Raw genomic sequence first — 56,223 nt, 5'->3', positions numbered from 1 at the left:
CCCATCGATCGTCGCGAACCGATACAAGCCTACACGGCGCTTTCATTCGAGCCGGCGCTCGACCACCGGCGGCGATTGGCCGATATACTATGCGCCTCCCAATTCCCCGCACTCCACCATGCGACGGTTTTTCTGTCTGATCGTGCTTTCGCTCGGCATTGCGCAACAGGCGTCGGCGCAGCAAGCGCCCGCGCTTCCTGCGTCCTCGCCCGAAGCGGCCGCGTCGGCACCGTCCGTCGCATCCGCGCCGCTCGCCAGCGCCAACGATCAGCCGAACGAAGCAAACCGCCGCATCACGTCCTACCTGACGAAAAAATTCGGCGTCGCGAAGGAACGAGCCGCAAAGCTCGCCGATATCGTGAGCGTTACTGCGACGAAATATTCGCTGCCGCCGGCACTCGTTTACGCCATCATTTCGATCGAATCGCGCTTCCAGGAAAAGGCGCGCGGCCAGCATGGCGCGACGGGGCTGATGCAGGTCGTGCCGGCCGCGCACCGCGGCCTGCTGCGCAACGTGAAGGATCTGACCGAGCCGAACGCGAACGTCGAGGTCGGGTCCGCGATCCTGTCGGGCTACGTGAGAGCGGCCGGCGGCAACGTGCAGGCCGGGCTGAAGAACTATGGCGGTTCGAACGCGTACGCGGCGAAGGTGATGCAGCGGGTCGATTCGTTCCGCTTCGTGCTCGAACCGCGCGACGACGCGGAAGCCGGGATGATGCCCGTCAACGCGCCAGCTGCTCCCGCTTCGGCCGTCCGCACCTCATCATCGCTCGCGCCGCGATGAGCGTCGCCCGGGCCCGGGTGACGGGCCGCGCACGCGCTGCCGCGCCGGCCCGTTCGGCGCGACATCACGCGCCCGTTTCCACCGTCTCCTCCAGATAGCGCAGCATTACGCCCTCGAGCGCCCGAAGCGCAGCAGCCGGGTCCGCGATCGTCGCGTCGCGACTCAGCGCCACGGCCGCCTTCATCAGGTGTTGCACGATCGCCGCTCGCACCGCAAGCTCGCCGGCCGGCATGCCTGGCGCGAGCGCCTCCAGCACCGTCCCGATCGCGCCGCGCAAGCGCGTGCGCACATCAAGCGCGCCCGGCAACGCGAAATCGTACGCATCGACCAGCACGACGAACGCCGGATGCGCGACCCGGAACGTCACGAACGCCGTCGTCAGACGCGCCGCGAGCAGCACTAGATCGCCGGACGACGCCAGTGTGCGCAACTGATCGAGCTCGTCGCCAAGCGACGCCAGATAGTGCTCGAGCAGCCCCGCGGCCACCTGTTCCTTGGTCGGAAAGAACTGGTACAGCGAACCGATCGACGAATCGGCGCGCGCCGCAATCGCCGTCATCGTCGTCGCTTCGTACCCCTTTTCCGCGAATTCCACGCCCGCGGCGTCCAGCAGCGCGGCGACGCGCGCTCGGCCGCGCGCCCGGCTGGGTGCCTTCGCGGACGGCACGGCGTCGCCCGCCGAACGGCTTGACTTTTGTGAGTCCATCCTCATATATTTGAATGTGAGACGACCCTCACAATACAGGTTCGTCCTGTCCCAATCAATCGAGAGCCATCATGCTGGACACACTGGATCCCCGTACCACCGCCCTTGTTCTCGTCGACCTGCAGCAAGGCATCCTCGGCTTCGCGAAAGCGCCGCGTACCGGCGACGCCGTGCTGGCCGCCGCCGCACCGCTTGCGAAGCGCTTTCGTGAAGCCGGCGCGCCGGTCGTGCTGGTGCGCGTCGGCTGGAGCGCGGATTTCGGCGACGCGCTGAAGCAGCCCGTCGACCAGCCAGCAACGCCGCCCGCGGCAGGCCTGCCGCCGGACTGGTGGACCTTTCCGGACGTGCTCGACGCCGCGCCATCCGACCTCCTGATCACCAAGCGGCAATGGGGCGCATTCCACGGCACCGAACTGGATCTCCAGTTGCGCCGGCGCGGTATCCGGACGATCGTGCTCGGCGGCATCTCGACGAATATCGGCGTCGAATCGACTGCCCGCGCGGCCTACGAGCACGGCTATTCGATCGTGTTCGTCGAGGATGCGATGAGTTGCGCGGCCGCCGACCAGCACGACGCGTCGCTGCGTTTCATCTTCCCGAGACTCGGCCTCGTGCGCTCCTCCGCCGACGTGCTCGCCGCTCTCGCGGGCTGAAGGCGGACGATGGCACGCCGCGGCATGGCCGGCCTGCACGCAGCACGACGCGCGGCGAGATCGGCCGCCGCGTCCGTCGCCGGCGCGCTCGATCTCCGGGCGCTAACCCGCGCGTCGCTCGTACTGCTTCCGCTCGTCTCGCTCGCATTGGCGACCGGCCGCGCGGAATGGTTGATTGCGTCGATCGTCACGATCGCGCTGCTGGTCGGCGTCGAGCGCGTCGCGCTCGCGCCGTTGGGCGCCGCCGCGCATGGCCTGCTTGTCTGCGCGGGATTCGTCGTGCTGATGGCGGCACTGGCGTGGCCACCCGCCTTCGTCGCGGCAACCGCCGCGCTCGGCGCCGCGTCGATTGCCATCACCGCGTGGGGCCGCCTGCTGCGCTCGCTCGGCAGCTATACGTTCATTCCCGTGCTGTATCTCGCCTGCGAAAGCGCGGAAGGCGTCGCGCACGGCGCGCTCGTACCGCGCGCGCTCGCGGTCCTGCCGTTCCTGCTGGCGGGCACGCTGCCGGTCATCGCACTAGCGCTCGCCGATCTCGCACGCGGCTCCGGCGACAGCCACCGCTCGCGCTGCCTGGCCTGGGCCCGGCGCACCGATTACGGCGATCGCGCGTGGTCGGTCGAAGTGATGCTGACCGTCGCGATCGCGGTGGGCGGCGCGGCCGCGCTGGTCGAATGGCGGCACATCGAGCACGGGCAATGGATGATCTGGTCCGCGGCAAGCGTCGTAACGGGTAGCACGGCAAGCGCGCGCGCCAAGTTTGCCGACCGCGTGCTGGGTGTACTGGCCGGCGTGCCGGTCGGCATCTTCATCGGGCTGCAGGTACCGGACGATCCCGCCACGCGCGCCTGGGTCGTGTTTGCAACCCTGCTCACGCTCGTCGGCATCCGCCCCTACCGGCTCGCGTTCGCGACGCGCTGCGCATGCGCGGCGACGGCACTGGTCGTCGCCGGGCACGCGTGGACCTATGCCGGCGAACGCCTCGTCAACGTCGCGCTGGGCAGCGCCATCGGGCTCGCGTGCGCGCTCGCCGCACCGGTGATTGCGCGCCGCCTGCCGGATCGTCGGCCCGCCGCTGCCCCCGCTGTCACGCCTGCGCAAAATGCGCGCGCAGAAACTCGATGAAAATCTGCGTCTTCGCGGGCAGCAAGCGCGTTTCCGTCATCGCATAGACCGGCACCGGCGCGCCCTCCCATCCGGGCAGCACGCGACGCAACCTTCCGGCGGCCACGTCGTCGGCCACGACCTCCTCCGGCATCTGGATGATCCCCGCATCATGCACGGCCAGCTGCCGGTTCATGCCGACGCTGTTCACGACGAACCGCCCACCCACCGGCACCTCGATCTCCCGCGCGCCGTCATGCAACGTCCACGCATCGACGCGCTGCACGCTCAGGCACTGATGCCGCATCAGGTCGTCCGGCTCGCGCGGCTCGCCCGAGCGCTCCAGATAGCGCGGCGACGCATACAGGTGATTGCGGAACGTGGCGAGCCGCCGCGCGACGAGCTGCGAATCCGCCGATTCGCCGATACGGATCGCGACGTCGAACGGCTCGCTCACCAGATCGACGCGCCGTGACGTCAGCTCGAAATCGAACGTCAGCTTCGGATGACGGTTCGCGAATTCGACGATCAGCGGCGTCAGGTAGATCACCGCGAAATCGACCGGAAACGACGCGCGCAGCACGCCCGATGGTTCGGCCAGCAGTTCGCCGAGCTGTTCGTGCGCGAGCCGCGCCTCGTCGACGATGCGCTTGCAGCGCTCGAAATACAGTTGCCCGGCCTCCGTCAGCTCGATTCGGCGCGTCGTGCGATGCAGCAGCCGCAAGCCGATCGCCTTTTCCAGCGCGCCGATCCGCCGCGACAGCGTCGAGTTCGGCATCCCCAGCGCGTCGGCCGCGCTGCGAAAGCCCTTCGCCTTCACGACCTCCACGAACAGCGCCATGTCGTTCAGCAGTTCCACGCCCACTGCTCCATCAATGGATCAATGTTATCCAAACTACCATATTTATCTGGAAAAAGAAGCAATGGATGATGCACACGTGGAGGCGAGGCCGGCGCAACGTGCGCGGCCGCCGCCCGATGCGGGATCACCCCGATCCCACATCCCGAACTTCGAGGAGTCACGCATCATGGACGCACTGTTCACCCCGGCCCGTGTCGGCCGCTACACGCTGCAGAACCGCCTGGTCATGGCACCGATGACGCGCAGCCGCGCCGCGTTCGACGGCACGCCCGGCGAGTGGGCCGCCGAGTACTACGCACAACGCGCGGGCCTCGGCCTGATCGTCAGCGAAGGTACGCAGCCGTCGGACGACGGCCAGGGCTACCTGACGACGCCCGGCATCTACACCGATGCGCATGTCGCCGGCTGGAAGGCGATCAGCGACCGCGTGCACGCGCGCGGCGGCCGCCTGTTCATCCAGTTGATGCACGTGGGGCGCATGTCGCACCCCGACAATACGCCGCATCATCGCCAGGGCGTCGCGCCGTCGGCAATCGCGCCGGGCGTGCCGATGTTCACGATGAAGGGGATGCAGGAGATTCCCGCGCCGCGCGCGCTGACGACGGACGAGGTGCGCGACACCGTGAACGACTTCCGCTTCGCCGCGCGCCGCGCGATCGAAGCCGGCGCCGATGGCGTCGAGATTCATGGCGCGAACGGGTATCTGGTCCAGCAGTTCTTCGCGCCGAACGCCAACACGCGCAGCGACGCCTACGGCGGTTCGATCGCGAATCGCGCGCGCTTCGCGATCGAGGTCGCCGAGGCGATCGCCGACGAGATCGGCGCGGACCGCACGGCAATCCGCCTGTCGCCCGGCACCACGTTGTGGGGGATCGACGAAGGCGCGGAAGGGCCGAACCTGTACCGCCACCTGGCGACGCAGCTCGACCCGCTCGGCCTTGCGTACCTGCACGTGATGCACCAGGGCGACGAGCCGCTGCTCACGGACCTGCGCGAGCGCTGGAGCGGCACGCTGATCGTGAACCGGCCGGGCCGCGCGCGCGACGCGATCGGCACGGATGTCGCGGCGGGCCTCGCCGATCTCGAAGCGTACGGCCAGATGGTGCTCGCGAATCCGGATTTCGTGACGCGGCTGAAGACGGGCGCGCCGATGAACGATGCGCAGCGCGACACGTTCTTCGGCGGCGATGCGCGCGGGTATGTCGACTATCCGGCATTGAGCGGCGCGGCGGCGGCGTAAAGGTCGCGCGCGAATGTCGGAGCAGATCGGCGCGAACCTTCCATGCCGGGTCGTCCGAAAAACCGTAATCATCGTGACGGGCATCGTCGGTCAAATTTGTCCGACCGGCGAGCCATTGGCCGAAATGCAGGCAATGTGCCATCAGACCCCCTCCGGCGAAGCCGGCGGCACAGCCTGGACTGCCATGTGTTCATGCAATGCCTTGCGGGCCACGGGCACTTCGCGTTTCGGCACGACGAGCAGATTGAGACCGAAACCGTCCAGTACCTTGAACAATTTTTCGAGGCTCACTGCCCGGCCATTTTCCAGCCGCGACAGCACGTCCTTGGAGACCCCGAGCAAATCGGCCGCGTCGTCGATCCGCATCCGCTGCTGCGCTCGCCGGTTGCGAATGAGCGCCCCCATCGCTGCCAGATCCTGAGCCAGTGGGTCGGGAGTCGCGATTGGCTTCGGTAAGGTTCGGGCCATAATTCCGGGTTTTCAGGAACAAAGAAAGTTGCCTGCTCAGCGGAGCTATTGTTCGCATATTTCAGGAATTATTCAAGACGACAAACTATGCCGTCCGTCTCCCTGGATCCTTCACTCAAATCTGCCCCGCCGCCCCCGTCCACCGCAAATAATCCCCGCGCGTCCAGTCGAGCGACACGCCGACGCGTTTCGTACCCGGCCGGATCTTCGGCTTGTACACCGACAGCGTCAGCGACTCCAGCGCCGGCCATTCGCGGAACGACAGCACCGCGATATCGGCGACGAGCGTCTCCAGCAGCCGCGTATGCGGCTTGTGCGACAGAAACGACGCGACGCGCGCGCAATAGCCGTCGTAATCGATCCACTCGCCCTGCTCGCTCGGCTCGCAGCGATACCCGAGCCGCGCATCGATCACGATCGGCTGCGGCGCTTCATGCTCGTGAGCATGAATGCCGATCCGCGCGGGCACCTTCAGTTCGTCGACGAACACGCTCCAGCCGCGCCCGCGCAGGCGCGGCGCGTCGATCGCCACGAACGGTTCGTCGAACGGCTTCATGACGCGAGCGGCGCGGCCGCGTCGAGCATGATGCGCACGAAGTAGTCGGCGAAGCTGCGGCGCAGCACGATCTCGAACGTATCGTCGCCGGTCGGGATCAGCACGATCGACGCTTTGAAGTAATGCGACTGCGCGCACTGGCCCGGCTTGAACGCACGCGGATGGAGATCGAGCGGGCAGCCGCGCGCGAGCACGTCGCGCACGCGTTCGCCGCTGATCTCGACCACCGTGTAGCCGCTGCCGACATCGACGGCCGCCGAATACGTGCCCTGCACGGCCTCCGCGAGCTTGGCCTCCAGCACGCCGGCCGGCACGGGCCCGTTCGAGCGCACGAGCCACTCGTCGGGGCCGAGCCACAGCACGTCGTACTCGGCGCCGCGCACGATCGTGTTCGGCTGCGCGGGCGGCCGGCAGCCGACCACGCGCTCGAACGCGCTCACGAACGCCGGATCGCTCAACTCGCCGCGCACGTTGACGAGGTCGAGGAAGGGCCGCTCGCGCAGCGTGAACTTCTTCGATGCGCGCGCCTGGTGCGTCTTCAGCACGTCGGCCGCGCCGACGAACGGCGATTCAAGCGTCACGCCGCCCGCGCCCGCCACCTGCGTCTGGTTTCTCGTTTCATTCCACATGCTGGCGCACCCCTTCGGTATCGTAGAAAACCGGGCTCGAGATCTTCGCGGTGATGCGCTTGCCGTTGGCCAGCGGAATCACGACGCTCTCGCCCATCTTGTTCAGGCCGCCCTTCACCACCGCAAGCGCGATCGAGCGCTTCAGGATCGGGCTGTAGTAGCTCGACGTCACGTGTCCGATCATCGGCGTCGGATCGACCGCCGACACCTGCGTGTCCTTCTCGATGATCTGCGCGCCTTCCGGCAGCACGAACTGCTCGTCCTCGGTCAGCAGGCCGACGAACTGCTTGCGGCCTTCCTTGCTGGTGTCCGAGCGCGCGAGCGAACGCTTGCCGAGGAAGTCCTTCGACTTCGCGACGACCCCGCCCATCCCGAGGTCGTACGGCGTGATCGAGCCGTCGGTATCCTGGCCGACGATGATGTAGCCCTTCTCCGCGCGCAGCACGTGCATCGTCTCGGTGCCGTACGGCGTGATGTCGAACTCGGCACCGGCCGCCATCAGCGCTTCCCATACCGCACGGCCCGCGTTCGCCGGCACGTTCACTTCATAGGCCAGTTCGCCCGAGAAGCTGATCCGCATCACGCGCGCCTTCGCGCCCGCGACGGTGCCGTTGCGGTAGCTCATGAACGGGAACGCTTCGTTGCCGAAGTCGATGTCCTGGCACACCTTCTGCACGACCTTGCGGCTCTTCGGGCCGACCACCGCGAACGTCGCCCAGTGATCGGTGACGGACGAGAGCCGCACCTTCATGTCGGGCCATTCGGTCTGCAGCCAGCGTTCGAGCCACGTGAGCACGCGCGCCGCGCCGCCCGTCGTGGTCGTCATCATGAAATGCTGGTCGGCGAGGCGCACCGTCACGCCGTCGTCGAACACCATCCCGTTCTCGTCGAGCATCAGCCCGTAGCGGCACTTGCCGACTTCGAGCTTGTTCCATGGGTTCGTATACATCCAGTTCAGCAGCTTCACCGCATCGGGGCCCTGGATGTCGATCTTGCCGAGCGTCGACGCGTCGAGAATGCCGACGCTGTTGCGCACCGCGAGGCATTCGCGCTTCACCGCCGCATGCAGATCTTCGCCGTTCTTCGGGAAATACCACGGCCGCTTCCAGTTGCCGACGTCCTCGAACAGCGCGCCGTGCTCGACGTGCCATTCATGAACGCAGGTCTTGCGGATCGGGTCGAGGAAATCGCCGGTCTCGCGGCCCGCGAACGTGCCGAACGACACGGGCGTGTAGTTCGGGCGGAACGTCGTCGTGCCCGTTTCCGGAATCGTCTTGCCGAGCGCCTGCGCGAGGATCGCCATCCCGTTGATGTTGCCGAGCTTGCCCTGGTCGGTGCCGAAGCCCATCGCCGTGTAGCGCTTCACGTGCTCGACCGATTCGAAGCCTTCGCGCGCGGCGAGCAGGATGTCGGCGGCCGACACGTCGTTCTGGAAGTCGACGAACTGCTTCGGCCCGCGCGCCGCGGCCTCGCGGCTGCCGACGAGCCACAGCGGCTGCAGTGCGCCTTCGACGGTTTCGGCAACCTGCGGTGCGGCAGGGCGCTGCGCGGCCGTGAAGCCCGCTGCCTTCGCCGCTTCCGCGCCCACATCGACCGCGAGCCGCAGCGCGCGCGCCAGGCCGAATTCGCCCGCCGCCGCACCGATGCTGGCCTCTGCCTGCACCGGCTTGCCCGGCAGGAAGCACGCCTTCTCGTCGTTCCAGCAGGCCTTGCCGCCCGATTGCGCGAACAGGTGCAGCACGGGGCTGAAGCCGCCCGACATCGCGACGAGGTCGCACGGCAGCGTCTGCAGCTTGCCGCCCACCTGGCCGTTCGTGCTGGACGCGACGTCGACCGACGATACGCGCCACTTGCCCGATGCCGCGGTCACGACCGCGCCGCTCATCACCGTCACGCCCTGCCGCTTCGCAGCGGCCGGCAGCGCGCCGTTCGACGACGCACGCGAATCGACGACCGTCACCTTCGCGCCGCACGCCTTCAGGTCGAGCGCGGTCTGGTACGCGCGGTCGTTGTTCGTGAACACGACCACGTTGCGGCCCGGCAGCACGCCGAAGCGATGCACGTAGGTGGACACGGCCGACGCGAGCATCACGCCCGGCAGGTCGTTGTTGCCGAACACGATCGGACGCTCGTGCGCACCGGTCGCGAGGATCACGCGCTTCGCGCGGACCTTCCACAGCAGCTCGCGCGTGCCCTTGCGCATCGACACCGGCAGGTGATCGGTCAGGCGCTGCGTGACCGTCACGAGGTTATGGTCCTGATAGCCGAACGCGGTGCTGCGCGACAGGATCGTCACGTCGGGCAGCTTGCGCAGTTCGGCCTCGATCTTCTCGACCCACTGCAGCGCGGGCTTCGCGTCGATCTCGGCGCGGCACGACAGCAGGCTGCCGCCGAGCTCGCGCTGGTCGTCGACGAGGATCACGCGCGCGCCGGCCACGGCCGCCGCATGCGCGGCCGCGAGGCCCGACGGGCCGCCGCCGACGACGAGCACGTCGCAGTGCGCGTAGCACTTGTCGTAGCGATCGGCGTCGAGCGCCTCGGGCGCCTTGCCGAGGCCGGCTGCCTCGCGGATCTTCTCTTCGTACTTCGGCCACATCTTGCGCGGCCACATGAAGGTCTTGTAGTAGAAGCCGGCCGGCAGGAAGCGCGAGAACTTCTGGTTGATCGCGTACTTGTCGTTCTCGAGCGTCGGCTCGGCGTTCACGCTCGTCGCGACGAGCCCCTGGTACAGCTCGATTTCGGTCGCGCGCGCGTTCGGCACCGTGTACGGGCCCGATTCGAGCTGCACGACGGCATTCGGTTCCGCGACGTCTGCCGTCACGATCCCGCGCGGACGGTGGTACTTGAAGCTGCGGGCGACGAAGTGCACGCCGTTCGCGAGCAGCGCGGACGCGAGCGTGTCGCCCTGGAAGCCCTGGTACGTACGGCCGTTGAACGTGAACGTCAACGGAATCGCGCGATTGATGCGGCCACCGGTGCCGAGACGGTCTTTCTGGCTCATTTGCTCGTGCCCTCTTCGTGTGCGTTGCCGGCGGCTGCGCCACCGAACGTTTCGTAACCCTTGATATCGTAGGTCACCGTGTCGCGCGTGGCCTTGAACCAGCGGCGGCAGCCCTGCGTGTGCAGCCATTGCTCCTTGTGCAGCCCGCGCTTGTTCTCGCGCATGAACACGTACTCGCCCCATTCGCGGTCGGTCATATTCTCGTTATTGACGGGGCGCACGATGTCGGCTTCGCCGCCGCACGAGAATTCGGATTCGGCGCGCGGCCCGCACCACGGACATTCGATCAGCAACATGTTTCTTTCTCCAATGGTGGGTTTAGTGCGCAACGGCTGCAGCGCCGTGCTCGTCGATCAGGTGGCCCGTGTAGAAGCGGTCGAGTGCGAACGGCGCGTTCAGCGGATGCGGTTCGTCGCGCGCGATCGTGTGCGCGAACACCCAGCCCGAGCCGGGCGTCGCCTTGAAGCCGCCGGTGCCCCAGCCGCAGTTGAAATAAAGGCCCTTCACGTCGGTCTTGGTGATGATCGGGCATGCGTCCGGCGACACGTCGACGATGCCGCCCCACTGGCGGTTCATCCGCACGCGCGAGAACACCGGGAACATCTCGACGATCGCCTGCAGCGTGCTTTCGATGATGTGGAAGCTGCCGCGCTGGCCGAAGCCCGTGTACTGGTCGATGCCCGCGCCGATCACGAGGTCGCCCTTGTCGGACTGGCTGATGTACGCGTGCACCGCGTTCGACATGATCACCGAGTTGACGACCGGCTTGATCGGCTCGGACACCAGCGCCTGCAGCGGGTGGCTTTCGATCGGCAGGCGCACGCCGGCCATGTCGGCGAGCGTCGTCGTGTTGCCGGCTGCCACCACCGCAACCTTCTTCGCCTTGATGAAGCCCTTCACCGTATCGACGCCGACCACCGCGCCGCCTTCGCGGCGAATGCCCGTCACCTGGCAGTTCTGGATGATGTCGACGCCGGCGCGGTCCGCGCCGCGCGCGAAGCCCCAGGCCACCGCGTCGTGGCGTGCAACGCCCGCACGGCGCTGGATCGATGCGCCGAGCACCGGGTAACGGCTGTTCAGGTTGATCGTCGGCTCGATTTCCTTGATCTGCGCGGGCGTCAGGAACTCGGCATCGACGCCGTTCAGCCGGTTCGCGTTGACGCGGCGCTCGGTGTCGCGCACGTCCTGCAGCGTGTGCGCGAGGTTCATCACGCCGCGCTGGCTGAACATCACGTTGTAGTTCAGGTCCTGCGACAACCCTTCCCACAGCTTCATCGCCTTCTCGTACAGAGCGGCCGATTCGTCCCACAGATAGTTCGAGCGCACGATCGTCGTGTTGCGCGCGGTGTTGCCGCCGCCGATCCAGCCCTTCTCGAGGATCGCGACGTTCGTGATCCCGTGTTCCTTCGCGAGGTAGTACGCGGTCGCGAGGCCGTGGCCGCCGCCGCCGACGATCACGACGTCGTATTCCTTCTTCGGTTCCGGGCTCTTCCACTGCTTTTCCCAGTTCTCGTGATACGAGAGGCCGTTGCGGAACAGGCTGAATATCGAGTAGCGGCTCATGATGATTAACCCTTCGTTAGCATTCGATGACGTTCACGGCGAGACCGCCGCGCGACGTTTCCTTGTATTTCGTCTTCATGTCGGCACCCGTCTCGCGCATCGTCTTGATCACGGAGTCGAGCGACACGTAGTGCTGGCCGTTGCCCTTGAGCGCCATGCGCGACGCGTTCAGCGCCTTGATCGCGCCCATCGCGTTGCGCTCGATGCACGGGATCTGCACGAGCCCGCCGACCGGATCGCAGGTCATGCCGAGGTTGTGCTCCATGCCGATCTCGGCGGCGTTCTCGACCTGGTCGGGCGTGCCGCCCATCACGGCGGCGAGCGCGGCCGCGGCCATCGAGCACGCGACGCCCACTTCGCCCTGGCAACCGACTTCCGCGCCGGAGATCGACGCGGTTTCCTTGTAGATGATCCCGATCGCCGCGGCCGTCAGCAGGAATTCGACGATGCCGGCTTCGTTCGAGCCCGGCACGAACTTCACGTAGTAGTGCAGCACCGCGGGAATCACGCCGGCCGCACCGTTGGTCGGCGCGGTGACGACGCGCCCGCCCGCCGCGTTTTCCTCGTTGACGGCCATCGCGTACAGGTTGACCCAGTCGAGCATCGACAGCGGGTCGCGCAGCGACTCTTCCGAACGCGCGCGCAGGTTGCCGTTCATCTCGGCCGCGCGGCGCTTCACGCGCATCGGGCCCGGCAGCTCGCCTTCGACCTTGCAGCCGCGCTCGACGCATGCGGCCATCGTGCGCCAGATCGCGAGCAGCCCGGCGCGCACTTCGTCGGCGGGGCGCAGCGCGCTTTCGTTGCGCAGCATCAGCTCGGCGATCGACAGCCCGTGTTCGCGGCACTGGCGCATCAGGTCGTCGCCGGTGCGGAACGGATAGGGCACCTCGACCGCCGCGCGCACGCCGTTCACGCGATCGCCGTCGCGGTTCACGACGAAACCGCCGCCGACCGAGTAATACTCTTTCTCGACCAGCAACTGGCCGTGTTCGTCGAATGCCTGGAAGCGCATCCCGTTCGGGTGCACGATGCTCGTGCCGCTCATCAGCTTGCGAAAGAAGCCGATGTGCTCCTTTTCCTCGAAGCGGACCGTCTGCTTGCCGAGCAGCGACAGCGACTTCTCCGCGCGGATCGCGGCGAGCCGCGGCTCGATCAGGTCGGGATCGATCGTGTCGGGCAGGTGGCCCTCGAGGCCGAGCAGCACGGCCTTGTCGGTGCCGTGGCCCTTGCCGGTCGCGCCCAGCGAGCCGTACAGCTCGACCCGCACGCGGCGCACGAAGCCGAGCAGGTTCGCGTCCTCGACGTGCGACGCGAAGCGGCACGCGGCGATCATCGGGCCGACCGTATGCGAACTGGACGGGCCGATGCCGATCTTGAACAGGTCGAACGCGCTGACGTTCATCTGGCTTCCTCTGGATGACATGCGTGGAATGACGTTGGGCACCAGTACATCAAAGCGTAAAATTGGCCGATAGAACAAAAACGGCATCGGCGTGGGATACCGCCGCCAAGCGCCGCGCCGGCCGGTGCAAAAGTACGGTTTGGCGATGGTTCGCGACGGAAAACCACAAGTCCGGCCGAAGCCGATCGGCGACGCTGGCTACATCCGCGCCGCCCCGGCAGCCGTACCCGCACAACCTGAGTGAAATGAGTGAGACCGCCTGCCCGGCGTGACGAGATTGGCCGCGATGACACCCGACGTACCCGCTTCCCCCCTTGCAGAACCCGCACCGCGGCGCATCCGCTTCGGCATCGTGCTGCTGCCGAACTTCACGCTGACGGCCTTCTCGGGTTTCGTCGACATGCTGCGGCTGTCGGCCGACGACGGCGACTACAGCAAGCCCGTGCGCTGCGCGTGGAGCGTGATCGGCGAGACCCTCGCGCCGGTGCGCGCGAGCTGCGGGATCCAGATCACGCCGTGGGAGACGTTCGACGCGTCCGAACCGTTCGACTATGTGGTCGTGGTTGGCGGGCTGCTGCATTCGGGGCCGCAGGCGGGCCCCGAAACGCTCGACTTCGTCCGCCGCGCGGCGGCCGGCGGTGCGACGGTCGTCGGGATCTGCACCGGCGTGTTCACGCTGATGCGCGCCGGCGTGCTCGACGGCTACCGCACCTGCGTGAGCTGGTTCCACTACTGGGATTTCATCGAACGCTTCCCGTCCGCCGATCCCGACCTGCTGATCGCCGACCGGCTGTTCGTGATCGACCGGCGCCGGATCACCTGTTCGGGCGGCCGCGCGTCGATCGACGTCGCCGCCGCGATCCTGCTGCGCCATTTCGACCACGCGACCGTGCAGAAGGCGCTGCGTATCCTGCTCGTCGGCGAGATGCAGAAGGGCAACGCGCCGCAACCGCATCCGCCGGGGCTCGAACCCGCGACGCATCCGAAGGTCAAGCGCGCGATTCTCCTGATGGAACAGCATGTCGGGCGCACGCTGCCGCTCGATGAACTGGCGTGCAAGCTCGACCTGTCGACACGGCAGCTCGAACGGCTGTTCAAGGCCGAGACGGGCAAGAGCCCGCAGGTGTTCGCGAAGCAGGTGCGGCTGCGCACCGCCGCGTGGCTGCTGACGAGTTCGGACCGGACGGTCGCCGATATCGCATCGAGCTGCGGGTTCGCCGATGCGTCGCACCTCGGGCGCGAATTCCGCAAGCAGTTCGGCGTGCCGCCGGCCACCTATCGCGAGCGCGGCGGCGAAGCGGCGGAAGCCGGCGCGGCAATGGCGGCCGACCCCGTCGAGGACATCGCCGACTGACGGCCATGGGCACCCGCCCCTTCCCGATCGACCGTAGGACGGCACGTAATCGCACCGGCTTCGACTCTTTTGGAACCGGTTTCAATCGATTTGACCGACGTTGCACGCCGTAGATCGAGGGTTATTCCGGATGCTTCACCTTGCTCAAATTTGTATGATGACCACATCACCTTACAAACCTGAGCGCCATGTTCGAGAAAATTCCCGCCCGCGCGATGAGCGATCACGTCGCGCAGCAACTGCTCAAGCAGATCGAAGTCGGCAGTTTCTCGGCCACCGGCAAGCTGCCGACCGAAGCCGTGCTCGCGCAGGAATTCGGCGTGAGCCGCACCGTGATCCGCGAGGCGATCTCGCGGCTGAAGAACGAGGGCGTGGTCGAGCCGCGCCAGGGCAGCGGCGTGTACGTGAACCAGCACGGCGCGATCCGGCCGCTGCGGATCGACTACGCGGAAGCGGTCGAAGCGAGCTCGCTGCCGCACCTGCTCGCGGTGCGCCGCGCGATCGAGGCTGAAGTCGCGGCCGAAGCCGCGCTGCACCACTCCGCCGACGACATGGCCGACATCGACGACGCGCTGCGCAAGATCGACGCCGCAGTCGCAGAAGGGCGCGACGGCGTCGCGGAAGACGTCGCGTTCCACCGCACGATCGCCGCTGTCACCGGCAACCCGTATTTCCTGAAGACGCTGCAGTTCCTGAACCAGTACCTCGAAGCCGGCGTGAAGGTCACGCGGGGCAACGAAGCGACGCGCGACGATTTCTCGCGCCAGGTGCGCGAGGAACACGCGGCGATCGCCGACGCGATCCGCGCGCGCGACCCGATGGCCGCGCGCAACGCGGCGCGCACGCACATGTACAACGCCGCCCGCCGTCTCGCGGAAGCCGGCATCTGCTGAAGCCGGCGGCGCCTGCCGCCGCCGTTGTCCCGAACCTCTCCCGAATCGATCAAGGTTGACCATGTCACGAAATATTGGAGTCATCGGCCTCGGCGCGATGGGCCTCGGCGTCGCCCGCTCGCTGCTGCGCGCAGGCTTGCGCGTGCACGCGTGCGACGTGCGCGACACCGCGCTGCAGGCGTTCGCTGCCGAAGGCGGCATTGCCTGCGCGACGCCGGCCGAACTCGGCGCGCAGTGCGACGTCGTCGTCACGCTCGTCGTCAATGCCGCGCAGACGGAAACGGTGCTGTTCGGCGAGCATGGCGCGGTCGCGGCGATGAAGCCGGGCGGCGTCGTGATCGCGAGCGCGACCGTCGCGCCCGAATTCGCGGTCGCGCTCGGCGCGCGCATCGAGGCCGCCGGCCTGCAGATGCTCGATGCGCCCGTGTCGGGCGGCGCCGCGCGCGCGGCATCGGGCGAGATGACGATGATGACGTCGGGCCCGGCCGCCGCGTACGCGGGCTGCGAGGACGTGCTCGCCGCGATCGCCGGCAAGGTCTATCGCCTCGGCGACGCGCACGGCATCGGCTCGAAGGTGAAGATCATCAACCAGTTGCTGGCCGGCGTGCACATCGCGGCAGCGGCCGAGGCGATGGCGCTGGGCCTGCGCGAAGGCGTCGATGCCGACGCGCTGTACGACGTGATCACGCACAGCGCCGGCAATTCGTGGATGTTCGAGAACCGCGTGCCGCACATCCTGAACGGCGACTACACGCCGCTGTCGGCCGTCGACATCTTCGTGAAGGATCTCGGCCTCGTGCTCGATACCGCGCGCCGCAGCAAGTTCCCGCTGCCGCTGTCGGCCACCGCGCACCAGATGTTCATGAGCGCGTCGAGCGCCGGCCACGGCGGCGAAGACGATTCCGCCGTGATCAAGACCTTCCCCGGCATCACGCTGCCGCCCGCCCGCTGATTCGAACGACGTTCCCGCCATGACCGCATCCGCTTCCCGTCCCCTGCTCGGCTGCATCGCCGACGATTTCACCGGCGCGACCGATCTCGCGAACATGCTTGTCAAGAGCGGCATGCGCACCGTGCAGACGATCGGCGTGCCCGCCGGCGATGCAACGCTCGACGCCGACGCGATCGTCGTCGCGCTGAAGTCGCGCACGATCCCCGCGGCCGATGCCGTCGCGCAATCGCTCGCCGCGTACGAATGGCTGCGCGCGCAAGGCTGCCGGCAGTTTTTCTTCAAGTACTGCTCGACCTTCGATTCGACCGACGCGGGCAACATCGGGCCCGTCGCCGACGCGCTGCTCGATGCGGCCGGCGGCGGCTTCACGATCGCGTGCCCGGCGTTCCCGGAGAACGGCCGCACGATCTATCGCGGCCACCTGTTCGTCGGCGACGTGCTGCTGAACGAATCGGGCATGGAGAACCATCCGCTCACGCCGATGAAGGACGCGAACCTCGTGCGCGTGCTGCAGCGGCAGACGAAATCGCCGGTCGGCCTGATCCGCTACGATACGATCGCGCTGGGCGCGGCTGCCGTGCGCGCGCGGATCGACCAGCTGCGCGCGGAAGGCGCGCGCTTCGCGATCGCCGACGCGCTGTCCGACCGCGATCTCTACGTGCTCGGCGAGGCATGTGCGGGCCTGCCGCTCGTCACCGGCGGCTCGGGCATCGCGCTCGGCCTGCCCGCGAATTTCCGCCGCGCGGAGCAACTGCCCGAGCGCGACAACGCGGCATCGCTGCCGCGCATCGACGGGCTGTCGGCCGTACTCGCCGGCAGCGCGTCGAAAGCAACCAACGCGCAGGTCGCCGCATGGCGCGCCACGCGGCCGAGCTTCCGCATCGATCCGCTCGCGGCGTCGCGCGGCGAGCCCGTCGTCGATGAAGCGCTCGCCTTCGCGCGCTCGCATCTGCCGCAGCCGGTGCTGATCTACGCGACCGCCACGCCCGACGAAGTGAAGGCCGTGCAGCAGGCGCTCGGCGTCGAGGCGGCCGGCCATCTCGTCGAAAGCACGCTCGCGGCGATCGCGAAGGGCCTGCGCGGACTCGGCGTGCGCAAGTTCGTCGTCGCCGGCGGCGAGACGTCCGGCGCGGTCGTGCAGGCGCTCGACGTGAAGTCGCTGCAGATCGGCGCGCAGATCGATCCGGGCGTGCCGGCCACGGCCACCATCGATGCGCAGCCGCTCGGCCTCGCGCTGAAATCCGGCAACTTCGGCGCGACGGACTTTTTCGACAAGGCGCTGCGCGCGCTGGACGGAGCCGCATGATGAGCGACGAAGCGAAACTGCGCGAAGAGATCTGCGTCGTCGGCGCGAGCCTGTACGCACGCGGCCACGCGGTCGGCAGCGCCGGCAACATCAGCGCACGCCTGCCCGACGGCTGGCTGATCACGCCGACCGACGCGTGCCTCGGCCGGCTCGACCCGAACGACATCGCGAAAGTCGGCTTGGACGGCCAGCCCGTATCGGGCGGCAAGCCGTCGAAAACGCTCGCGCTGCATCGCGGCATCTACGCGCGCAACGCCGAAGCGAACGGCGTCGTCCACACGCATTCGACGCACCTCGTCGCGTTGACGCTCGCGGGCGTGTGGCGCGACACCGACGTGCTGCCGCCGATCACGCCGTACTACGTGATGAAGGTCGGCCACATTCCGCTGATTCGTTACCGCCGCCCGGGCGACCCGGCCGTCGCGGCCGAAGTCGCGGCGCTCGCCGACCAGGTGCGCGGCGTGCTGCTCGACCGTCTCGGCCCCGTGATGTGGGGGCCGTCGGTGTCGCACGCGTCGTATGCGCTCGAGGAGCTCGCGGAAACCGCACGGCTGTGGCTGATGACGAACCCGAAGCCCGAGCCGCTTTCCGACGCGGCGCTCGACGAACTGCGCCAGACCTTCGGCGCGCGCTGGTAACGCGGCGCGCACCCCGTACCGATTCCCATGCCCGCCGTGTGCGCGGGCCCTTCCGTCAGCACACACATACGATCCGGCGGCCTACGCGCCGCCGGCACACGACATCCCTGGAGACACGACGATGACTGCTCTCGACGCGGCCGCAGGCCGCTCGCCCGCCGCGCCCGCCCATGCGGCCGAACTCGACCGCACCTACAAGAAAGTGTTCTGGCGCATCGTGCCGTTCCTGATGCTCTGCTACGTGGTCGCGTATCTCGACCGCGTGAACGTCGGCTTCGCGAAGCTGCAGATGTCGCAGGATCTCGCGTTCAGCGAAACCGTGTTCGGCCTCGGCGCGGGGATTTTCTTCCTCGGCTACTTTCTGTTCGAACTGCCAAGCAACCTGCTGATGCACCGCCTCGGCGCGCGCATCTGGATCGCGCGGATCATGATCACGTGGGGCCTGCTGTCCGCGCTGTTCGCGTTCGTGAAGACGCCGACGCAGTTCTACGTGCTGCGCTTCCTGCTCGGCCTCGCGGAAGCCGGCTTCTACCCCGGCGTGATCCTGTACCTCACGTACTGGTTCCCGTCGCACCGCCGCGCGAAGATCATCGCGGTGTTCATGTCCGCGATCCCCGTGTCGGGCATCTTCGGCAACCCGCTGTCGGGCTGGATCATGGAGCGCTTCCACGGCGGCTCGGGCTTCCACGGCTGGCAATGGATGTTCATGATCGAAGCCGTGCCGGCCGTGCTCGTCGGCATCGCGACGATCCTGTATCTCGACAACAGCATCCGCGGCGCGAAGTGGCTCGACGAGCGCGAGAAGCAGCTCCTCGAAGACGAAATCGCCGCGCAGCCGCAGGAACAGCAGCAGCACGGCCATTCGCTGAAGGCCGTGTTCTCGGACCCGCGCATGTGGTGGATGTCGCTGATCTACTTCGCCTTCGTCACGGGCCAGTATGGCCTCACGTTCTGGATGCCGACGCTCGTGAAATCGACCGGCATCACCGATACGCTCCAGATCGGCCTGCTGTCCGCGATCCCGTTCGTCGTCGCGATCGTCGTGATGAACCTGTTCGGCCACAGCGCGGACAAGCGCCGCGAACGCCGCTGGCACCTGATCGTGCCGGCGCTGATGGGCGCGGCCGGGTTTGCGGTCGCGGCGTCGTACTCGCACAATACGGCGGTGTCGATCGTGTTCCTGTCGCTCGCGGCAGGCGGCGTGCTGACCTGCGCACCGCTGTTCTGGTCGCTGCCGACCGCGTTCCTCGCGGGCTCCGCGGCCGCTGCCGGGATCGCGATCATCAACTCGGTCGGCAACCTCGCCGGTTTCGCGAGCCCCTACGTGATCGGCTACCTGAAGGACGTCACGCACAGCACGTCGTCCGGCATGTACGTGCTGGCCGCCATGCTCGTGATCGGCGCGATCGCCGTGTGGCTCACGCCCGCGAAACTCGTGAACCGCTGAACCGGCCACCATTCGACGCGGGGCGCGGTACGCCCCGCCCCATTCATTCACAGGACCCGCTGCCATGCCACGCTTCGCCGCCAACCTCTCGATGATGTACAACGAGCACGCGTTCCTCGAACGCTTCGCCGCTGCCGCCTACGACGGCTTCAAAGCCGTCGAGTACCTGTTCCCGTACGACTTCGCGGCCGAGGACATCCGCGCGCGCCTCGACTCGCACAACCTCGAACAGGCGCTGTTCAACGCGCCGCCGGGCGACTGGGCCGCGGGCGAACGCGGCATCGCGTCGCTGCCGGGCCGCGAGGACGAATTCCGGCGCGGCATCGACCAGGCGCTCGACTATGCGCGCGTGCTCGGCAACAAAAAGCTGCACGTGATGGCCGGCATGGTCGCGCCGGGCGCCGACCGCGCACGCCATCGCGACACCTACCTGTCGAACCTGCGGCATGCGGCGCAGGCCGCCAACGCACGCGGCGTCACGATCCTGATCGAGCCGATCAACCAGCGCGACATGCCCGGCTATTTCCTGAGCCGCCAGGACGACGCGCAGGCGATCTGCGCGGAAGTCGGCGCGCCGAACCTGAAGGTGCAGTTCGACTGCTACCACTGCCAGATCGTCGAAGGCGATCTCGCGATGAAGCTCAAGCGCGATTTCGCGGGCATCGGCCACATCCAGATCGCGGGCGTGCCCGAGCGCCACGAGCCGGATCTCGGCGAACTCAACTACCCGTACCTGTTCGAGCTGATCGACGCGCTCGGCTACGACGGCTGGATCGGCTGCGAATACCGCCCGAAGGCCGGCACGTCGGCCGGCCTCGGCTGGATCAAGCCGTACCTGTGATTCACGTAATCCGAAGAGGATAAAGAACATGAAAGTACTGATCACCGGCGGCGCCGGCTTTCTCGGCCAGCGCCTCGCGCGCAAGCTGCTCGAGCGCGGCGAACTGACCGGCCCCGACGGGCGGATCGGCAAGATCGACGAACTGGTGCTGCTCGACGTCGTCAAGGGCAGCGATTTCGGCGACGCGCGCGTGACGTCGATCGTCGGCGACATCGCCGATCGTGCGGTGCTCGAAAGCGCGATCGACACCCAGACGGGCGCGATCTTCCACCTCGCGGCGATCGTCAGCGGCCAGGCCGAAGCCGATTTCGATCTCGGCATGCGGATCAACCTCGACGCATCGCGCATGCTGCTCGACGTGTGCCGCGCACGCGGCCACCAGCCGCGCGTCGTGTTCACGAGCTCCGTCGCGGTGTATGGCGGCGCGCTGCCCGACGTCGTGCAGGACGACACCGCGCTGAACCCGCAATCGTCGTACGGCGCCGAGAAGGCGATCGCCGAACTGCTGCTGTGCGACTACGCGCGGCGCGGCTTCGTCGACGGCCGCGTGCTGCGGCTGCCGACCATCAGCGTGCGGCCCGGCCGCCCGAACGCGGCCGCGTCGTCGTTCGCGAGCGGCATCATCCGCGAGCCGCTGAACGGCGAGGAAAGCGTGTGCCCGGTGCCGGGTTCGACGCGGCTGTGGCTGCTGTCGCCGCGCGGCGCGATCGACGCGCTCGTCGCAGGCTGCGAGATCGACAGCGCGAAGCTCGGCAACAAGCGCGTAATCAACCTGCCCGGCCTGTCGGTGTCGGTCGACGAGATGATCGAAGCGCTGCGCGAAGTCGCGGGCGACGACGTCGTGAAGCTGATTCGCCATGCGCCCGACGAGGGGGTCGAGAAGATCGTCGGCAGCTGGCCGGGCCGCTGGGACACGACGCGCGCGGAAGCGCTCGGGCTGAAGGGCGACACGTCGTTCGCGGACGTGATCCGCAGCCATATCGCCGACGAACGGCGCTGATTCACGCGCCGCGGCGCGTGGGCGGATGCGTGCTCGCCCGGGCACGCACACATCGTCGTCGGGCCGCGTCAGCGCGGCCTGGCGGATTCCTCGATGCCCGGCGATGCGCGCTTCGTGCCGCCCGGCCGGTTCGCCGAACCGGCCGCCCACTGCCACGCCAGCAAGCCCGGCAGATAGAACAGCAGATCGCGCACGCGGCGGGCGCCGGCCAGCGCGAGACAGGTCGGCGCGTCGAACCCGAGCAGCCCGCCGATCAGCACGAACCCGCCCTCCTGCACGCCCAAACCGCCCGGCATCACGAACGCGATGCTGCTCACGAGCTGGATCAATGCCTCGATCGCGAGCGCCTGCGCAAAGGTCGGATCGGCGCCGAGGAAATAAAGCGCGAGCCAGATTTCCAGCGCATAACCCGCAAACTGCAGCGTCTGCCAGATCCCCAGATAGCGCACGACGATGCCGGTCTTTCTCCAGATCATCCGGATCGACTGATCGGTGCGTGCCGATTCGCCGACCAGCGCGACCACCTTGCCGCTCGTGATCCGGTTGACCGCGCGCATCGCACGCTCGAACGGCCGCGCATGCTGCACCAGCGCGAACAGCAGCAGCACCGGCACCAGCGCGGCCATGCCGATGGCGAGGTGCGCGGCCACCTGCGCGGCGTCGGACGACACGTGTTCGAGCACATAGCCGATCGCGATCAGCGCGAACACCAGCTGGCTGATCAGCGTGAGCTGCATGTCGGCGACGAGGCTGGCCACGATGGTCGCCGGCCGCACGCCCGCCTGCCGCAGCAGCCCGAACGACACGATCTCGCCGCCGATCCGCGCGACCGGCAACAGGCCGTTGATCGATTCGCGGATCCACACGAGCTTCAGCATCGTCGCGAACGACGGCCGGCGCGGGCCGCGGATCAGCATCCGCCAGTCCCACGCATTCGCGAGCATCGGCAGGATGTGGGCCAGCGCGGCGACGAGCAGCCCGGCGCCGGCGATCCGCAGCCGGTGCAGGATCTCCAGCGGATGCTCGCGCCAGATCAGCCACACCGCGAGCGCCAGCCCGGCCAGCGCCGCCGCGCGTCCCGCATGTCGCAGCCGTGCGTCGTGACGCGCGGACACGCGTTCCGCGTCGGCTTTGGCGGTGTTCGTGTCCGTCGTCATGATTCACCCGCCGGCGACAGCAAGCCTTCCCGGTCGACGCGAAAGCGCGTGCCGCGCCAGACGACGTGCGACGAGAAGAAGCTCGCCACGAAGACCATGAACTGCAGCAGATCGACGAACGGCAGCCAGAGGGCGCCGTGCAGGCCGGCGCCGGTCGCACGGCTCGTTTTCAGCATCAGCAGCGCCCGCGCGGCGAGCGCCGCGACCGTCAGCCAGCAGGCGGCCGGCGTACCGCCGGAAAACAGCACGGCCAGCAGCGCGAGCGGCACCGGGTGCATCAGCACCGACCCGGCATGACCGAGCCGGTCCGCCGCGCGGATCGTGCAACTCCAGCGCAATTCGTGCGCATACAACTTGGCGAACGTCTCTTCGACACAGGCATGCCCGACGACGAACGGCGGGATGACGACTTGCGCGCCCACCTGCCGCACCGCTTCGCCGAGCGCGTGATCCTCGGCCAGGTGATGCGCGAAACGCGCAAGCCCGCCGATGCGTTCGAGCGTCGCGCGCGTGATCGCAATCGTCTGTCCAAAGCATGGCCGTGCACGCCCGATGAAGAGCCCGGTAATCACGCCGGGCAGGAAATGGTAATTCGTCATCGCGACGGCGACGCCAGGCCAGAAGCCCGGCGACGCGACACCGCGATACACGCTCGTCACGATACCGACTTCCGGCTGCTGTAGCGCGCCGACGACCGCACGCAGATAATCGCGCCCGACCAGCACGTCGCTGTCGGCAAGACAAAGCACCGAATGCTCCGCATGTTCGAGCATGTTGACGAGATTCGCGACCTTGCGGTTCGGCCCGTACAGCCGCGCGTCGGCGACGACCTTGATGTTCGCGTCCGGATAGCGCGCGCGCAGCGTCTCGACGGCCGCGAGCGCCGCGTCGCCCGCATCGTGCACGCCGAACAGGTGCTGGACCGGCCCCGGATAATCCTGCACGAAGTAGCTTTCGAGATGCTGTACGAGATCCCATTCGTCGCCGTGCAGCGGCTTCGCGACGGTGACGCCCGGATAATCGCGCGGCACCGCCGCCGCCCGGGAAAAGAACCTGCCGACCAGCACGCTGGCCGTAACCGTATAGGCAATGCCCAGCAACACGCCCAGCCCGCAGACGATCGACAGTGCCCCGGCCAGCGCGTGCAGCGCATGCAGCAAAACCATGCTTCTCCCCAGTGGTGACCCGTACGACCGCAACCGGCCGCGCACGCGGGATCACCCGTGCACGCTGCCGTATCGATTCCCGTTGAGCCGGATATGAAGGACGACCAGCCGACGGTACGCGCAATCAGATGACACAACTACCGTGCGGCGATCGATTCCGGTCACGCGCACGTATCCGCACGCGACTGCGGCCCTGAACGCCGCATCGGCAAGCTTGCGGGCCGAAAGGATCGCGGTCGCAACCGCGACGACGGTCCACACGCGAAATGTCATCGTCGTGAAAAACGCCTCGGGTACGCGCAATGCAAGCAGCGAAACCAGCACGAAACACTGAACGAACATGCCGGCCAGCGCGGCGATCAGCAGGTGGGCGCGCCATCGCTCGATCGTCGAGGGTGCCATGAAGAATGAACCTCCCGTGCGGGCGACCCGGATCGATTTGAAATCAAACTGAAGGGTCGCGGATTCGTGGGCCGCTGCGTTCGGTCCGTGCCGAACGGCGCAAACCCGGGTCGGGGTCAGGGGGGAGAAATGTCGAGGCCGATAGTAGCGGGAATGCCGGCCGCAAACCTTAAGCGTTCTTCAGAATCGGACGATGTTTGAGATCGCTCAATTACAATCGGTTGCCTTGCACGCACAGTCGGGCTCGTACAATCGCATACACCTGCACGCGAATCGACCATGCGACTCCTCCTTGTTGAAGACGACGACCTGATCGGCAGCGGCCTCGAGGTCAGCCTGAGCCAGGCCGGCTATCACGTCGACTGGCTGCGCGACGGCCACGCGGCCGCCGCGGCGCTCGCGACGACGCGCTTCGCGCTCGTCGTGCTCGATCTCGGCCTGCCCGGCAAATCGGGAACGGAACTGCTGCGTGCGTTGCGCGATGCGGGCGATACGGTGCCGGTACTGGTGCTGACCGCGCGCGGCACCGTCGCCGACCGCGTGCGCGGCCTCGACGACGGCGCGGACGACTATCTCGCGAAGCCGTTCGAGCTGTCCGAGGTGCTCGCCCGCTGTCGCGCGCTCGTGCGCCGCTCGCAGGGCCGCGCCGGCGACGAGATCGTATGGCGCGACATCACGATCGACCTGACCACTCACACGGTGACACGCGATGCATCGCGCATCGCGCTCACCGCACGCGAATGGGCGATCCTGGTTCAGCTCGTCAGCCACCCGGGCAGCCCCCAGTCGCGCGCGCGTCTCGAGGACGGCCTGTACGGCTGGCAGGAAGGCATCGAAAGCAATGCGATCGAGGTCCATATCTCGAATCTGCGCAAAAAGCTCGGCGCGGAATTGATCCGCACCGTCCGGGGTATCGGCTACGTCGTCGACGCGCCATGATCTCGCGGTCGATACGACGCCGCGTGTCGGCGATGGCGCTCGGCTGCGTCATCGTCGTGTGGATCGTCGCCGTGTTCGGCAGCTTCCGGCACGCCACGCGCGAGATCGGCGAATGGGAAGACGCGCGCCTCGTCGAGTATGCGTCGCTGCTCGTCGGTCTCTCGCCGGCCGACCTCGCCCGCCTCGCCCGCTTTCCGCCCGACGCGCGCGTCGAACTGGCGCTCGGCGAATCAAGATCGGGCCCCGACAACGACGGCGATCGCCTGCCGCGCGACATGCTGTTCGAGGTGCGCGACGCGCAGAACCACGTCGTCGCATCGAACCTGCCGGCCGACGCCGACGGCCTGCCCGATGCACGCGAACCGCGCGGCGCCCCCCGGACGATCGTCATCGGCGACACGCAATGGCGCACGCACACGCTGCGCGACAACCCGTCGGGGCGATGGATACGCGTGATGGAAACGCTCAACACGCGCAGCGATCTGGCGACCGGCATCGCACGCGGCATCGTCTTGCCGCTGATCGTCGCGCTCCCGGTACTGGCGCTCCTCCTCTGGTACCTGATCGGACGCAGTCTCGCGCCGTTGAAGACGCTGTCGACGCTGATCGGCGCGCGCGATGCGCGATCGCTCGAACCGCTCGGCATCGCCACCGTGCCGGAGGAAGTGCGCACGCTGGTCGACGCGATCGACCGCCTGCTGGCGAGGCTGCGGCAATCGATCGTGCGCGAGCGCGCGTTCACGTCCGACGCGGCGCACGAACTCAAGACGCCGCTGGCCGCGATCAAGGTTCAGGCACAGGTCGCGATCGCGACCGACGATCCGGCGCGCAAGCAGCTGGCGATGCAGCGCGTCGTGCAAGGCGTCGACCGCAGCGCGCGCCTCGCCGAACAGTTGCTGCTGCTCGCGCGGCTCGACGAATACGAACGCATTCCGACGCGCGCCGTCGTCGTCCGCGAACTCGTCGACGCCGCCGTCGATCGCCATCTCGCGAAGGCGTCGGACAAGGCCATCGACATCGTGACCGGCGACGTATCCGAACGTGCGATCGATGCCGATCCGATCCTGATCGGCATCCTGCTCGACAATCTCGTCGACAACGCGATCAAGTACGGCCGCCGCGGTGGCCGCATCGAGCTCGGCGTGCACGACGATGGCGCGCTGCAACGCATCGTCGTGCGCGACGACGGGCCGGGCGTCGCTCCCGGCGAGCACGAACGGCTCGGCGATCGCTTCTATCGCGGCAGCGGCACGCAATCGCCCGGCAGCGGGCTCGGGCTGTCGATCGTCACGCGCATCGCGCAGTACTTCGGCGGCACGGTGCAGTTCGAGCCCGGCATCGGCGGCCAAGGCCTTGGCGTCGTGGTCGCGCTGCCGTCGGCGAACGCGGCCGGATCGTTGCCGCGCAGTGCGCCGGCCAGCGAACACGACGACCGATCGCGCGCGATGCCGGGTGCTTAACGTTTCGTTAAGGATTCGCCCGTAGAATCCGCCGATATATTCGATTCCCGCCATTCGTCAGGAGTTTTCATGCGCACGCCCGCCCGATATGACGCAGTTGCACGCTTTCTTCACTGGCTGATCGTGGCGCTGGTCGTCGCGCAGTACGCGATCGGCTGGACGATGCCCGACGTGCATCGCGATACGCAACCGATCGGCCTGATCGCCGCGCACCTGATCGTGGGTACCGCGTTGCTCGCGGCGATGGCTTGCCGCGTGCTGTGGCGCGCGACGCATCGCCCGCCGGAAAGCGACCTGCCGCCCGCGATGCGCGCGCTGTCCGGCGTGACGCATTTCGCGATCTACGCGCTGCTGATCGCGGTGCCGCTGCTCGGCTGGATCAACGCATCGTCGCGCGCCTGGGCCGTGACGCTGGCCGGTGTCGTCCCGTTGCCGGCGCTGTCGGCGGCCGGCTCCGGATTCGGTCACGCGATGGGCGACGTGCACGGCATCCTCGCATGGGTACTGTTTGCCGGCATTTGCCTGCACGTGGCAGCCGCGCTGGCGCACCGCTTCGTGCTGCGCGATCAGGTCGTGCAGCGCATGATGCCGTGGTGATAGCCTCCCCTTGTTTCAGGCCATCATCGCCGGCATGAACCGGATTGTTCCGGTTCTCGATATCGTCTGCATTCCCGTTCATCGTCCGATAAACCTGCCCGCTCATCGGGATCGGTTGACGAGATGATCGCGACGCCGCGCGAAGCGGCGTGCGATGAGCGGCATGGCAGCCGGCGCCCTTCGGCCACGTCGAGCGGCGCGAAGGGCGCGCGGATTGCCGTACCGCGAACACGACGGCCAGAAGCCACACACGTACATATCGACACCTAGTTGCTGGTTTGAGCAGGCATACCGGGGGCCGGCGCATGCAGGGCGGCGGCCGCCTGCCGGGCCCGATCCTGCTCGGCGAGCTTCGCTTCCGCGGCCTGGATGTCCGCCGGATACTCGCCGTCGTCTCCCTTCGCCGGGTCATACCCGGCCGCTTCCAGACGCATCAGCTCGTCGCGAACCTGCGCGCGCGTCAACGGTGCAGCCGATTGCGCGAATGCCGACTGACCGGCGATCATTCCGATCATTGTCAGTACTCCGATATATGTCTTCATCATCAACTCCTTCAATGTTCCGTATCGATCAACCGTTGTGAATGCCGAACCTGCGGATGCAGGCCGGTTTGTCAGCTTCCGAAATAGATCGCGCAGAAGCTCGCGGGGCCGACGCATGCGGCCGGACGTTGGCGCGGCGACATCGCCGCCGGTTTGCCGGCTTCCGATGAAACGGCCGGATCGCTGCCGACCGCCGTGCTGGACTGACGCTGCGGCATCTGTTCGACCTGCCGCTGGAAGAGCGGGCTCACGTCCGGATACGACGTATCGGTCACGAAGCGCAGCCCGTTGTTTTCGGCGTCGATCAGTTCCTGCCTGACCTGCGCTCGAGTGAGTTCCTGTGCCGACGCTTGCGTCGCGATACCCGCGACAGACATCGCCACCACCGTGGCGGCCACCAGCCAATGCTTGTTCATGTTCCGCTCCTTCTGAAGTCAACGAGACGATGTGCTACACCCGTATGACGACGGAGGGGGTTCGTTTATTCCCGCGCGCCGTGGCTCGCGCCGCTTGCGTCGGCCCGTCATCGAACTGTCATTCTTTCGTCAGACGGCGTAACCTGACGTAACGCAGCGCCCGTCGCGCTTCGGGCAGACTGACGCCACTTCATACGGATCGCCCATCGATCGACCATGTCCGTCGCTTACGACTATGCAGCCGGCCTGCTCCGCACGCTGTACGACCGCCATATCGACGGCGGCGCGGTGCTCGATACGGCCGCGTTCCCGGACGCCGAGCGTTTCGTGCGCGCGTGGCCTGCGATCCGCGCGGAAGCGCTCGCCGTGGCCCGCGACATGCCGCGTATCCCGCGCTTCCACGAAATCATGCGCGAGCAGTACGACATCTCGGCCAACGATGCGCGCGACTGGCGGATGTTCATCATGCAGGCGTACGGCCAACCGTTCCCGCGCAACCTGTCGCGCTGCCCGACCGTCGCGTCGATCGTCGCGGCGTCGCCGGACGTACTGTCCGCATCGCTGTCGTTCCTCGCGCCGGGCAAGCACATTCCGCCGCATCGCGGGCCGTTTCGCGGCATCCTGCGCGGCTATCTCGTGCTGTCGATGCCGAAGCGCGCGGACGGCACGCCGGCCGCCGTGCTGAAAGTGGATGGATGCGAATACCGGCTCGACGAAGGCCGCTTCCTGCTGTGGGACGACACGTTCATGCACGAGGCGTGGAACGACAGCGATGAAGTGCGGATCGTGCTGCTGCTCGATATCCGCCGGCGCGGGATGCCGCGCTTGCTCACGTGGCTGTCGAATGCGGTGATCGGCGTCGTACGGCTCGGGATTCGCGTGCGGGGGCGGTCGATTCCGGTTTAGCGAACCGTTCGATCGCAATCAACCGTCGCGCGCGAGACGCGTCAGAACCTCTGCGAGCGCTTGAATCGCGGGTTGCGCGGCGCGCTGCACCGGATAGACGAGGTAATAGCCGAGACCGTTGCGCACCACATGGGGAAACGGTGCGACCAGCGTTCCTGCTTCCAGCCGATCGGCCGCCATGCGCGGATCGCCGATCGCGACGCCGTGCCCCTGGGCAGCCGCCGTCAATGTCAGTTCGAGCGTATCGAATACGAGGCCCGTGCCCGGGTCGATCCGCGTCGCGCCGACGGCATCCAGCCAGCATCGCCATTCGTCGCGATTGCGCGCGGGATGCAGCAGCGTCACATGCGCGAGATCGGCGATCGACTTCAGCGATGCTCCGGTCTCGCGCGTGCACATCGGCGTGAGGCACTCGTCGAACAGCGGAATCGCCGCCATTCCCGCCCAGCTTCCGGTGCCGCGCACGACGATTGCATCGAAATCGGCGTCGGCGAAATCGGGCATGTCGTCCGCCGACGTGTGAATACGCAGCTCGGTCCGCGGCAACGCATGATTGAGCGCCGAAAGCCGCGGCAACAGCCAGCGGATCGCGAACGTGGAAGGCAACCGCACCGTGAGGGTCGACATGCCGTGCACATGGGCATGCGCGTGCCGCGCGAGCTGCGTGAGTACGTCGACGGCTACCGTGAGCAACGCGCCGCCCTCCGTGGTCAGCGTCAACCCCGACGGACGTCGCACGAACAACGCACATCGGTAGTGCGCTTCCAGTTGCTGCACCTGCCGGCTCACGGCGCCCTGGGTCCGGCACAAATGCTCGGCTGCCCGGTTGAAGCTGCCGAGTTCGGCAGCGGCGACAAAGGCCTGGAACGCGGTCAGCGGCGGCAGCGCACGCGTGAGGTCCGCCAGCGGATATGCGCGGGCTGCATACCCGGGTTGCGGATTTTTCGTTTGTTCGGTCATCGCTGCATCGCTATCGTGGTTGAGCCGATCGCACTCGCGGTCGCGGATAGCTCTCGACAATCAGCGGAGAAATACCATGGTCTCGTCGTCCGACGCACTATACACGCGGCAGGTCGATACCTACCTGAAAACGCTCGAACGCGGCGACGTCGCCGCGATCTGTGCGCTGTTCACGCCCGATGCGCGGATATTCTCGCCGTTTCTCGGCTGGATGGCACCGCGGCCCTTCTTCGACAAGGTCGCGGCGGCATCCGGACAGAGCCGCATCACGCCGATCGACATCTGCGTCAGCGCGACCGGCGCACGTCGGGCCACCGGCTATTTCGTCTACGACTGGGCGCTGAAGGACGGCTCCACGGTGCAATTCGAGTGCGTCGACGTGTTCGAATTCGACGACGACGCGCGCATCGAGCGCATGATCATCGTCTACGATACGCATCCGATCCGCAGCACGGTCGGCGACAAGTACGCGTAAGCGCAGACGTACCGACACGTACCGATACGCACCGCCGTCTGCTGCACCGCAATGCCGCAAACCACGAAACGGATCGCCTACACTACAGAATCGACGATGCCGCCCACGCCCCGCACGGCTCGCTTCCGGTTACCCGCCATGGCTCATCTCTTCTTCGCCGCGTCGATTCAGCGGCATATCGAAACGCCCGAGCGCGACGTCGATGCGCGTTCGGTCGGCGAAGCGTTCGAAGCCGTCTTCAGCGAGCAGCCGCGACTGCGCGGCTACATCGTCGACGACCAGGGCGCGCTGCGAAAGCATCTCGCCGTGTTTATCGACGGCCGGCCGATACGCGACCGCGAACATCTGTCGGATGCGCTCGGCGACGCGAGCCACGTATATGTCGTGCAGGCGTTGTCGGGCGGCTGAGGGTCGTACCCGCCAGCGAACATGTATGGAACCCGGGACAAGCGCTGAAGCGCCGACACGGGTCGACAGGAGACACTCGACATGAATGACCGATTGCTCGTCGCCACCCGCAAGGGCCTGTTCGTTCTTCATTCCGACAAGAACGGCGGCTGGACGCTCGGCGAACCGCATTTCGTCGGCGAACCGGTCAGCATGGCACTCGCCGACCCGCGCGACGGAACGCTGTACGCCGCGCTCAACCTCGGCCATTTCGGCGTGAAGCTGCATCGCAGGCGAGCGGGCGCCACCGACTGGGAAGAATGCGCAGTCCCCGTTTATCCGCCGCAGCCTGCCGACGAACCGCCCGCCGGCGCCGTCGCACGTGCAGGCACGGTCGACGCTGACGACGAGCCCCCCAGCCCGCCACAGCCGCCCTGGACGCTTCAGCAGATCTGGTCGCTCGAAGCCGGCGGCGCCGACGAGCCGGGCGCACTGTGGGCCGGCACGATACCCGGCGGGCTGTTCCGCTCCGACGATTACGGCGACTCGTGGGTGCTCAACCGCCCACTGTGGGATCGCCCTGAACGCGCCGAGTGGGGCGGCGGCGGGTACGACGCGCCGGGCATCCATTCGGTGATGGTCGATCCGCGCGACAGCCGGCACGTGACGGTCGGCATCTCGTGCGGCGGCGTCTGGCAGACCGCCGACGGCGGCGCGACCTGGCGCGTGACCGCCGACGGCATGGAAGCCGACTACATGCCGCCCGAACGGCGCGGCGAGCCCAACGTGCAGGATCCGCACCGCGTCGTGCAGTGCGCGGCCAACCCGGACGTGCTGTGGACGCAGCATCACTGCGCGATCTTCCGCTCGACCGACGGCGGCGAGCACTGGCGGCGGATCGAGGCGCAGCCTTCGAGCTTCGGCTTCGCGGTCGCCGCGCATCCGGACGAACCGGACACGGCGTGGTTCGTGCCGGCCGTGAAGGATGCCTGCCGGATTCCGGTGAACGGCCGGTTCGTCGTCACGCGTACGCGCGACGGCGGCCGCAGTTTCGAGAGTCTGTCGAACGGATTGCCGGCCGCGCCCGCGTACGACCTCGTGTACCGGCACGGGCTCGCGGTGGACGATTCCGGCACGCGCCTCGCGATGGCGTCGACGACCGGCGGGTTATGGACGTCCGGCGACGGCGGTGAAAACTGGCAGATGGTGTCGGCACATTTGCCGCCGGTGTATTGCGTCAGGTTCGGGTGACGGCGTAAGGCGGGCAACCGGAGCCCGACACTCGCGGGTTCGCGGTCACTCGCCGGATCGCGCGTCGACAGGCTCATCGGCGCGGCGGTCGCCCGGCGCCATCCGCGCCACCGCCGCACGCGTGTGCGCGATTTCCGCTTCGAGCCAGTCGAGGAACCGCCTGACCTGCGGTTCGCGTTCCCGCCCGGGGCGACACAGCGCGACGAAGCGTGCACCGTCGAGCCGCACCGACGGCTCGATCGGCATCAAAGCACCGCGCTCGACGTGCTCGGCGACCAGCACCGAACTCAACAACGCGACGCCCTGACCATGCAACACGGCCTGCAACGCGTACTGCTCGTCGTCGTAATGCCGGAACACCGCGCGTTCGAGCCACGCCTCGCGATTGGCAGCGCGACACCACGACACCCAGTCGATCGACACCGGCAGCGGCGTATCCCACACGGTCTCGATCAAATCGAGACGCTCGTCCGAACGATGCGCATCGAACCCGGCAGCCGCATACGCGCCGAAATACTCGTCGATCAGCGCGATCTCGTGCAGCGCCGGGAACGTGCGCGACGTCGCGCGAATCGCGAGATCGATCCGCGCGTCGCGTTCGAGATCGGCGAGCGCGTTGCCGGTTTCGACCTTGATGTTCAATTGCGGATCGACGCGACGGAACCGGCCGAGGCGCGGAATCAGCCACATCGCGGCAAATGCGGGCGTGGTGGTCAGCACGAGCGTGCGCTCGTCGGCCGCTTCGGGCCGTACCGCATCGAGCCCGCGGCTCAGCGCTAGCAATGCATCGTGACTCGCACGAAACAGCCGCTCGCCCTCCGCCGTGAGCCGCACGCCGCTCGCGCCGCGCTCGAACAGCAGCACGCCGAGCCGGCTTTCGAGCGACTTGATCTGGTGCGACACGGCGGCCGGCGTCACGGACAGTTCGTCCGCCGCGGCCTTGAACGTGCCGAGCCGCGCCGACGACTCGAATACACGCAATGCGGTCAGGGGAATTTTCGAGAACACGGGGCCTCGCGGGCCGGATGCGGCCGGGTTGAATTCGATTCAATCGGGGTGAGATTAGGTGAATTGAAGCAGGTGCGCAACGCGAATAGCCTTGCGGGACGTCGCGGCACGGTGCCGCGGCGGTTGCCGTCGAACCGGAGAAACAACGTGCAAGGCCTACCGCGCAGGATCACGCAGGCGGTGCTCTACGAAACGATCGCCATCTCCTGCATCTCGCCCGCGATCGCGGCGATCTTCAAGCAGGATCTCGTCTATTCGGGCGCGCTGTCGGCGACGATGTCGGCGATCGCGCTGCTGTGGAACATGATCTTCAACGCGCTGTTCGAGCGCTGGGAAGCGTCGCGCCGGCAGCCGGCACGCACGCTCGGGCGGCGGATCCTGCACGCCACGGGATTCGAAGGCGGGCTGATCTTCATGCTCGTACCCGTCGTGTCGTGGTGGCTCGACATCTCGTGGTTCGACGCGTTCGTCGTCGATATCGGGCTGTTCGCGTTCTTCTTCTGCTACGCGTTCGTGTTCCAGTGGGCGTTCGATCGCGTGTTCGACGTGCCGGCGGCGACGAAGGGATCGTGAATCGGACGTCTATCATTGCAAGACGGCGGCGGGAGTATGCCCTGACGCCGCCTCACTTCACGAGGCGCCTTACATATCGGCACAACAATTTCCGGGGCAGCCAGGAAGCAACGTTATCTCAGCCCGCTTCGCATTTTCACTGTCTTGAATACTCATACGCTTATAGACATAACTATGAATAGCATAGCGCTCCTGTTCTAACCCGAAATGCCGTAACAGACGATGAGTGGCCTCGGCACGCCTGGCAGACAATTCTTCAGGATCGGTTTCCGTGGACTCCGCTACGCCGCTCACGGCTACGCCTTCACGAAGCGGAAATCTTGACAACATATCCGATACCCAGCCTCTCAGCTTCTCCGCCTGCTCCGCGCTCACCGATACAGAATTATTCTCAAACATAAGGTCATAATTCTGCCCCGGCAAATTCTCGGATCCATCACAAGCATACGAATTTGTGGACACCCACAGAAAAATCACACCTTTAATCAAGCCATACAACATATGCCGCAATACTGTCCGCATTTTTAATTGCCATCTTCGGATTATCTTGCCCCCACTTCGGGAGAAATCGCGTGATGCCATATTTTGGATCGCCCGCTCCAAACGTATCCTTGAAATGAGTGCACTCGTGGATGATCGTCGACAACTTCGAGGTGGCCGCCCGACTTCGATCACGAATCGTACAGAATTCCTCGTGGATGCTTATCGTATGCGTTGCCGTGTCGGGACCACAGACGTGCGCGACAGTCCCGACACTCTTGTTGGTAGGCAAGCATCCAAGAGATCGATCCAGATCAGGATGAGCCCTCATAAAATTCGCAGGGCCTAGTGATCGCATGACTGCCAGAGTAGCAGTCAGTCCGGTGATAAGGCTGAGACGAATCCCGTCGTCATTCGCGCCGAACCACGTCCAGACTCGCGTACGTTCGTTCTGCGACCACTCTGCCAGTCTTTTGAGTCGCTCCTCCACAAGGTCCGCTCCTTCATCGCGAAGTTGCATCACCAGGCTTCTAAACTCTGCGTCGCTCATGGTCGGGCAGATGGGTGGTCCGTTGAGCGTCAGTAGAACTTTCAGCTTCGAACCCTGCGTAGTGTTCGTCACTGCCGAATCGTGGACGCAAACATATTCGTTACAAGGCATCGTTATTGTTCTCCACCACCTCAAGCCTAAGTTTTTCGGCACGACGTGTCATTACACGCTGAGTGTTCCCTTCGAAATCCGTGACACCGCTGAAGATTCGACCTGATGTTGTTTGTATGCGGTATCGGACATGCGCAAGCGGCTGGCCACTTTTCTCATCGCACAAAACATACTGTTCGTCATGTTCGTCGTTGGTTGCCGAGGTCGAATGAGCATGATTTCGGCCCAGCCTCACCGGGGCTCCGGCCGGCTGATCGCTGACGATCATGCGCATCCCCCGCTCGGCATAAAAGACCGGCGATGGATTGCACCCGCAAACATTGATATCGCCGCTCAGCGCCCACGGCTGACCATTGGGCGCTGTGCCAGGCAAACGTGGACCTTCCGGCGCGACATACCCTTCCTGCTCGCAAGCGGCACAATAGGTCTTCATATAGAGCATCGCGATATGCACTCGCGGCGGCGGATTGGAACAGGTGACATTCGGCAGCCCTTCGATGATCGTCGCGCTGCCACCGCTATCCCCTTGTGCGAGAAAGTAGCGGATCATGCGACCTCGCCTCGACGCACAGCGCCCGGTTGCTTCACCACCCTGAGCCAGCTACCCGACGCCAGCCTTTCTCGCTCCGGGATGCCGGTGATGACATCACCGTTATCGAGTTCGCTGCCGACAGACACGAGCCGTTTGAAATCGCCGTAATCGGCCAGGTTAAAGTCACCGACGATCCAGGCTGCGTCCGCAATAGCAGCCTCACCGCCATCCTCGTAAGCAACGACGTTGCTCGCGCAAGCGACCGCTGGCCCGACAATCGTCGGCCCGCTGCTGGTCCGGGCGTTCCACCCGCCCCGCGCGGTAAACCAGCCGCTGGTGGCAAACAAATGGGTGGGTGATTTTTTCTGGTGCGGCATCCTGACTCCCCTTCGTGAGATTGGTGCGAATGACACACACCAAAATGCGCGATCCGAAAGGGACTTTCAATCATACGAATTCGAAATTCGTATAACTAATTTTTATTATATTTCTTTATCTCAATTTTTTATCGGTCACCCGGGACACCGCCCGAGTCGATCTCAGGCAGTCAGCTATCACGATAATCCAGTATTCGGCCAACTGCGGGAAATGCGCTGACACTCGCCGGACAAGCCTGAAGATCGCCCCCGAACACCGGGTATCTACCCTGTCGTTCGGGGGCGTACGACCACCGTCAAACCTCAAACAAAAGTGGCAAAGACCTGAAAACTCCGCTCAATGCACGCCGAGATAAGCCTTCACCGCCGGCAGCCCCGGCTTCCCGTCGAGCGTCGTCACGCCCGCGAGCCACTTGTCGAGCGCCTGCGGGTTCGCCTTCAACCACGCGGCCGCCGCCTTGTTCGGGTCTTCCTTGTTCATGATCGGCATCATCACGTGGTTCTCGATCGTCGTCGTGAACTGCAGGTTCGACACGAACTTCGCGACGTTCGGGCAGCGCTGCGCGTAGTCGGGCGGCGTTGCCGTCAGCACCTTCGCCTCGCCGTAGTTCGGGCCGAACACGTCGTCGCCGCCGCTCAGGTAGTCGATCTTCATCTGCACGTTCATCGGATGCGGTTCCCAGCCGAGGAACACGATCCACTGCTTGTCGCGGATCGCGCGGTTGACCTCGACCAGCATCCCCGCCTCGCTCGACTCGACCATCTTGAACTTGCCGAGGCCGAACTGGTTGCCGTCGATCATCTTCTTGATCAGCAGGTTGCCGTCATTGCCCGGCTCGATCCCGTAGATCTTGCCGTTCAGCTTGTCCGCGTACTTCTGGATGTCCGCGAACGACTTCAGGCCGCCCTGGTACACGTAGTCGGGCACCGCGAGCGTGTATTTCGCACCGGTCAGGTTCGGCGTCGAGAGCACCTTGATCGTGCCGGCCTTCGTGAACGGCTGGATGATCGGGTCCATCGTCGGCGACCAGTAGCCGAGGAACACGTCGATCTGCTTGCTCTTGATCCCGGCAAACGTGATCGGCACCGATGCGATCGTCTTCGTCGGGCTGTAGCCGAGCCCTTGCAGCATCGTCGATGCGAGGCCCGTGGTCGCCGCGATGTCGGACCAGCCGACGTCCGCGAAGCGCACGTTCTTGCACACGGGCGGATCGGCTGCATAAACGGCCGACATCGGCGCGGTTATCCCGATCCCGCACACCGCTGCGATCAATAGGCGCTTCATCTTTCTTCTCCTCAAAGTGATGTCGTTTGCATGAATGCGGGATCGTTTATTGAAGCCGCGCACCGCGATCCCGGCGGCGTCGCGGATCGTACAAACCGTCAGCGCCCCGGCAACCTGCGCTCGTAGCTCGGCGCATGGCCGAACTGCGCGCGGTACGCCTTGCTGAAATGACACGGCGAATGAAAACCGCAGACCGTCGTCACGCGCGCGATCGACGCGTCGGTCGTGCGCAGCAGGTCGCGTGCGCGTTTCAGGCGCAGCGTCAGGTAATAATGGGTCGGCGACACGTTCAGGTACACCTTGAACATGCGCTGCAGGTGCCGCTGCGACAATCGCACGAGGCGCGCGAGCTCCTCGAGCGACAGCGGCTCCTCGATGTTCGCCTCCATCAGCCGCACGACCTCGATCAGCTCCGCACGCGAGAAGCCGACGCGCGCATCGACGGGAATCGGCTGCGTGTCGGTCGAGCTGCGGATGCGCTCCAGGATGAACTGCTCCGACACCTGCGCGGCAAGCTGCTGGCCGAACCGCATGCCGACGAGGTTCAGCATCAGGTCGAGCGGCGCGGTGCCGCCCGTGCAGGTCAGCCGGTCGCGGTCGACGACGAACAGCTCGTCGGCGAAGCCGACCTGCGGAAACTCGGAATGCAGCGCGGACAGGTTCTCCCAGTGCACGGTGCAGCGATAGCCGTCGAGCAGCCCGCTCGACATCAGCGCATACGCGCCCGTGCAGATGCCGCCGAGCGGCAGCCCGCGTTCGGCGAGCGCCGCGAGCGTATCGCGCGCGCCCTCGTCGACCACGTCGCGAATGCGGATGCCGCCGCACACGATCATCACGTCGGGCAGGTTCGTGTAGTCGAGCGCCTGCGTGGGCCGTACCGCAATGCCGTTGCTGGCATGCGCGGGGAAACCGTCGAGCGAGTAGATCGACCACTTGTAATGATCGGCGCGCCCGACGTAGTTCGCCATCCGAAGCACTTCGACCGCGCTCGAAAACGCGATCATCGAAAAGTTCGGCAGCGTCAGGAAGCCGAAATGGGCGAGGGACGAAACCGGTGAAACGCAGGCGGCGGGCGCGACAGCGGCGGCGGACGTCACATCGGACTCCTGGCGAACAGGTTACAAGCGGCCAGCCCCGCGGCAAACGCCGCGGAAGCGGTTATCGAATCAGGGAAGGCGGCCGGAAGACGGGCCGGCCGCCGGTCAGTCAGGCTTGCGCGGGTGTGGCCTTCGCGCGAAAAAGCTGCTTGAGGCCCGAGAACAGCGGCGATTTCACGGCGCCGGGTGCACGGCCGAAGCTTTCGGTGATGCGGTCGAGAATGATCGCGAGCAGCACGACCGACAGACCGCTTTCGAAACCGAGGCCGATGTCGAGGCGCTGGATACTCGCGAGCACGTCGTTGCCGAGACCGCCCGCGCCGACCATCGACGCGATGATCACCATCGACAGCGCCATCATGATCGTCTGGTTCACGCCCTGCATGATCGACGGCAGCGCATTCGGGAACTGCACCTTGTACAGCAGTTGCCACGGCGTGCAGCCGAATGCCTGGCCGGCTTCGACGATCTCGCGGTTCACGTGGCGGATGCCGAGGCTCGTCAGGCGCACGGCGGGCGGCATCGCGAAGATCACCGTCGACAGGATCCCCGGCACGCGGCCGAGACCGAACAGCATCGCGGCCGGAATCAGGTAGACGAATGCGGGCATCGTCTGCATCAGGTCGAGAATCGGACGCACGATCGCGGCGACCCACTTGCTCTTCGCGGCCCAGATGCCGAGCGGGATACCGAGCACGAGGCTGATGATCGTCGACGACAGCGTGAGGCCTAGCGTGATGACCGTCTGGTCCCAGAAGCCCGTCGCGAAGATCAGCAGCAGCGACGCGGTCGTGAACAGCGCGAAGCGCCAGCCCACCCGCCATAGCCCGACGCCGATGAAGATCGCCATCATCAGCCACATCGGGATCGCTTGCAGGCCGTGTTCGACGAGCGCCGCGAGGCCCTCGATCGCCTGGCCGATCGCGTCGAATGTCTTGGCGTCATGGTCGAGCAGGTAGTGAACGGACTGGTCGACCCAGGTACCGAGCGGAATCATTTCAGACATGGGAACCTCGCGAACGCGTGATGGCTTTCAGGATGAGTGCGCGGTCGACCGAGCCGCAGTAGCAGCCGTCGTCGTCGACGACGGGCAGTGCGTTCGGGCTCGCCACCACGCGGGCGACAACGTGATCGAGCGTCGCGTCGCGGCGAATGCTTTCGATCGGACGGACGGACGGCGACGCATCGCCGATCGCGTCGCGCGTGACGAAGCCGCGGATCTTGCGTTGGGCGTCGAGCACGAACGCGTATTCGTCGTGGCCGTTCAACGCCGCCGCGACGTTCGCGGCATCGCACTTCGACATGGTCGGCACGACACCCGTCTGCATCAGGTCGCCGGCGGTCAGGTAGCGGCTCGTGTCGATGCCGTCGAAGAACGCGCGCACGTAGTCGTCGGCCGGGTTCGCGATGATGTCCTGCGGCGTGCCGACCTGCACGAGCCGGCCGCCTTCCATGATCGCGATGCGGCTGCCGATGCGCAGCGCTTCCTCGAGATCGTGCGACACGAACATGATCGTGCGGCGCTGCTCCTTCTGGAGCTGCAGCAGCACGTCCTGCATTTCCCTGCGCTTGAGCGGATCGAGCGCGGAGAACGCCTCGTCCATGATCATCAGCGACGGGTTCACGGCCAGCGCGCGTGCGAGGCCGACACGCTGCTGCATCCCGCCCGACAGCTCGGACGGCAGCTTGTGCGAGAACGGCGCGAGGCCGACCTGCTCGAGCACTTCCATCGCACGGCGCTCGCGTTCCTTCTTGCCGACGCCCGCGACCTCGAGGCCGAACGCGGCGTTCGACACCACGGTGCGTTGCGGCATCAGCGCGAACGACTGGAACACCATGCTCATGTCCTTGCGGCGCAGCGCGGTGAGCGCCGAGCGGCGTGCCGACGCGACGTCGAGCCCGTCGATCAGCACCTTGCCGGCGCTCGGATCGACAAGCCGGTTCACGAGGCGGATCAGCGTGGATTTGCCGGAGCCGGACAGGCCCATCAGCACGAAAATTTCGCCTTCCTGCACATCGAAGGAGACGTTGTGTACGCCGACGACCTGACCGGTGCGCTTGAGCACTTCGTCCTTCGTCGCGCCGGCGGCGAGCATGTCGAGCGCCTGCTTCGGGTTGTTTCCAAACACCTTGCACAGACCTTCGACTACGACCTTGGGGGCATCCATCGAAACCTTCTCCTCGTGTAGCGGGGACTCACGCGAGTCATAGCGTGCCTACATAGTTGCTAGAAAAAACCCCGGCCTGCCGACGAATTACGACAAACGCTTGCGCAAATACGACACGGCCTCCAGCCCCGCCAGGCGGGCCGCTGCACGCGGCGGCCCCCGATTGCGGCAGCGCAATACGCGCACACCCAACAACGACGGGCATCGCACGCGGGACTTGTGCGCAGCAGCGCGGCGCGAATCGCATGTTTTTTCGCGCCAATCCGCATCGGGCGCGCGTCGTTTTGCGACAATTTCACGTCCGATCAGCCGGCGTCGCGACTGTCGTCAGATCAATGCATCCCGGCAGCCGTCTCGCCGTGCCTGCCGGCCCCCCGCAAAAAGCATGACCGCACAGAAAAAACCGTGCCGAGCGATCGTCGTTAACGACGATCAGGCACGCATCGGGGCCTCTCCGCAACCCAGAAAATCCCGCATGCCCGCTGTGATACATTGCCGGCAAACACGCCGATCGCGCTGTTGCCGCGCGCCTTGCGCACGACGATCCGCCAACGGCGCGCGCATGCCGATTCGCCTGCCGGCCGTGCTGAAACCCGCCTCGATCCGGTGCGAACCGCGAGCGAAGGACGATAACGATACGAGAGAGGGAGTAAGGCGTTGAACTGGGCATTCGCCGTAATCGGCTTCATCATAGGCGGCATCGCCGCATTGATCGGGGATTTCTCGGTCGCGAACGGCTCGCTGCTCGGCGCCGTCGTCGGATTCTGCATCGGTCACGCGCTGCGGCAACACAAACCCAGGAACGACGGCGCCGCGCCCGACGCGTTCGCGATGCCCGCGACGCCGCCGCCCACGCCCGCGCCGCTCGTCGAGCGTGTTGCGCGCCTCGAAGCGACCGTCGAAACGCTCACGCGCGAACTCGATTCGCTGCGCGGCCAGCTCGCCGGCGCGAAGGCCGGTGCGGCCGGTGCCTCGTCCGTTCCGCTCTCACCCGCTGGTTCGGCAACGCCACCGCCTGTGCAACCCGCAATCGCAGCCGCCGCGCGCGCGGGCACGCCGGCATCCACATCGGTGCAGGTGCCGGCCGCGGCACCGACAACCGCAGCGCCCGCCCCCGTTCCTGCCGCCACCCACGCAACGGCGAACGCCCCCGCAACACCCGTCCGCCCCACCCCGCCCGCACCGCGCGAACCCGGCATCGCCGAACGTGCGTTCAGCGCCGCGCGCGACTGGCTGCTCGGCGGCAATACCGTCGTGCGCGTCGGGATCGTCGTGCTGTTCTTCGGCGTCGCGTTCCTGCTCAAGTACGCGGCCGACAACAACATGCTGCCGATCGAATTCCGCCTCGCGGGCACCGCGCTCGCCGCGGCCGCGCTGCTCGCGATCGGCTGGCGCGTGCGCGGGCGCCGCGCCGCGTACGGCCTCGTGCTGCAAGGCGGCGGCATCGGCATCCTGTACCTGACGATCTTCGCCGCGACCAAGCTTTATGCGCTGCTGCCCGTCGGCGCCGCGTTTCCGCTGATGGTCGCGGTCTGCGCGCTGAGCGCGTTCCTCGCGGTCAGGCAGAACGCGCTGCCGCTCGCGTTCATGGGCAGCGCGGGCGGCTTTCTCGCGCCGGTGCTGCTGTCGACCGGCCAGGGCAACCATGTCGCGCTGTTCAGCTACTACGCGCTGCTGAACGCGGGCATCTTCGCGATCGCGTGGTTCAAGGCATGGCGCCCGCTGAACCTGCTCGGCTTCGTGTTCACGTTCACGATCGGTTCGGCGTGGGGCGTGACGGCCTACCGCCCCGCGCTGTTCGCGAGCACCGAGCCGTTCCTGATCCTGTTCTTCCTGATGTATGTCGGCATCGCGCTGCTGTATGCGGTGAAACGCGAACTCGCGCTGCGGCACTACGTGGACGGCACGCTCGTGTTCGGCACGCCGATCGTCGCGACCGCGCTGCAGGCGTCGCTCGTGAAGGGCATGCCGTTCGGGCTCGCGTGGAGCGCCGTCGCGCTGTCGGCGTTCTACGTCGCGGTCGCCGCATGGCTCGCGCGGCGCCGCGGCCGCCTCGCGCTGCTGTTCGAGGCGATGCTCGCGCTCGCGGCGATCTTCGCGACGCTGGCCGTGCCGCTCGCGTTCTCGGGCCCGACGACGAGCGCCGCCTGGGCGATCGAAGGCGCGGCCGTCGTGTGGCTCGCGGTGCGCCAGAAGCGCCTGCTGCCGTTCGGCTTCGGCCTGCTGATGCAGGTCGCCGCTGCCGGCGCATTCTTCACGAGCCTGCTCGGGCCGGCCGACGCAACCGCGCTGCCGGTGCTCAACGGCCCGTATATCGCGATGCTGCTGATCGCGCTCGCCGGCCTGTTCACCGGCTGGTGGCTGCACGGGCGCGGCGAAGCGCGCGCATGGCACGCGTGGATGCCCGAGATCGGCGCCGCTGCCGCGGCATGGGGGCTGCTGTGGTGGGTGAGCGGCGGGCTGCACGAGATCCTCGTCTACGCGAGCCGTCACGTCGACCTGCATGCCGACCGCTTCGTCGTCGACGCAACCGCGCTGTTCGCGGCCGGCACCGCGTGGCTCGCGCACGTCGCGCGCCGCCGGCTGGCATGGCCGCTCGCCGAATGGCCCGCGCTCGCGCTGACGCCGGTGCTGGCGCTGCTCGCGTTGCGTGCGTTCGATGCGTACGAAGCGCCGCTGTCGGGCCTCGGCGCGTTCGCGTGGCCCGTCGCCGTCGGCGCGGGTCTTGCGCTGCTGTGGCGCCAGTCGCGCGGACCGGCAAGCGCCGATGCCGCGCAGGGTGCGGCACCCGGCATCGGCCAAGCCAACGTCGCAGGCGTGATCGCGCCGCTGCATACGCTGATGTTCTGGACCCTGTGCGGGCTGCTGTCGCTCGAAGGCTTCTGGCGCCTGCGCGCATTCGTGCCCGAAGGCGCGTGGAGCTGGAGCGCGTGGGCCTACGGTTTCGGTGCGCTGCTCCTGCTCGTATCGGGCCCCGGCTCGCGCCTGCGCTGGCCCGTCGCCGCGTTCCCGCGCGCTTACCAGGTGTGGGGCGCGGCGCCGCTCGCCGCGCTGCTGTGGCTGTGGAGCATTGCCAGCGCGACAAGCGACGGCGACGCATCGCCGCTCTTCTGGCTGCCGCTGCTCAATCCGCTCGACATCGCGCAGTTCCTGGTCTTCGTCGCGTTCGCCGCGTGGCTGCACCGCCTGAAGACGCTCGGCATCACGTGGCATTCGCGCGCGATCGACTATGTTGCGATCGCAACCGTATTCCTGTGGTTCAACGCGCTGATGCTGCGCACGCTGCATCACTGGGCCGGCGTGCCGTACGAGTTCGGTGCGATGGCCGAATCGACGCTCGTGCAGGCGTCGGTGTCCGTGTACTGGACGGTCTGCGCGCTCGCGACAACGATCTGGGCCACGCGCCGCGGGCTGCGCCCGCTGTGGTTCGTCGGCGCCGCGCTGCTCGCGCTCACGGTCGTCAAGCTGTTCCTGTTCGACCTGTCGCACGTGACCGGCATCGAGCGCATCGTGTCGTTCATCGGCATCGGCGTGCTGCTGCTGTTGATCGGCTATTTCTCGCCGCTGCCGCCGAAGGCCGCGGCCCAACGGGACGACCCGCAATGAAACGACTCGCGGCCCTGCTCGGACTGAGCCTGCTCGCGTCGTTCGCGGCCGCCGACGGCACACCGGGTGGTGGCCGCGTCGCGCAGCGCTTCTCGCTCGACCTCGACGGCAGCGCCGCGTATTACCAGCTCACCGTGCCGCAGCCCGTGTATGCGGCCAGCCGGCGCGACGATCTCGGCGACGTGCGCATCTTCAACGGCGCGGGCGAGCCGGTTCCGTATTCGCTCGACGCACCCGCGTCGGCCGCGCCCGCCGTGCCGCCGTCGCGCACGCCGGTGCACTGGTTCCCGCTGCCGCCGGTGCGCGCCGATAACGGCAACGCGCCGCTCGGCGTGACGGTCGGCCCGGACGGCTCGCTGCGCGCGGCCGTCGCCACGCCGTCGCCGGCAAGGCGCGGCGCGGATCTCGTCGACCTGTCGCGTGCGAACGGCGCCGTCGACGCGCTGCTCGTGCACGTGGGCGACGACAGCTACCAAGGGCGTGTCGCCGTCGATGCCAGCGACGACCTGCGCAACTGGCGCTCGCTCGGCAGCACGCAGTTGCTGAAGGTCGGCCGCGGCGACGACATGCTCGTGCAGGAACGCATCGCACTCGAAGGTGCGGCGCCGCGCTATCTGCGGCTGGACTGGCTCGACGGTGCGCCCGCGATCGCGTCGATCGACGTCGAAACCCATCCGCGCGACGCGCGCGGGACGGATACCGCATCCGTGCCGCGCCAATGGCGCGACGCCGCGCGCGTGCGGGCCGGCAGCGCACCCGGCGAGTATCTGTTCGACACCGACGGCGCGTATCCGGTCGACCGCGTGCGCATCGACCTGCCGCAGCCGAACACCGTCGCGCGCGCAACGCTGCAAAGCCGCGCCGACGCGCAGGCGCCGTGGCGCGACGTCGCGGGCGGCGTGCTGTTCCGGCTGCAGGGCAAGGCCGGCGAGCAGCGCAATCCGCCGCTCGAGTTCGCGGCGAACACGGATCGTGCGTGGCGGATCGTCGTCGACATGCGCAACGGCGGATTCGGCGCCGGCCAGCCGGCCGTCGCGATCGGCTGGCATCCGGCCGCGCTGACCTTCGTCGCACGCGGCACGCCACCGTTTACGCTCGGCGTCGGCGATGCGGCGCTCGTGTCCTCGGCCGTCAGCCGCGATGCGCTGCTGGTCGGCATGGCGCCCGAAGTCCGGCCCGCGCGCGTCGGCGCGGCGCTGCCGATATCGGCGGTCGCGCCGGCGGCGGCTGCCGATACGGACGCGACGCGCCGCTACGTGCTGTGGGGCGCGCTGGTCGTCGCGGTCGGCGTGCTCGGCACGATTGCCTGGCGTCTCGCGAAAGGCGGCGGCGAGTCGCGCAACCGCGACGAGTGACGCGACGCGCCTGCCGCGTGTCTTTATGCAGCGTTTCGGCACTCCTGTTTCTTTCGACGGCCGCAACGCATCACTGCGACGAACCGTCGTGACGGCGTTCGGCTTCGCTCTTCGCTGGCCGACACCATCGCGCGCACGATCGCGCAGCATCCGTTTCCACTTGAACCATCTTATGAAGGTTCGCGTGAAGATCGCGGCAAAGCATAAAAAGCGCGTAAACATCGGTTTCGCCGCGACGCGGCGGGGGGGTCTCATGGGCCGTATACGAGCGGAAGCGCCACACTCCGCTCACGCGACGTTTACGCGGCAAAACCGGGGAAAAGAGCCCGTGCGCGGCGCTCAGCCGAACGTGTAGCGCCCATGCTGGCGCGGCCGCCAAGGTGACGAACGGCAGCTCGCGGCGCCGGCCGCGCGTCGCGCCGCCCATCCCGCGCCACGGCGTACGCGCAGGTCGCGCCGTGCCGCTGCCACGACGCGCGCCGGCAACGCATGCGCCAGACGCCGCACGGCCGCCACGCGCGCGGCCAGCCGCGACGCCGGCGGCACGCGGTGCACGACGGACACGACGGGCCGCTTGCAGAGGATCGTGCTGTCGTAGCGCTTGCCGGCGAAGCGCATCACGTCGACGACCTCGAAACCCTGCGCGCCGTAGAACGCCAGCAGATGCGACGCGGGATGCGGCGTATCCAGCGCGAGCAGCGTATAGCCGCGCAACGCGGCCCACTGCTCGGCGAACGACAGCAGCAATGCGCCGATCCCGCGGCTCTGGCAATCGGGATCCACGGCCACCTGGCGCACGCTCGCGACGCCTTCGTGCCGGTACAGCGAGCAGGCCGAAGACGGATCGGTCCCATACAGCGTGGCCGTGCCGATGACGCGCCCGCCGCATACGGCGACGTAGCACTCGCCCGCTTCCGCACGGCGGCGCGTGACGCCCTCGTCCTGATCGACGCACGTGCAGTTGAGCCCCATCGCGCCGAGCCGCGCGAACGCGCGATGCAGCATCGGCGTGAGTTGCGCATAGCTGTCGACTGCCGGATCGAAACGCCGTACGACCACCCGGTCGGCGCACACGGAAGGCGGCGCGGCAGGGAGACGTTCGGCAATCGCGTTCCAGGGTATCGACATCGCAGTGCTCCGTGGTTGGGATGCCCGAAGTCTATGAGCGCGCCGACCGCCCTCGCAAGAAAAAATGTCGTAAAAGTTCGGGGAAATACTTGCAGGAAAAACGGCAACGAAGATGCGTGCCACCGCTCTGCCGGCGTCGTTGCGAACGCATGAAAATACGCCGATCGTTGTGCGTGCAAGCAACGAATCCCGCGACGGCGTCGACGCCCCGCACGCGCTCCGTTGACACCTGCGGCGACGCGATCCAGACTCGCTGTTCCGTCACCGCACCGCGAGCGCACATGGTCACCTGCTTCCTCCGCTACGTCATCGATCCGTACAAGCTCGACCAGTTCGAAGCCTACGGCAAGATGTGGATTCCGCTCGTCGAAAAGTTCGGCGGCACGCATCACGGCTATTTCCTGCCGTCCGAAGGTGCGAGCAACATCGCGCTCGCGATGTTCTCGTTCCCGAGCCTCGCCGAGTACGAGCGCTACCGCGAACGCTCGAAGGACGATCCGGCATGCCAGGCCGCGTTCCGCTACGCGGAGGAAACGCGCTGCATCGTCAGCTACGAACGCAGCTTCTTCCGGCCGGTATTCGAATAACCGGCAACGGCCGCAGGCATCGCGCCCCTTTTCCTGACCGGGACGAAAAAAAGCCCCGCCTGCATCCGCGCGGCGGGGCCAACCCATGTCAGTAGAGACATCATGGAGGAGACGGGCCCATCTTATCGACCGCGGCGCACCGTCCCAACCAAGCATTTCTGCTATCGATCTGCGCGGCCGCGCACACGATTGTCCCCGCCGCGCGACATATCGATAGAACGAAAAGTCGTTTTCAGAGTGGCGATGAGGTCGTTACCATCTGGTTTTAAGCCTGTGCTTAGCCGGGCAAGCCATCCCCGAGGAGCGCCCCTTGACTGCATTCGATCAACACCGCCGCCCGTTCGTCGTCGGCATCGGTGGTACCACCCGAGCAGCGTCGTCGACCGAACGCGCGCTGTCGTTCGCGCTGCGCGGCGCGCAGGCCGCCGGCGCGCGCACGCGCCTGTTCGACGGCCCGTTCCTGCATACGCTGCCGCACTACGCCCCCGAACACAAAACGCTGACCGACGCGCAGCGCGAACTGATCGACGCCGTGCGCCAGGCCGACGCGATCATCATCGCGACGCCCGGCTATCACGGCGGCGTCTCCGGCCTCGTGAAGAACGCACTCGACACGCTCGAGGAACTGCGCGCGGACGATCGCCCCTATCTCGACGGCCGCGCGGTCGGCCTGATCGTCACCGCGTACGGCTGGCAGGCAGCCGGCACCGTGCTGACGTCTCTGCGTTCGATCGTCCATGCGCTGCGCGGCTGGCCGACGCCGTTCGGCGCGACCGTGAACACGCTCGAAACGCGTTTCGAAAGCGCCGACAGCTGCTCGGATCCGAAGGTCGTCGCGCAGCTCGAGACGGTCGGCGCGCAAGCCGCCGAGTTCGCGCTCGCATTCGCGTCGCATCGCGCGACCACACACGCGGCATCGGTCGACGCGCTCGCCCCCGTGCTGAAGGTCGCCAACCAGTAATCCCCTTCACTCCGCCGCCCGCGCCCGGCCGACAAGGTCCGCCGTGCGCGGGCGGCGCGTCTTCGGACGCGCGGCGATGTGCTGCGCGCGCCGGCACCGCGCCACGCACGAACCACAGCGACGCTTCGCGTCGAATCCCCTTTCCCGGCATGCCCTCTCGATATCGATTCGGCCCGCCGCGTGATTTGCATTGGCCGAAAGATTGGTTCACGCGGCCGGCGGGTTTTCGTACGCTGAAAGTCCGAACTTTCTCCGCGCACGCCATGAACCGTACGATCCGCTACAAGGGCTACGAAGTCGCTCCCGCCGCCGCCCGGTTGCCGAACGGGCTGTTCGCAGCCAACCTGACGATCGAGCGGGCGGGCGGCGGGCCGTCGCCGCGCTCCGTTTCGTTCGACGCGATCGATTTCTTCTTCGAAGAAGAACACGCGCTCGCCTATGCGTCCCGCTGGGGCCGCCTCTGGGTCGACACGCACGCGTGACGCACGCCTGGCCGGCTATCGTTTGTCAATAAAGTTGAGCGGCATACATGAATAAAATCAATGGCTTGCAAATCATTCTGCCATGATTGCTCGCTTCATTTTGCCATACAAGTTGAGCAAAAGCCGCTGAATTGACAAGAAGTACGAGCACTCGCTAATAGGCTTGGTTCTTGCCAAGATGGGGCGGTCTATCGATCGATTTTCGTCAAGATAGGCCGAGCACTATAGCGGAAGTGACCTCCCACGCCACCTCCGCTCACAACTCTAGTCGGCGGGACTAGCATTGACGGGAGCCATCATCAAATGCGTCAGGGCTTCCGCCACTTGTCCGGCTTCCCGGCACTCGCAATACGCACTTGCGAGTGATGTACTCGAAGGGGTACCTATGCGCGTCGCATTGAACTAGCAAGGCAAGCTCTTCCGTAGCGGCCGAACCACCATGCACGGCCATCTGCGCTGCCCTTTACTGAGCGCTGGCTCCGCCATCCAGAACCAACTCGGCCCCATTCATCCAGTGGCTTGAAGCCACGAAACAAACTGCATCCGCGACATCCTTTGGCTTTCCGAATCCCATAGGATGAGTGCTTGCCAGGAGGGATTCCGCTACGTGCTCGTCCGGAGCCAATCCCGAGTCCACAAGGCTTTTGACAACGGATTTTCCCATCCCCCCTTCGACGACAGCCGGGTGAATCGAATTAACTCGAATACCATAACCAAGGTGCGCACATTCAATGGCCGCGGCTTTGGTCAAGAGGCGAACGCCGCCCTTAGCGGCACAATACGCACTCAAACCAAACGTACCGACGATACCGGCCAGTGACGAGATATTTATGATGCTGCCGCCGTGCCCGCTACTACCGCCTGGTTTCATCACTCGAATCGCCCACTTTGTGCCGAGGAACGTTCCTTCCAGATTCACCTTCTGAACGCGCTGGAATTGCTCAACGGTGAGATTCTCGAGAAGCGAAAAAGCTTCTATACCGGCGTTGTTCACTACGAGGTCCAGACGACCGTGCGTCTCAACGGCGAATTGGACAACTCGCTGCCAGTCAGGCTCGCTCACTACATCATGTTTGACGAATTGCGCCCCTTGAATAGCTCGTGCAGTCGTTCGGCCCAAGTCCTCGAGGACATCCGACACGATTACCCTTGCGCCTTGGCGCGCCAGAGTAGTCACGATTTCCGCACCAAGACCTTGTGCGGAACCAGTTACCAACGCCACCTTGCCATTTAAATCAAGAATCGGCTGATCCATCACACTCACTCCAACAGTTCGGGTAGTTTGCCCCGACGCACCTGTCCGCCACGCCCGTCGCCTACCTGGCCTTCGGGCGGCTTTCGCGTCGCTGGCGGGGCCGGAAAGCGCGCAGGAAGAAATAGGCGCGTTCGTTTTCATCCCCGCGAATCGGGGAATTCGCGAAGTTGTACGCGGCATTTCGACGGATCAGGGATTGCTCCAACCCTCCGCATAGAGCTGCTGACAAAGAAGCCCAAGGCGCATGGTCACCGAGTAGCTCTCGCCATCCCCGATAAGGGAGGGACGGGTGTCGCGGAACAGCTTCTCGATGGGATATTCGCGTGTCGTGCCCACCGCGCCGAAAAGCTGAAGCGCCTCGTGGACCACTTTCATCGCCTCTTCGGTTACCGTCACCTTGTTCGCTGCGGTGACATAGGGGTGGACCCGCTCCGAAAGGCGTGCAAACGCGAGTGAGCGCCGAGCCGTCGCGCGAGCCAGTTCAATCCGGCGCAGCATGTCGCCGAGACGATAACGGGTCAGCTGATGATCGATCAGCAGCCTTCCGCCCTGCTTACGTTCATGGCAGTACTGCAGCGCCAACTCGAACGCCGCGCGGGCGACGCCCACGAATATCGGCGACGTGTGTGCTCCAGCGTAAGACCACACGGAAGCAAAATTGCCGTAGTACTCGTCTTTCAACGCGACGGCGAAACGTTTCGGAACACGAACGTTGTCAAAATAGATTTCCCCTTGAGGAAGCGCGCGCAGGCCGATTTTTTCAAGCGGCTTGCCGCGCGAGACCCCGGGGAGGTCGAGAGGGATGATCACCCCGACACCGTACGGTAGGCCGTTCTTGTCAAGCCGTCCATCGCCATAGTCCGCGCCCATATAGGCGATCGCCACTTGCGCAACGGCGCCGTTGGATACCCAGGCCGAGCTTTGTCCGTTGATCACGATCTCGTCGTCGCCCACCTTCGCCCACAGGTTGCCTTGATTACCCGGCGTGCCTTGCGGCCAATCGCGTTCGATGTCGAACACCTGGAAGTCACTGCCCCGGTCGGGCTGCGTTCCAATCCAGCATCCGATGCGGCCGGCACACAGCTCGACCAGTTCCTGCTTGCCGGCCGTAACAGCCAGTTGCATAGGGAAGTTGGCGATCCCCAGCGACAGGGCAAGCCCGCTGTCGCCCCATCCGAGCTCCTCGGCGATCATCGATTCCATGCGCAACGCCGTCTCGGCGGGCAGCGAAGCGAACAGCGCGGGATCTACGCCGAGCTTCGCGAACTCTGTAAAGACCGAGTAAAAAGGCGATCCTGGGGCAATGGCCTGCTCCGCGGTCATCTTGTCCAGCGCCGTGCCCGTTGGGCGGAGGACTTTCTTGGCAAACCGATGAAGCGTTTCCTGAACGGCGCGCTCCTCCTCGGACAGCGGCGTTTCGAAACCGGTCAGGCAAACGTCCGGCAAGTTCAGTTCAGTTTTCAGTCGCAGCACGTTCGTCTCCTTTGGATTTAAGCAACGCGTTATGAGTTGGGCAGACCTTTGGCAAATTTCGTCAGCGCCGGATCCATGAAGTCCCACGGCTGAGCACTGGTGGTGTAGAAGTCCATCGAGGGCGAGTACTGGCTAGGATCATCGAGACTGCCGCAGAAAATCAGCACAATCTCGGGCTTCTCCGCGATCTTTCCAAGGATGGGCGATCCGCAGTCGGGGCAAAAGCCTCGCTCCACGTCGTGACCGAGATCACTCTTCACCCTGTGATATCGAGGCTCGCCCGATACGATCCGAAACGCGGGAGCCGGCACGATCCGCACCGAGGCGTAAGCACTGCCGGTTGCACGTTGACAGTCACGGCAATGGCAGTTCAATGAGAAAATCGGCTCGGCCGAGCACTCGTAGCGAATCGCCTTGCAGGCGCACCCTCCACTGTATGAAATACTCATGTACACCTCCTCTTCGGTTGTTGAGCGGAGGGCGCTTTACGAACCTCCGACGCAGTATGTTCAGCGTAATGCGCGTATGCGTTTGCTCGACTTAGCTCAAGTTTGCTGCCCCATCTGGCATCACGGTTTCAAGATCAGCTTGCCCGTCGATTGGCGAGACTCAAGTAGCGCATGTGCGCGAGCCGCCTCGGCAAGAGGGAAGCACCCGCCGATCGGCACCGTGATCTGCCCGGACTCGACCCATCCCATTAGGCGCGAGAACTGCCGTTTCATTCGCTCGGCGTCAGCGAGGTGCACCCCCAGATAGAAGCCGCAGACACCGAGGTTGCCCCCAAGCATGTGGGCAGCATCCACTAGCATCGGCTCGTTGGAAGCCGCGCCGTACGCGACGATGCGCCCCGAAGGCCTGAGAAGGGCGAGCTCGCGAGCGAGTGCCTCGCCGCCTTGGACATGGAGGATGAGATCGAAGCCTTCGTTATTCGTGAGGGCACGCGCCGCCTCTTCCCAGCCCGACTCCGTATAGTTGACCGTGCCGGTCGCGCCTAGCTCACGGGCGAGCTCGCCCTTGTCCGGCGAACTCACCGCGCCGATGACATGACGGGCACCGAGCAGTCGCGCAATTTGCACCGCCAAGCCGCCTACGCCTCCGGCCGCACCTTCGACAAGCACGTTACGGCCCGTCACGGGACCGCCGACGTCGTCAAGCACCAGCAGCGCGGTCATGCCTTGCACGAAAATGGCCGCCGCAATGGATGAGTCGGCATCTTCCGGAATCGGAATCGCACTACGCGCTTCGACAATGACGTATTCGGCATAGCCGCCGTGATCGAGCAGGCCGATAAGCCTCGAACCCGGCTGCCAGCCGGTCACTCCATCGCCAACCGACACGACGGTTCCACATATCTCGCTTCCCAGTACGATCGGAAGGGGTGTTGGGGCGGGATAAAATGCACCCCGGCGACGGACTGTATCGGCAAAATTAACGCCGGCGGCGTCCACCTTGACCAGTAGTTCTCCAACACGAGGATGAGGCGCCTCGAGGTCGACTAACGTGAGTACCTCCGGTCCACCGGTACGTGCGATTTGCATTGCCTTCATTATCTGTATCTCCTATCGTCAAACTAGAGCACGGCAGTCGCGCCGCCATCTACTGCAAGGATTTGCCCCGTGATGTGCTTGCCGGCATCCGATGCGAACAATGCGACCGCCCCCTTCAGATCTTCGCTGTCGCCGATACGGCGCAACGACACTTCCGCGGCGACGCTATCGGCGCCCAACTTGTTGAGCAACCCGCGCGTCATGTTCGAAGGGAGAAAGCCCGGGGCGATCGCATTGACGGTAATCCCGCGCCGTTCCCACTCGCCCGCCAGCGCCCGAGTGAAATTCACGACGCCCCTCCTTGCTCGCGTTGTAGGCAATCGTGCTCATGGCGTCGGGCGAATTACCTCTGAGCCCAGCGATCGATGCGATGTCGACAATTCGGCCATACCCGCGCGGGATCATCGATCACTTGCCGATTTGCTGGGTAAGCAGAAAGAGGCCTCGGATGCTGAGGTCCATCACCTTGTCCGATGCGTCGAAGGGATGATCTTCCGCCGGCGCACTCCACACTGCACCCGCATTGCTTACGAGGATATCGACGTGTCCCAATCTAGCGAGCGTCTCGTTGGCCAAGCGATGAATATCTATCTTGACCGCACCGTCCGCTGCGATGAAATCCGCTTCGATGCCCAGCGAATTCAAATGCGCCTGCGCCTCTTGCAATTCGCCGATTTCTCGAGCCGAGAGCACAACGCGCGCACCCAGTTCGCCGAGCGACTCGGCGAACTTCAAACTGAGGCCGCGCGAGCCGCCAGTAGATCGTGGGAATATGTTTCTTGTGAGCGATGAAAAGCCACGACCGCCCGAAGATGCGGTCCAGTTCCTGCTCGTAGATACCTTGGTAGGAGTAGACCAGGGGATCGATCGCCCCCGCCTCTTCGTCGAACAGCGCAGAAGCAGGATAGCCTTGCATGGTGGTATCAGGCACTTGCGTCTCCTAGATAGTTGCCCATGGCGAAGCATCGGCTCTTATAGCGGTATGCGGCCGTTGGTGTAAGCATCGCGCGCATTTCCGTTACTAGAACAATAGGCGTTCGCAGACTGTCCACCTTTGCTCACAGCGCGGAAAAGCTTTGCTTGTCGGGCAGCGACATCCTCGGATCACGTGGCGATGCTTCGCGGGGCAGCATCGATGGATGGCGCTCGCATTGTCCGCGGCGCCGCGCGCCTCGAGTCATCGAGACGGCCAGCCGAACCGGCCGAACGGTCGCACCGGGACAACGGTGTCTGCAAGCTCGGCATGCACGGACGCATGCGGCTTGTCGCGAATCATCGATTCAATCCGGGCTGCTTGCGTGCGCCACCGGACGATCGTCGGGCAGGCCGGAATCGGCAAGCTGAACCGGCTCATCAAGCTCGAGGGCAGCCGGTTGAAGATCTCTCCCGACACGCGGGAATGGACCGACGAAGTCCACCGCTAGCAGGCATCAGCGCATTCAGTTAGCGACGATTGCTCGCCCCCTCGGCAGCAGCAGAATTCACCGCACCCCAACCGGGTTGTACGAGGCAATCGCCGTTCGGCTGGGTCAAGTTTCAGGAAATTGAAGGTGCGACGACGCGACCCCAGTGAAATGCGAGCACACCAAGGCGTTGAGCGATGAGGTCAAAGATGTGCGCCGCGCCACGAGCTTCTCAAGCTAGCGATCGCACTATTTAGCTTGGCAGCGCTCGACCGCCGTATCAAACCCTGACGTCAAGTGTCAGCTTTTTTTCGCAGTCTCACGCCGGCAAAGCCGGCGTTTTCTGCAGGACGAACCCAATGGAAATGATTACAGCGCCTTCTTCAGCAGACGGCCCATTTCCGACGGGTTGCGTGTGACGGTGATGCCGCACGCTTCCATGATTTCCAGCTTCGCTTCGGCCGTATCCGCACCGCCCGAGATCAGCGCGCCGGCGTGGCCCATGCGCTTGCCCGGAGGCGCCGTGACACCCGCGATGAAGCCGACGACCGGCTTCTTCATGTTGTCCTTGATCCACTCGGCCGCATTGGCTTCGTCCGGACCGCCGATTTCGCCGATCATCACGACCGCGTCCGTATCCGGATCGTCGTTGAACATCTTCATCACGTCGATGTGCTTCAGACCGTTGATCGGGTCGCCGCCGATGCCGACTGCCGACGACTGGCCGAGGCCGAGTGCCGTCAGCTGAGCAACGGCTTCATACGTCAGCGTGCCCGAACGCGACACGACGCCGATGCGGCCCTTGCGGTGGATGTGACCCGGCATGATGCCGATCTTCAGTTCGTCCGGCGTGATCGTGCCCGGGCAGTTCGGCCCGAGCAGCAGCGTCTTGCGGCCTTCGCGGCGCATGCGGTCCTTCACTTCGATCATGTCGCGCACGGGAATGCCTTCCGTGATGCAGATCGCGAGATCGAGGTCGGCTTCGACCGCTTCCCAGATCGCAGCCGCTGCGCCTGCCGGCGGAACGTAGATGACCGACACGGTCGCGCCGGTTTCTTCCTTCGCTTCCTTGACGCTTGCGTAGATCGGAATGCCTTCGAAATCTTCGCCGGCCTTCTTCGGGTTCACGCCCGCGACGAATGCTTCGCGGCCGTTTGCGTATTCACGGCAGGCGCGCGTATGGAACTGACCGGTTTTGCCGGTGATGCCCTGCGTGATGACCTTCGTGTCCTTGTTGATCAGAATCGACATGTATTTTGACCTCTGTTCGATTGGCGTCGCGTATGAACCGCGCCGCCATGCGTGTTCATTAGCGCGCGCTTACTTGCCTGCGGCTGCCGCGACGACCTTCTGCGCAGCTTCTTCCATGCTGTCCGCCGAGATGATCGGCAGGCCCGAATCGGCCAGCATCTTCTTGCCGAGGTCCTCGTTCGTGCCCTTCATGCGCACGACGAGCGGCACGTTCAGGTTCACGGCCTTCGAACCGGCGATCACGCCTTCCGCGATCACGTCGCAGCGCATGATGCCGCCGAAGATGTTCACGAGGATCGCCTTCAGGTCCGGGTTCTTCAGCATCAGCTTGAACGCTTCCGTGACCTTCTCGGTCGTGGCACCGCCGCCGACGTCCAGGAAGTTCGCCGGCTCGCCGCCGAACAGCTTGATGGTGTCCATCGTCGCCATTGCCAGGCCTGCGCCGTTCACGAGACAGCCGATGTTGCCGTCGAGCGAGATGTACGCGAGGTCGAACTTCGACGCTTCGATTTCAGCCGGATCTTCTTCGTCCAGGTCGCGGTACGCGACGATTTCCGGGTGGCGGAACAGCGCGTTCGAGTCGAAGTTGAACTTCGCGTCGAGTGCGATGACCTTGCCGTCGCCGGAGACGTTCAGCGGGTTGATTTCAGCCAGCGATGCGTCGGTTTCCCAGAATGCCTTGTACAGGCCTTGCAGGATGGCGCGCGCTTGCGGAATCGAAGCGGCCGGCACGCCGATCTTCGCGGCGAGGTCGTCGGCCTGGGCGTCGAGCAGGCCCGTCGACGGCTCGACGATGACCTTGTGGATCAGTTCCGGGTGCTTTTCGGCGACTTCTTCGATGTCCATCCCGCCTTCGCTCGAACCCATCAGGACGATCTTTTGCGAGATGCGATCGACGACGAGGCTGACATACAGTTCCTGCTTGATGTCGGCGCCT

General features: G+C 66.0%; 56 protein-coding genes and 2 pseudogenes. 26 read left to right on the top strand and 32 right to left on the bottom strand.

The annotated features are described in order from the left end of the window. Positions 1-118: 118 nt before the first annotated feature. Complete coding sequence (locus BT264_RS33680) at positions 119-784, top strand: lytic transglycosylase domain-containing protein (protein WP_072444447.1); 666 nt, start codon at positions 119-121, stop codon at positions 782-784. Between the two features lie 64 nt (positions 785-848). Here the strand turns inward: BT264_RS33680 and BT264_RS33675 are convergent, their stop codons facing one another. Continuing rightward, positions 849-1,490: a TetR/AcrR family transcriptional regulator gene (locus BT264_RS33675; protein WP_072444449.1), complete on the bottom strand. Its 642-nt coding sequence runs from the start codon at positions 1,488-1,490 to the stop codon at positions 849-851. Between the two features lie 71 nt (positions 1,491-1,561). Between BT264_RS33675 and BT264_RS33670 the strand changes: the two genes are divergently transcribed. Beyond that, on the top strand, positions 1,562-2,143 hold the full coding sequence (locus tag BT264_RS33670) for a hydrolase (protein ID WP_072444451.1): 582 nt from the start codon (positions 1,562-1,564) through the stop codon (positions 2,141-2,143). A 9-nt stretch (positions 2,144-2,152) separates the two neighbouring features. Beyond that, on the top strand, positions 2,153-3,268 hold the full coding sequence (locus BT264_RS33665; RefSeq protein WP_072467061.1) for an FUSC family protein: 1,116 nt from the start codon (positions 2,153-2,155) through the stop codon (positions 3,266-3,268). On the opposite strand, the gene BT264_RS33660 is transcribed toward BT264_RS33665, so the two are convergent. Further along, positions 3,231-4,106 carry a LysR family transcriptional regulator gene (locus BT264_RS33660; protein WP_072444527.1) on the bottom strand — a complete coding sequence of 292 codons (876 nt, stop codon included), beginning with the start codon at positions 4,104-4,106 and terminating at the stop codon, positions 3,231-3,233. The two genes, BT264_RS33665 and BT264_RS33660, sit on opposite strands and share 38 nt — an antisense overlap. Positions 4,107-4,275: 169 nt before the next feature. Between BT264_RS33660 and BT264_RS33655 the strand changes: the two genes are divergently transcribed. Further along, positions 4,276-5,349, top strand: coding sequence for an alkene reductase (locus tag BT264_RS33655; RefSeq protein WP_072444455.1), 1,074 nt, complete (start codon positions 4,276-4,278; stop codon positions 5,347-5,349). Between the two features lie 141 nt (positions 5,350-5,490). Here the strand turns inward: BT264_RS33655 and BT264_RS33650 are convergent, their stop codons facing one another. The 7 genes from BT264_RS33650 to BT264_RS33620 form a co-directional block, all read right to left on the bottom strand. Continuing rightward, positions 5,491-5,817 (bottom strand): helix-turn-helix domain-containing protein, encoded by a 327-nt coding sequence (locus tag BT264_RS33650; RefSeq protein WP_072444457.1) that lies wholly within the window; start codon positions 5,815-5,817, stop codon positions 5,491-5,493. 115 nt (positions 5,818-5,932) lie between these two features. Next, entirely contained in the window at positions 5,933-6,373 is a 441-nt protein-coding gene (locus BT264_RS33645; protein ID WP_034180809.1) for a dihydroneopterin aldolase, read from the bottom strand. Then, positions 6,370-7,002, bottom strand: coding sequence for a sarcosine oxidase subunit gamma (locus tag BT264_RS33640; RefSeq protein WP_072444459.1), 633 nt, complete (start codon positions 7,000-7,002; stop codon positions 6,370-6,372). Before BT264_RS33640 ends, BT264_RS33645 begins: the two co-directional genes overlap by 4 nt. Next, the gene (locus tag BT264_RS33635) at positions 6,992-10,003 is read right to left on the bottom strand and encodes a sarcosine oxidase subunit alpha family protein (RefSeq protein ID WP_072444461.1); all 3,012 of its coding nucleotides are present in this window, start codon (positions 10,001-10,003) and stop codon (positions 6,992-6,994) included. Before BT264_RS33635 ends, BT264_RS33640 begins: the two co-directional genes overlap by 11 nt. Next, a complete protein-coding gene (locus tag BT264_RS33630; RefSeq protein ID WP_065501223.1) occupies positions 10,000-10,299 on the bottom strand; it encodes a sarcosine oxidase subunit delta in 300 nt (99 codons plus the stop codon). The genes BT264_RS33635 and BT264_RS33630 overlap by 4 nt, the downstream gene beginning before the upstream one ends. Positions 10,300-10,321: 22 nt before the next feature. Continuing rightward, on the bottom strand, positions 10,322-11,566 hold the full coding sequence (locus tag BT264_RS33625; RefSeq protein WP_006480591.1) for a sarcosine oxidase subunit beta family protein: 1,245 nt from the start codon (positions 11,564-11,566) through the stop codon (positions 10,322-10,324). Between the two features lie 16 nt (positions 11,567-11,582). Beyond that, positions 11,583-12,968: an L-serine ammonia-lyase gene (locus BT264_RS33620; RefSeq protein WP_034180814.1), complete on the bottom strand. Its 1,386-nt coding sequence runs from the start codon at positions 12,966-12,968 to the stop codon at positions 11,583-11,585. Positions 12,969-13,254: 286 nt separating this feature from the next. Here BT264_RS33620 and BT264_RS33615 point away from each other — a divergent pair, with 286 nt between their 5' ends. The 8 genes from BT264_RS33615 to denD all read left to right on the top strand — a co-directional run bounded on the left by BT264_RS33615 (position 13,255) and on the right by denD (position 21,399). After that, positions 13,255-14,322 carry a GlxA family transcriptional regulator gene (locus tag BT264_RS33615; RefSeq protein ID WP_072444463.1) on the top strand — a complete coding sequence of 356 codons (1,068 nt, stop codon included), beginning with the start codon at positions 13,255-13,257 and terminating at the stop codon, positions 14,320-14,322. A 188-nt stretch (positions 14,323-14,510) separates the two neighbouring features. After that, positions 14,511-15,215, top strand: a complete 705-nt coding sequence (locus BT264_RS33610; RefSeq protein WP_072444465.1) for a FadR/GntR family transcriptional regulator — start codon at positions 14,511-14,513, stop codon at positions 15,213-15,215. A 61-nt stretch (positions 15,216-15,276) separates the two neighbouring features. Then, positions 15,277-16,167 carry an L-threonate dehydrogenase gene (gene ltnD / locus BT264_RS33605; RefSeq protein WP_072444467.1) on the top strand — a complete coding sequence of 297 codons (891 nt, stop codon included), beginning with the start codon at positions 15,277-15,279 and terminating at the stop codon, positions 16,165-16,167. Positions 16,168-16,186: 19 nt separating this feature from the next. Continuing rightward, positions 16,187-17,473: a 3-oxo-tetronate kinase gene (gene otnK, locus BT264_RS33600; protein ID WP_072444469.1), complete on the top strand. Its 1,287-nt coding sequence runs from the start codon at positions 16,187-16,189 to the stop codon at positions 17,471-17,473. Continuing rightward, positions 17,470-18,111, top strand: coding sequence for a 3-oxo-tetronate 4-phosphate decarboxylase (locus tag BT264_RS33595; RefSeq protein WP_072444471.1), 642 nt, complete (start codon positions 17,470-17,472; stop codon positions 18,109-18,111). The genes otnK and BT264_RS33595 overlap by 4 nt, the downstream gene beginning before the upstream one ends. Positions 18,112-18,232: 121 nt before the next feature. Continuing rightward, positions 18,233-19,558: an MFS transporter gene (locus BT264_RS33590; protein ID WP_072444473.1), complete on the top strand. Its 1,326-nt coding sequence runs from the start codon at positions 18,233-18,235 to the stop codon at positions 19,556-19,558. 64 nt (positions 19,559-19,622) lie between these two features. Then, positions 19,623-20,399, top strand: a complete 777-nt coding sequence (otnI, locus tag BT264_RS33585) for a 2-oxo-tetronate isomerase (protein ID WP_072444475.1) — start codon at positions 19,623-19,625, stop codon at positions 20,397-20,399. A gap of 28 nt (positions 20,400-20,427) precedes the next feature. Continuing rightward, a complete protein-coding gene (denD, locus tag BT264_RS33580; RefSeq protein ID WP_072444477.1) occupies positions 20,428-21,399 on the top strand; it encodes a D-erythronate dehydrogenase in 972 nt (323 codons plus the stop codon). 68 nt (positions 21,400-21,467) lie between these two features. On the opposite strand, the gene BT264_RS33575 is transcribed toward denD, so the two are convergent. The 3 genes from BT264_RS33575 to BT264_RS33565 are packed head-to-tail and all read right to left on the bottom strand — an operon-like array spanning position 21,468 to position 24,124. After that, positions 21,468-22,556 (bottom strand): lysylphosphatidylglycerol synthase domain-containing protein, encoded by a 1,089-nt coding sequence (locus BT264_RS33575; RefSeq protein ID WP_072444479.1) that lies wholly within the window; start codon positions 22,554-22,556, stop codon positions 21,468-21,470. Further along, positions 22,553-23,722, bottom strand: coding sequence for a bacteriohopanetetrol glucosamine biosynthesis glycosyltransferase HpnI (hpnI, locus tag BT264_RS33570; RefSeq protein WP_083534298.1), 1,170 nt, complete (start codon positions 23,720-23,722; stop codon positions 22,553-22,555). Before hpnI ends, BT264_RS33575 begins: the two co-directional genes overlap by 4 nt. Positions 23,723-23,773: 51 nt before the next feature. Next, the gene (locus tag BT264_RS33565) at positions 23,774-24,124 is read right to left on the bottom strand and encodes a hypothetical protein (protein WP_072444481.1); all 351 of its coding nucleotides are present in this window, start codon (positions 24,122-24,124) and stop codon (positions 23,774-23,776) included. A gap of 279 nt (positions 24,125-24,403) precedes the next feature. Here BT264_RS33565 and BT264_RS33560 point away from each other — a divergent pair, with 279 nt between their 5' ends. From BT264_RS33560 to BT264_RS33550, 3 genes are all read left to right on the top strand, one after another. After that, a complete protein-coding gene (locus BT264_RS33560) occupies positions 24,404-25,063 on the top strand; it encodes a response regulator (RefSeq protein ID WP_072444482.1) in 660 nt (219 codons plus the stop codon). Continuing rightward, entirely contained in the window at positions 25,060-26,523 is a 1,464-nt protein-coding gene (locus BT264_RS33555) for an ATP-binding protein (RefSeq protein ID WP_072444484.1), read from the top strand. Before BT264_RS33560 ends, BT264_RS33555 begins: the two co-directional genes overlap by 4 nt. Positions 26,524-26,592: 69 nt before the next feature. Continuing rightward, on the top strand, positions 26,593-27,120 hold the full coding sequence (locus BT264_RS33550; protein ID WP_072444486.1) for a cytochrome b: 528 nt from the start codon (positions 26,593-26,595) through the stop codon (positions 27,118-27,120). Between the two features lie 266 nt (positions 27,121-27,386). Here the strand turns inward: BT264_RS33550 and BT264_RS33545 are convergent, their stop codons facing one another. Both BT264_RS33545 and BT264_RS33540 read right to left on the bottom strand, forming a co-directional pair. Then, on the bottom strand, positions 27,387-27,662 hold the full coding sequence (locus tag BT264_RS33545) for a DUF4148 domain-containing protein (RefSeq protein WP_072444531.1): 276 nt from the start codon (positions 27,660-27,662) through the stop codon (positions 27,387-27,389). Positions 27,663-27,733: 71 nt separating this feature from the next. Continuing rightward, on the bottom strand, positions 27,734-28,078 hold the full coding sequence (locus BT264_RS33540; RefSeq protein WP_072444488.1) for a DUF4148 domain-containing protein: 345 nt from the start codon (positions 28,076-28,078) through the stop codon (positions 27,734-27,736). A 216-nt stretch (positions 28,079-28,294) separates the two neighbouring features. Here BT264_RS33540 and BT264_RS33535 point away from each other — a divergent pair, with 216 nt between their 5' ends. Further along, a complete protein-coding gene (locus BT264_RS33535) occupies positions 28,295-28,984 on the top strand; it encodes an aspartyl/asparaginyl beta-hydroxylase domain-containing protein (RefSeq protein ID WP_072444490.1) in 690 nt (229 codons plus the stop codon). An 18-nt stretch (positions 28,985-29,002) separates the two neighbouring features. Here BT264_RS33535 and BT264_RS33530 read toward each other — a convergent pair whose 3' ends face one another. Beyond that, positions 29,003-29,944, bottom strand: a complete 942-nt coding sequence (locus tag BT264_RS33530) for a LysR substrate-binding domain-containing protein (protein WP_072444492.1) — start codon at positions 29,942-29,944, stop codon at positions 29,003-29,005. 76 nt (positions 29,945-30,020) lie between these two features. Between BT264_RS33530 and BT264_RS33525 the strand changes: the two genes are divergently transcribed. The 3 genes from BT264_RS33525 to BT264_RS33515 all read left to right on the top strand — a co-directional run bounded on the left by BT264_RS33525 (position 30,021) and on the right by BT264_RS33515 (position 32,057). Continuing rightward, a complete protein-coding gene (locus BT264_RS33525; RefSeq protein WP_072444494.1) occupies positions 30,021-30,419 on the top strand; it encodes a nuclear transport factor 2 family protein in 399 nt (132 codons plus the stop codon). Between the two features lie 138 nt (positions 30,420-30,557). After that, complete coding sequence (locus tag BT264_RS33520; protein ID WP_072444496.1) at positions 30,558-30,827, top strand: MoaD/ThiS family protein; 270 nt, start codon at positions 30,558-30,560, stop codon at positions 30,825-30,827. Positions 30,828-30,908: 81 nt separating this feature from the next. Beyond that, a complete protein-coding gene (locus BT264_RS33515) occupies positions 30,909-32,057 on the top strand; it encodes a WD40/YVTN/BNR-like repeat-containing protein (protein WP_072444498.1) in 1,149 nt (382 codons plus the stop codon). A 45-nt stretch (positions 32,058-32,102) separates the two neighbouring features. Here the strand turns inward: BT264_RS33515 and BT264_RS33510 are convergent, their stop codons facing one another. Further along, positions 32,103-33,065: a LysR substrate-binding domain-containing protein gene (locus BT264_RS33510; RefSeq protein WP_072444499.1), complete on the bottom strand. Its 963-nt coding sequence runs from the start codon at positions 33,063-33,065 to the stop codon at positions 32,103-32,105. Between the two features lie 147 nt (positions 33,066-33,212). On the opposite strand from BT264_RS33510, the gene BT264_RS33505 reads away from it, so the two are divergent. Further along, positions 33,213-33,638 carry a PACE efflux transporter gene (locus BT264_RS33505; RefSeq protein WP_072444533.1) on the top strand — a complete coding sequence of 142 codons (426 nt, stop codon included), beginning with the start codon at positions 33,213-33,215 and terminating at the stop codon, positions 33,636-33,638. Between the two features lie 69 nt (positions 33,639-33,707). On the opposite strand, the gene BT264_RS38750 is transcribed toward BT264_RS33505, so the two are convergent. The 8 genes and pseudogenes from BT264_RS38750 to BT264_RS33470 form a co-directional block, all read right to left on the bottom strand. Next, the gene (locus tag BT264_RS38750; protein WP_175962153.1) at positions 33,708-34,139 is read right to left on the bottom strand and encodes an OmpA family protein; all 432 of its coding nucleotides are present in this window, start codon (positions 34,137-34,139) and stop codon (positions 33,708-33,710) included. Then, on the bottom strand, positions 34,120-34,638 hold the full coding sequence (locus tag BT264_RS33500; protein ID WP_244137361.1) for a M35 family metalloendopeptidase: 519 nt from the start codon (positions 34,636-34,638) through the stop codon (positions 34,120-34,122). The genes BT264_RS38750 and BT264_RS33500 overlap by 20 nt, the downstream gene beginning before the upstream one ends. A 130-nt stretch (positions 34,639-34,768) precedes the next feature. Then, the gene (locus BT264_RS33495) at positions 34,769-35,329 is read right to left on the bottom strand and encodes a PAAR domain-containing protein (RefSeq protein WP_072444502.1); all 561 of its coding nucleotides are present in this window, start codon (positions 35,327-35,329) and stop codon (positions 34,769-34,771) included. Next, a complete protein-coding gene (locus BT264_RS33490; RefSeq protein WP_072444504.1) occupies positions 35,326-35,688 on the bottom strand; it encodes a hypothetical protein in 363 nt (120 codons plus the stop codon). The genes BT264_RS33495 and BT264_RS33490 overlap by 4 nt, the downstream gene beginning before the upstream one ends. 337 nt (positions 35,689-36,025) lie before the next feature. Further along, complete coding sequence (locus BT264_RS33485) at positions 36,026-36,973, bottom strand: choline ABC transporter substrate-binding protein (protein ID WP_034180834.1); 948 nt, start codon at positions 36,971-36,973, stop codon at positions 36,026-36,028. Positions 36,974-37,071: 98 nt separating this feature from the next. Next, positions 37,072-38,070, bottom strand: coding sequence for a GlxA family transcriptional regulator (locus tag BT264_RS33480; protein ID WP_034180835.1), 999 nt, complete (start codon positions 38,068-38,070; stop codon positions 37,072-37,074). Between the two features lie 109 nt (positions 38,071-38,179). Continuing rightward, entirely contained in the window at positions 38,180-39,076 is an 897-nt protein-coding gene (choW, locus tag BT264_RS33475; protein ID WP_072444506.1) for a choline ABC transporter permease subunit, read from the bottom strand. Then, positions 39,069-40,526 (bottom strand): annotated as a pseudogene (locus BT264_RS33470) (glycine betaine/L-proline ABC transporter ATP-binding protein); the annotation flags it as partial. The pseudogene BT264_RS33470 and the gene choW, both read right to left, overlap by 8 nt. Positions 40,527-40,895: 369 nt before the next feature. Between BT264_RS33470 and BT264_RS33460 the strand changes: the two are divergent. Together BT264_RS33460 and BT264_RS33455 are read left to right on the top strand one after the other, a co-directional pair. After that, positions 40,896-43,844 carry a DUF2339 domain-containing protein gene (locus BT264_RS33460; protein ID WP_072444508.1) on the top strand — a complete coding sequence of 983 codons (2,949 nt, stop codon included), beginning with the start codon at positions 40,896-40,898 and terminating at the stop codon, positions 43,842-43,844. After that, positions 43,841-45,199 (top strand): DUF3999 domain-containing protein, encoded by a 1,359-nt coding sequence (locus tag BT264_RS33455; RefSeq protein WP_072444510.1) that lies wholly within the window; start codon positions 43,841-43,843, stop codon positions 45,197-45,199. The genes BT264_RS33460 and BT264_RS33455 overlap by 4 nt, the downstream gene beginning before the upstream one ends. Before the next feature lie 339 nt (positions 45,200-45,538). Here the strand turns inward: BT264_RS33455 and BT264_RS33450 are convergent, their stop codons facing one another. Continuing rightward, positions 45,539-46,327 (bottom strand): GNAT family N-acetyltransferase, encoded by a 789-nt coding sequence (locus BT264_RS33450; protein ID WP_072444512.1) that lies wholly within the window; start codon positions 46,325-46,327, stop codon positions 45,539-45,541. A gap of 281 nt (positions 46,328-46,608) precedes the next feature. Between BT264_RS33450 and BT264_RS33445 the strand changes: the two genes are divergently transcribed. The 3 genes from BT264_RS33445 to BT264_RS33435 all read left to right on the top strand — a co-directional run bounded on the left by BT264_RS33445 (position 46,609) and on the right by BT264_RS33435 (position 48,357). After that, positions 46,609-46,914, top strand: a complete 306-nt coding sequence (locus tag BT264_RS33445; protein ID WP_072444514.1) for an NIPSNAP family protein — start codon at positions 46,609-46,611, stop codon at positions 46,912-46,914. Between the two features lie 310 nt (positions 46,915-47,224). Then, the gene (locus BT264_RS33440; protein WP_072444516.1) at positions 47,225-47,875 is read left to right on the top strand and encodes an NADPH-dependent FMN reductase; all 651 of its coding nucleotides are present in this window, start codon (positions 47,225-47,227) and stop codon (positions 47,873-47,875) included. Between the two features lie 263 nt (positions 47,876-48,138). Beyond that, entirely contained in the window at positions 48,139-48,357 is a 219-nt protein-coding gene (locus tag BT264_RS33435) for a hypothetical protein (protein ID WP_034180843.1), read from the top strand. 463 nt (positions 48,358-48,820) lie between these two features. Here the strand turns inward: BT264_RS33435 and BT264_RS33430 are convergent, their stop codons facing one another. The 5 genes and pseudogenes from BT264_RS33430 to BT264_RS33410 form a co-directional block, all read right to left on the bottom strand. After that, positions 48,821-49,612, bottom strand: a complete 792-nt coding sequence (locus BT264_RS33430; protein ID WP_072444518.1) for an SDR family NAD(P)-dependent oxidoreductase — start codon at positions 49,610-49,612, stop codon at positions 48,821-48,823. A gap of 189 nt (positions 49,613-49,801) precedes the next feature. Further along, positions 49,802-51,085 carry an acyl-CoA dehydrogenase family protein gene (locus BT264_RS33425; RefSeq protein ID WP_072444520.1) on the bottom strand — a complete coding sequence of 428 codons (1,284 nt, stop codon included), beginning with the start codon at positions 51,083-51,085 and terminating at the stop codon, positions 49,802-49,804. Between the two features lie 29 nt (positions 51,086-51,114). Continuing rightward, a complete protein-coding gene (locus BT264_RS33420; protein ID WP_072444537.1) occupies positions 51,115-51,534 on the bottom strand; it encodes a GFA family protein in 420 nt (139 codons plus the stop codon). 120 nt (positions 51,535-51,654) lie between these two features. Further along, positions 51,655-52,632, bottom strand: a complete 978-nt coding sequence (locus BT264_RS33415) for a quinone oxidoreductase family protein (protein WP_072444522.1) — start codon at positions 52,630-52,632, stop codon at positions 51,655-51,657. A 23-nt stretch (positions 52,633-52,655) separates the two neighbouring features. After that, positions 52,656-53,406: pseudogene (locus BT264_RS33410) on the bottom strand (SDR family oxidoreductase). 488 nt (positions 53,407-53,894) lie between these two features. Between BT264_RS33410 and BT264_RS39410 the strand changes: the two are divergent. After that, positions 53,895-54,056: a hypothetical protein gene (locus BT264_RS39410; protein ID WP_177318435.1), complete on the top strand. Its 162-nt coding sequence runs from the start codon at positions 53,895-53,897 to the stop codon at positions 54,054-54,056. A gap of 348 nt (positions 54,057-54,404) precedes the next feature. Here BT264_RS39410 and sucD read toward each other — a convergent pair whose 3' ends face one another. Together sucD and sucC are read right to left on the bottom strand one after the other, a co-directional pair. Next, entirely contained in the window at positions 54,405-55,286 is an 882-nt protein-coding gene (sucD, locus tag BT264_RS33405; protein WP_072442724.1) for a succinate--CoA ligase subunit alpha, read from the bottom strand. Between the two features lie 69 nt (positions 55,287-55,355). After that, the coding region (sucC, locus tag BT264_RS33400; protein WP_072442722.1) for an ADP-forming succinate--CoA ligase subunit beta at positions 55,356-56,223 on the bottom strand (868 nt) is incomplete at its 5' end.

This window comes from Burkholderia sp. NFPP32 (assembly GCF_900119325.1).
Taxonomy (GTDB): domain Bacteria; phylum Pseudomonadota; class Gammaproteobacteria; order Burkholderiales; family Burkholderiaceae; genus Burkholderia; species Burkholderia pyrrocinia_C.
The sequence above is the reverse complement of the archived record's forward strand: the minus strand, read 5'-3'. Positions and strand labels throughout refer to the sequence as shown.

Coding starts and splice junctions, on each gene's coding strand:
- BT264_RS33575 (WP_072444479.1), bottom strand. CDS start 22,556: ATGACGACGGACACGAACACCGCCAAAGCCGACGCGGAACGCGTGTCC.
- BT264_RS33670 (WP_072444451.1), top strand. CDS start 1,562: ATGCTGGACACACTGGATCCCCGTACCACCGCCCTTGTTCTCGTCGAC.
- BT264_RS33595 (WP_072444471.1), top strand. CDS start 17,470: ATGATGAGCGACGAAGCGAAACTGCGCGAAGAGATCTGCGTCGTCGGC.
- sucD (WP_072442724.1), bottom strand. CDS start 55,286: ATGTCGATTCTGATCAACAAGGACACGAAGGTCATCACGCAGGGCATC.
- BT264_RS33655 (WP_072444455.1), top strand. CDS start 4,276: ATGGACGCACTGTTCACCCCGGCCCGTGTCGGCCGCTACACGCTGCAG.
- BT264_RS33545 (WP_072444531.1), bottom strand. CDS start 27,662: ATGAAGACATATATCGGAGTACTGACAATGATCGGAATGATCGCCGGT.
- BT264_RS33490 (WP_072444504.1), bottom strand. CDS start 35,688: ATGCCGCACCAGAAAAAATCACCCACCCATTTGTTTGCCACCAGCGGC.
- BT264_RS33620 (WP_034180814.1), bottom strand. CDS start 12,968: ATGAACGTCAGCGCGTTCGACCTGTTCAAGATCGGCATCGGCCCGTCC.
- choW (WP_072444506.1), bottom strand. CDS start 39,076: ATGTCTGAAATGATTCCGCTCGGTACCTGGGTCGACCAGTCCGTTCAC.
- BT264_RS33630 (WP_065501223.1), bottom strand. CDS start 10,299: ATGTTGCTGATCGAATGTCCGTGGTGCGGGCCGCGCGCCGAATCCGAA.
- BT264_RS33520 (WP_072444496.1), top strand. CDS start 30,558: ATGGCTCATCTCTTCTTCGCCGCGTCGATTCAGCGGCATATCGAAACG.
- BT264_RS33550 (WP_072444486.1), top strand. CDS start 26,593: ATGCGCACGCCCGCCCGATATGACGCAGTTGCACGCTTTCTTCACTGG.
- hpnI (WP_083534298.1), bottom strand. CDS start 23,722: ATGGTTTTGCTGCATGCGCTGCACGCGCTGGCCGGGGCACTGTCGATC.
- BT264_RS33500 (WP_244137361.1), bottom strand. CDS start 34,638: ATGCAACTTCGCGATGAAGGAGCGGACCTTGTGGAGGAGCGACTCAAA.
- BT264_RS38750 (WP_175962153.1), bottom strand. CDS start 34,139: ATGTTGTATGGCTTGATTAAAGGTGTGATTTTTCTGTGGGTGTCCACA.
- BT264_RS33560 (WP_072444482.1), top strand. CDS start 24,404: ATGCGACTCCTCCTTGTTGAAGACGACGACCTGATCGGCAGCGGCCTC.
- BT264_RS33525 (WP_072444494.1), top strand. CDS start 30,021: ATGGTCTCGTCGTCCGACGCACTATACACGCGGCAGGTCGATACCTAC.
- BT264_RS33435 (WP_034180843.1), top strand. CDS start 48,139: ATGAACCGTACGATCCGCTACAAGGGCTACGAAGTCGCTCCCGCCGCC.
- BT264_RS33565 (WP_072444481.1), bottom strand. CDS start 24,124: ATGGCACCCTCGACGATCGAGCGATGGCGCGCCCACCTGCTGATCGCC.
- BT264_RS33515 (WP_072444498.1), top strand. CDS start 30,909: ATGAATGACCGATTGCTCGTCGCCACCCGCAAGGGCCTGTTCGTTCTT.
- BT264_RS33485 (WP_034180834.1), bottom strand. CDS start 36,973: ATGAAGCGCCTATTGATCGCAGCGGTGTGCGGGATCGGGATAACCGCG.
- BT264_RS33540 (WP_072444488.1), bottom strand. CDS start 28,078: ATGAACAAGCATTGGCTGGTGGCCGCCACGGTGGTGGCGATGTCTGTC.
- BT264_RS33445 (WP_072444514.1), top strand. CDS start 46,609: ATGGTCACCTGCTTCCTCCGCTACGTCATCGATCCGTACAAGCTCGAC.
- otnK (WP_072444469.1), top strand. CDS start 16,187: ATGACCGCATCCGCTTCCCGTCCCCTGCTCGGCTGCATCGCCGACGAT.
- BT264_RS33650 (WP_072444457.1), bottom strand. CDS start 5,817: ATGGCCCGAACCTTACCGAAGCCAATCGCGACTCCCGACCCACTGGCT.
- BT264_RS33450 (WP_072444512.1), bottom strand. CDS start 46,327: ATGTCGATACCCTGGAACGCGATTGCCGAACGTCTCCCTGCCGCGCCG.
- BT264_RS33455 (WP_072444510.1), top strand. CDS start 43,841: ATGAAACGACTCGCGGCCCTGCTCGGACTGAGCCTGCTCGCGTCGTTC.
- BT264_RS33680 (WP_072444447.1), top strand. CDS start 119: ATGCGACGGTTTTTCTGTCTGATCGTGCTTTCGCTCGGCATTGCGCAA.
- BT264_RS33555 (WP_072444484.1), top strand. CDS start 25,060: ATGATCTCGCGGTCGATACGACGCCGCGTGTCGGCGATGGCGCTCGGC.
- BT264_RS33625 (WP_006480591.1), bottom strand. CDS start 11,566: ATGAGCCGCTACTCGATATTCAGCCTGTTCCGCAACGGCCTCTCGTAT.
- BT264_RS33610 (WP_072444465.1), top strand. CDS start 14,511: ATGTTCGAGAAAATTCCCGCCCGCGCGATGAGCGATCACGTCGCGCAG.
- BT264_RS33415 (WP_072444522.1), bottom strand. CDS start 52,632: ATGAAGGCAATGCAAATCGCACGTACCGGTGGACCGGAGGTACTCACG.
- BT264_RS33665 (WP_072467061.1), top strand. CDS start 2,153: ATGGCACGCCGCGGCATGGCCGGCCTGCACGCAGCACGACGCGCGGCG.
- BT264_RS33615 (WP_072444463.1), top strand. CDS start 13,255: ATGACACCCGACGTACCCGCTTCCCCCCTTGCAGAACCCGCACCGCGG.
- BT264_RS33635 (WP_072444461.1), bottom strand. CDS start 10,003: ATGAGCCAGAAAGACCGTCTCGGCACCGGTGGCCGCATCAATCGCGCG.
- BT264_RS33590 (WP_072444473.1), top strand. CDS start 18,233: ATGACTGCTCTCGACGCGGCCGCAGGCCGCTCGCCCGCCGCGCCCGCC.
- BT264_RS33495 (WP_072444502.1), bottom strand. CDS start 35,329: ATGATCCGCTACTTTCTCGCACAAGGGGATAGCGGTGGCAGCGCGACG.
- denD (WP_072444477.1), top strand. CDS start 20,428: ATGAAAGTACTGATCACCGGCGGCGCCGGCTTTCTCGGCCAGCGCCTC.
- BT264_RS33640 (WP_072444459.1), bottom strand. CDS start 7,002: ATGTGGAATGAAACGAGAAACCAGACGCAGGTGGCGGGCGCGGGCGGC.
- BT264_RS33675 (WP_072444449.1), bottom strand. CDS start 1,490: ATGGACTCACAAAAGTCAAGCCGTTCGGCGGGCGACGCCGTGCCGTCC.
- BT264_RS33530 (WP_072444492.1), bottom strand. CDS start 29,944: ATGACCGAACAAACGAAAAATCCGCAACCCGGGTATGCAGCCCGCGCA.
- otnI (WP_072444475.1), top strand. CDS start 19,623: ATGCCACGCTTCGCCGCCAACCTCTCGATGATGTACAACGAGCACGCG.
- BT264_RS33430 (WP_072444518.1), bottom strand. CDS start 49,612: ATGGATCAGCCGATTCTTGATTTAAATGGCAAGGTGGCGTTGGTAACT.
- BT264_RS33535 (WP_072444490.1), top strand. CDS start 28,295: ATGTCCGTCGCTTACGACTATGCAGCCGGCCTGCTCCGCACGCTGTAC.
- BT264_RS33645 (WP_034180809.1), bottom strand. CDS start 6,373: ATGAAGCCGTTCGACGAACCGTTCGTGGCGATCGACGCGCCGCGCCTG.
- BT264_RS33420 (WP_072444537.1), bottom strand. CDS start 51,534: ATGAGTATTTCATACAGTGGAGGGTGCGCCTGCAAGGCGATTCGCTAC.
- ltnD (WP_072444467.1), top strand. CDS start 15,277: ATGTCACGAAATATTGGAGTCATCGGCCTCGGCGCGATGGGCCTCGGC.